Annotated in this window: 46 protein-coding genes, 1 tRNA gene, 2 other RNA genes and 1 other annotated feature (1 of these 50 running past the window's edge); of the genes, 5 read left to right on the plus strand and 44 right to left on the minus strand. The window is 49.4% G+C overall.

Annotated elements, in window-relative coordinates; all coding sequences use genetic code 11:
• Positions 1-239: 239 nt before the first annotated feature.
• The 5 genes from LK536_RS39990 to LK536_RS40010 form a co-directional block, all read right to left on the minus strand.
• Complete coding sequence (locus LK536_RS39990; protein ID WP_008716697.1) at positions 240-1,274, minus strand: sugar kinase; 1,035 nt, start codon at positions 1,272-1,274, stop codon at positions 240-242.
• A gap of 92 nt (positions 1,275-1,366) precedes the next feature.
• A complete protein-coding gene (locus LK536_RS39995) occupies positions 1,367-2,398 on the minus strand; it encodes a sugar kinase (protein WP_008716699.1) in 1,032 nt (343 codons plus the stop codon).
• Between the two features lie 52 nt (positions 2,399-2,450).
• Positions 2,451-3,104 carry a bifunctional 2-keto-4-hydroxyglutarate aldolase/2-keto-3-deoxy-6-phosphogluconate aldolase gene (locus LK536_RS40000; RefSeq protein ID WP_008716701.1) on the minus strand — a complete coding sequence of 218 codons (654 nt, stop codon included), beginning with the start codon at positions 3,102-3,104 and terminating at the stop codon, positions 2,451-2,453.
• A gap of 137 nt (positions 3,105-3,241) precedes the next feature.
• Complete coding sequence (locus LK536_RS40005) at positions 3,242-4,003, minus strand: IclR family transcriptional regulator (protein ID WP_025487031.1); 762 nt, start codon at positions 4,001-4,003, stop codon at positions 3,242-3,244.
• A gap of 353 nt (positions 4,004-4,356) precedes the next feature.
• Positions 4,357-5,838 carry a UxaA family hydrolase gene (locus tag LK536_RS40010; protein ID WP_227796029.1) on the minus strand — a complete coding sequence of 494 codons (1,482 nt, stop codon included), beginning with the start codon at positions 5,836-5,838 and terminating at the stop codon, positions 4,357-4,359.
• A 180-nt stretch (positions 5,839-6,018) separates the two neighbouring features.
• On the opposite strand from LK536_RS40010, the gene LK536_RS40015 reads away from it, so the two are divergent.
• Together LK536_RS40015 and uxaC are read left to right on the plus strand one after the other, a co-directional pair.
• The gene (locus LK536_RS40015; RefSeq protein WP_008716708.1) at positions 6,019-7,020 is read left to right on the plus strand and encodes a LacI family DNA-binding transcriptional regulator; all 1,002 of its coding nucleotides are present in this window, start codon (positions 6,019-6,021) and stop codon (positions 7,018-7,020) included.
• A gap of 21 nt (positions 7,021-7,041) precedes the next feature.
• Complete coding sequence (gene uxaC / locus LK536_RS40020) at positions 7,042-8,457, plus strand: glucuronate isomerase (RefSeq protein ID WP_008716709.1); 1,416 nt, start codon at positions 7,042-7,044, stop codon at positions 8,455-8,457.
• Between the two features lie 195 nt (positions 8,458-8,652).
• Here the strand turns inward: uxaC and LK536_RS40025 are convergent, their stop codons facing one another.
• The 31 genes from LK536_RS40025 to LK536_RS40175 all read right to left on the minus strand — a co-directional run bounded on the left by LK536_RS40025 (position 8,653) and on the right by LK536_RS40175 (position 45,355).
• Positions 8,653-9,027 carry a hypothetical protein gene (locus LK536_RS40025; protein ID WP_008716710.1) on the minus strand — a complete coding sequence of 125 codons (375 nt, stop codon included), beginning with the start codon at positions 9,025-9,027 and terminating at the stop codon, positions 8,653-8,655.
• A gap of 178 nt (positions 9,028-9,205) precedes the next feature.
• Entirely contained in the window at positions 9,206-10,603 is a 1,398-nt protein-coding gene (locus tag LK536_RS40030) for an FtsW/RodA/SpoVE family cell cycle protein (protein WP_227796028.1), read from the minus strand.
• Positions 10,590-10,931 carry a PadR family transcriptional regulator gene (locus LK536_RS40035; RefSeq protein ID WP_008716712.1) on the minus strand — a complete coding sequence of 114 codons (342 nt, stop codon included), beginning with the start codon at positions 10,929-10,931 and terminating at the stop codon, positions 10,590-10,592. The genes LK536_RS40030 and LK536_RS40035 overlap by 14 nt, the downstream gene beginning before the upstream one ends.
• A 231-nt stretch (positions 10,932-11,162) precedes the next feature.
• On the minus strand, positions 11,163-12,203 hold the full coding sequence (locus LK536_RS40040; protein WP_008716713.1) for a lysylphosphatidylglycerol synthase transmembrane domain-containing protein: 1,041 nt from the start codon (positions 12,201-12,203) through the stop codon (positions 11,163-11,165).
• A gap of 293 nt (positions 12,204-12,496) precedes the next feature.
• Positions 12,497-12,855, minus strand: an RNA gene (rnpB, locus tag LK536_RS40045) — RNase P RNA component class A.
• Between the two features lie 98 nt (positions 12,856-12,953).
• Complete coding sequence (locus tag LK536_RS40050; RefSeq protein ID WP_008716715.1) at positions 12,954-14,606, minus strand: nucleoside kinase; 1,653 nt, start codon at positions 14,604-14,606, stop codon at positions 12,954-12,956.
• Between the two features lie 53 nt (positions 14,607-14,659).
• A complete protein-coding gene (locus tag LK536_RS40055) occupies positions 14,660-15,469 on the minus strand; it encodes a Nif3-like dinuclear metal center hexameric protein (RefSeq protein WP_227796027.1) in 810 nt (269 codons plus the stop codon).
• Positions 15,456-16,310, minus strand: a complete 855-nt coding sequence (locus tag LK536_RS40060; protein ID WP_227796026.1) for a tRNA (adenine(22)-N(1))-methyltransferase — start codon at positions 16,308-16,310, stop codon at positions 15,456-15,458. The genes LK536_RS40055 and LK536_RS40060 overlap by 14 nt, the downstream gene beginning before the upstream one ends.
• Before the next feature lies 1 nt (position 16,311).
• Positions 16,312-17,436, minus strand: a complete 1,125-nt coding sequence (gene rpoD, locus LK536_RS40065) for an RNA polymerase sigma factor RpoD (protein ID WP_008716718.1) — start codon at positions 17,434-17,436, stop codon at positions 16,312-16,314.
• A 29-nt stretch (positions 17,437-17,465) separates the two neighbouring features.
• Positions 17,466-19,382 carry a DNA primase gene (gene dnaG / locus LK536_RS40070; RefSeq protein WP_227796025.1) on the minus strand — a complete coding sequence of 639 codons (1,917 nt, stop codon included), beginning with the start codon at positions 19,380-19,382 and terminating at the stop codon, positions 17,466-17,468.
• A gap of 33 nt (positions 19,383-19,415) precedes the next feature.
• On the minus strand, positions 19,416-20,426 hold the full coding sequence (locus LK536_RS40075; protein ID WP_227796024.1) for a deoxyguanosinetriphosphate triphosphohydrolase: 1,011 nt from the start codon (positions 20,424-20,426) through the stop codon (positions 19,416-19,418).
• 392 nt (positions 20,427-20,818) lie between these two features.
• Positions 20,819-21,007: a hypothetical protein gene (locus tag LK536_RS40080; RefSeq protein WP_227796023.1), complete on the minus strand. Its 189-nt coding sequence runs from the start codon at positions 21,005-21,007 to the stop codon at positions 20,819-20,821.
• A gap of 3 nt (positions 21,008-21,010) precedes the next feature.
• Positions 21,011-21,538: a hypothetical protein gene (locus LK536_RS40085; protein ID WP_008716725.1), complete on the minus strand. Its 528-nt coding sequence runs from the start codon at positions 21,536-21,538 to the stop codon at positions 21,011-21,013.
• A 14-nt stretch (positions 21,539-21,552) separates the two neighbouring features.
• On the minus strand, positions 21,553-22,707 hold the full coding sequence (locus LK536_RS40090; RefSeq protein ID WP_025487023.1) for an AAA family ATPase: 1,155 nt from the start codon (positions 22,705-22,707) through the stop codon (positions 21,553-21,555).
• 104 nt (positions 22,708-22,811) lie between these two features.
• The gene (locus LK536_RS40095) at positions 22,812-24,557 is read right to left on the minus strand and encodes a S8 family peptidase (RefSeq protein ID WP_227796022.1); all 1,746 of its coding nucleotides are present in this window, start codon (positions 24,555-24,557) and stop codon (positions 22,812-22,814) included.
• Between the two features lie 124 nt (positions 24,558-24,681).
• On the minus strand, positions 24,682-26,010 hold the full coding sequence (locus LK536_RS40100; protein WP_025487021.1) for a sodium-dependent transporter: 1,329 nt from the start codon (positions 26,008-26,010) through the stop codon (positions 24,682-24,684).
• Positions 26,011-26,022: 12 nt separating this feature from the next.
• Positions 26,023-27,312, minus strand: a complete 1,290-nt coding sequence (locus tag LK536_RS40105; RefSeq protein ID WP_331472176.1) for a Na+/H+ antiporter NhaC family protein — start codon at positions 27,310-27,312, stop codon at positions 26,023-26,025.
• Positions 27,313-27,343: 31 nt separating this feature from the next.
• Positions 27,344-28,267 (minus strand): SufB/SufD family protein, encoded by a 924-nt coding sequence (locus LK536_RS40110; RefSeq protein WP_008716735.1) that lies wholly within the window; start codon positions 28,265-28,267, stop codon positions 27,344-27,346.
• Positions 28,268-28,279: 12 nt separating this feature from the next.
• Positions 28,280-29,017, minus strand: coding sequence for an ABC transporter ATP-binding protein (locus LK536_RS40115; RefSeq protein WP_008716737.1), 738 nt, complete (start codon positions 29,015-29,017; stop codon positions 28,280-28,282).
• Positions 29,018-29,025: 8 nt separating this feature from the next.
• Complete coding sequence (locus tag LK536_RS40120; protein WP_025487018.1) at positions 29,026-29,244, minus strand: hypothetical protein; 219 nt, start codon at positions 29,242-29,244, stop codon at positions 29,026-29,028.
• A gap of 37 nt (positions 29,245-29,281) precedes the next feature.
• Positions 29,282-29,365 (minus strand) — tRNA-Leu (locus LK536_RS40125).
• Positions 29,366-29,420: 55 nt separating this feature from the next.
• Entirely contained in the window at positions 29,421-33,395 is a 3,975-nt protein-coding gene (locus LK536_RS40130; RefSeq protein WP_227796021.1) for a diguanylate cyclase domain-containing protein, read from the minus strand.
• Positions 33,396-34,253: 858 nt separating this feature from the next.
• Entirely contained in the window at positions 34,254-36,686 is a 2,433-nt protein-coding gene (pheT, locus tag LK536_RS40135) for a phenylalanine--tRNA ligase subunit beta (RefSeq protein ID WP_227796020.1), read from the minus strand.
• 41 nt (positions 36,687-36,727) lie between these two features.
• Positions 36,728-37,747 (minus strand): phenylalanine--tRNA ligase subunit alpha, encoded by a 1,020-nt coding sequence (pheS, locus tag LK536_RS40140; protein ID WP_040379483.1) that lies wholly within the window; start codon positions 37,745-37,747, stop codon positions 36,728-36,730.
• A gap of 136 nt (positions 37,748-37,883) precedes the next feature.
• Positions 37,884-38,135, minus strand: a binding site (T-box leader).
• 86 nt (positions 38,136-38,221) lie between these two features.
• Positions 38,222-39,742, minus strand: a complete 1,521-nt coding sequence (locus LK536_RS40145) for a xylulokinase (protein ID WP_227796019.1) — start codon at positions 39,740-39,742, stop codon at positions 38,222-38,224.
• The gene (locus tag LK536_RS40150) at positions 39,739-40,395 is read right to left on the minus strand and encodes a class II aldolase/adducin family protein (RefSeq protein ID WP_227796018.1); all 657 of its coding nucleotides are present in this window, start codon (positions 40,393-40,395) and stop codon (positions 39,739-39,741) included. Before LK536_RS40150 ends, LK536_RS40145 begins: the two co-directional genes overlap by 4 nt.
• Positions 40,396-40,477: 82 nt before the next feature.
• Positions 40,478-41,764 carry a TRAP transporter large permease gene (locus tag LK536_RS40155; RefSeq protein ID WP_227796017.1) on the minus strand — a complete coding sequence of 429 codons (1,287 nt, stop codon included), beginning with the start codon at positions 41,762-41,764 and terminating at the stop codon, positions 40,478-40,480.
• Positions 41,765-41,766: 2 nt separating this feature from the next.
• Positions 41,767-42,255 carry a TRAP transporter small permease gene (locus LK536_RS40160; protein ID WP_227796016.1) on the minus strand — a complete coding sequence of 163 codons (489 nt, stop codon included), beginning with the start codon at positions 42,253-42,255 and terminating at the stop codon, positions 41,767-41,769.
• 35 nt (positions 42,256-42,290) lie between these two features.
• A complete protein-coding gene (locus tag LK536_RS40165) occupies positions 42,291-43,376 on the minus strand; it encodes a TRAP transporter substrate-binding protein (protein WP_227796015.1) in 1,086 nt (361 codons plus the stop codon).
• Between the two features lie 80 nt (positions 43,377-43,456).
• Positions 43,457-44,458, minus strand: a complete 1,002-nt coding sequence (gene rpiB, locus LK536_RS40170; protein WP_227796014.1) for a ribose 5-phosphate isomerase B — start codon at positions 44,456-44,458, stop codon at positions 43,457-43,459.
• A 123-nt stretch (positions 44,459-44,581) separates the two neighbouring features.
• Positions 44,582-45,355 carry a GntR family transcriptional regulator gene (locus LK536_RS40175; RefSeq protein WP_227796013.1) on the minus strand — a complete coding sequence of 258 codons (774 nt, stop codon included), beginning with the start codon at positions 45,353-45,355 and terminating at the stop codon, positions 44,582-44,584.
• Between the two features lie 281 nt (positions 45,356-45,636).
• Here LK536_RS40175 and LK536_RS40180 point away from each other — a divergent pair, with 281 nt between their 5' ends.
• Complete coding sequence (locus LK536_RS40180; protein ID WP_506092135.1) at positions 45,637-46,458, plus strand: DNA glycosylase; 822 nt, start codon at positions 45,637-45,639, stop codon at positions 46,456-46,458.
• 27 nt (positions 46,459-46,485) lie between these two features.
• Here the strand turns inward: LK536_RS40180 and LK536_RS40185 are convergent, their stop codons facing one another.
• The 6 genes from LK536_RS40185 to hrcA form a co-directional block, all read right to left on the minus strand.
• The gene (locus LK536_RS40185; RefSeq protein WP_120058075.1) at positions 46,486-47,073 is read right to left on the minus strand and encodes a hypothetical protein; all 588 of its coding nucleotides are present in this window, start codon (positions 47,071-47,073) and stop codon (positions 46,486-46,488) included.
• A 25-nt stretch (positions 47,074-47,098) separates the two neighbouring features.
• Positions 47,099-47,986, minus strand: coding sequence for an SDR family oxidoreductase (locus LK536_RS40190; RefSeq protein WP_227796011.1), 888 nt, complete (start codon positions 47,984-47,986; stop codon positions 47,099-47,101).
• A 212-nt stretch (positions 47,987-48,198) separates the two neighbouring features.
• Positions 48,199-49,347 carry a molecular chaperone DnaJ gene (dnaJ, locus tag LK536_RS40195; RefSeq protein ID WP_025487012.1) on the minus strand — a complete coding sequence of 383 codons (1,149 nt, stop codon included), beginning with the start codon at positions 49,345-49,347 and terminating at the stop codon, positions 48,199-48,201.
• 88 nt (positions 49,348-49,435) lie between these two features.
• The gene (gene dnaK / locus LK536_RS40200; protein ID WP_008716757.1) at positions 49,436-51,301 is read right to left on the minus strand and encodes a molecular chaperone DnaK; all 1,866 of its coding nucleotides are present in this window, start codon (positions 51,299-51,301) and stop codon (positions 49,436-49,438) included.
• An 87-nt stretch (positions 51,302-51,388) separates the two neighbouring features.
• The gene (grpE, locus tag LK536_RS40205; RefSeq protein WP_474912779.1) at positions 51,389-51,970 is read right to left on the minus strand and encodes a nucleotide exchange factor GrpE; all 582 of its coding nucleotides are present in this window, start codon (positions 51,968-51,970) and stop codon (positions 51,389-51,391) included.
• A gap of 78 nt (positions 51,971-52,048) precedes the next feature.
• Positions 52,049-53,101, minus strand: coding sequence for a heat-inducible transcriptional repressor HrcA (gene hrcA, locus LK536_RS40210; protein WP_008716760.1), 1,053 nt, complete (start codon positions 53,099-53,101; stop codon positions 52,049-52,051).
• 375 nt (positions 53,102-53,476) lie between these two features.
• On the opposite strand from hrcA, the gene LK536_RS40215 reads away from it, so the two are divergent.
• Positions 53,477-54,106 carry a 3D domain-containing protein gene (locus LK536_RS40215; protein ID WP_025487009.1) on the plus strand — a complete coding sequence of 210 codons (630 nt, stop codon included), beginning with the start codon at positions 53,477-53,479 and terminating at the stop codon, positions 54,104-54,106.
• Positions 54,107-54,364: 258 nt separating this feature from the next.
• On the plus strand, positions 54,365-55,090 hold the full coding sequence (locus LK536_RS40220; protein WP_008716765.1) for a 3D domain-containing protein: 726 nt from the start codon (positions 54,365-54,367) through the stop codon (positions 55,088-55,090).
• 145 nt (positions 55,091-55,235) lie between these two features.
• Here the strand turns inward: LK536_RS40220 and LK536_RS40225 are convergent, their stop codons facing one another.
• The gene (locus tag LK536_RS40225; protein ID WP_331472174.1) at positions 55,236-57,515 is read right to left on the minus strand and encodes a SpoIID/LytB domain-containing protein; all 2,280 of its coding nucleotides are present in this window, start codon (positions 57,513-57,515) and stop codon (positions 55,236-55,238) included.
• A 68-nt stretch (positions 57,516-57,583) separates the two neighbouring features.
• A non-coding RNA gene (ssrS, locus tag LK536_RS40230) (6S RNA) lies at positions 57,584-57,671 on the minus strand; it runs 89 nt beyond the window's last position.

The following is a 57,671-nucleotide window of genomic DNA, read 5'->3' on the forward strand; positions in this document are numbered from 1 at the left end:
GGGTTCATATGCATTGCTTCAATCTTAATTTGGTTAAAATGACTAAGGATATATAATTTTCAAACACGCTCTAGGGCATTATTGATGTCTGTATGAGAAGTATATATCATTTCCTCCCTATATCCAATAAAGGATTTCTTAATAATTCTGAAATAAGGATTAACGTTATGACGATTGTTGCAAATTTTTTACAAAAGAGGGAACCCTATCTTAAGATATCACGGAAAGCCCCTTAATCCTTATCGCGCCATCTCCAGCTGCGGTCCCTTCTGGTTATGGGCTTTGATGATGGTTTCTATCTCGTCCAGGTTGGAGGAGGGAAGGTCGCCGGGGATGGTATTCTTAACTGCAGCGGTTGCATTGCCGTAGGCAATGGCCTTTTGGCAGTCGCCGCCGCTGCTGAGCAGTCCGTACAGGGCGCCGGAAATATAGGCGTCCCCGCTTCCGATGCGGTCAACCACCTCGATGTCGCGGTAAGGCTCCTCCTCGTAATATTCATTCCTGGCAGCATCGTAAATCACGGAACCGAATGTGTGGCGCTTGGGGCTGTGGACAATCCTCTGGGTGGAGGCCACGATGGAGATGGGGAACTCTTCCGTAAAGCTCTTCATCATTTCCCGGGCAGTGCCTGTTTTTAGGAATGTAAGCCGCGCCGTGTCCTCTGAACAGAAGAAGATGTCCACATAGGGCAGGATACGCAGGATACATTCCCTGGCCTCGTCCCCGGTCCACAGATTGCCGCGGAAGTTCACATCAAAGGACACCAGGGTTCCAGCTGCCTTGAAACGCTTAATCATCTCGATGGTAGTCTCACGTATATCCCCGTTCAGGGCCAGGGTAATTCCGGTTGTATGGAAGCACTTGGATGCCGTGTAAACTTCCTCCGGGATTTCATTAATGTCCAGGGAGAAAAAGGAACTGTTGTTGCGGTCATAAATCACCTTTGGTTTTCTGGGGTATGCGCCGTTCTCATAATAGTAAATTCCCACACGGGCAGATGAGGACTGGTCATACATGAAGAAATCATCACTGACCCCGAAGGAACGGATCTTACCTTTCATGAAGCTTCCTATATCATGGGCCGGAAGCTTGGAAATGACGCCTGTGTGGAGTCCTAACAGGGCCGCGCCCACGGCCACGTTCAGTTCTGCCCCGCCTACCTGCTTCACAAATGTATCCCCTCTGGACAGACGCTCATTATCAGGCGGTGAAAGCCTGAGCAATACCTGACCCAGGGTCAGAAGATCAAAATTCCTGCTGTTATTCATTCCCATCATAACTCTCCTTTTTCTTTATATAAGAAACGGCTAATTCCCATAGAGGATTAGCCGCTTCCAAATTGTCTGGTGATTACATATAAAAGTGATTATCTCTGAACACGTCCTGAACCGTCGCCGCCAGCCAGGTTATCTACGTCAGCGCGTGTAACCAGGTTGAAGTCGCCAGGGATGGTGTGCTTTAATGCAGATGCTGCTACTGCGAATTCCAGGGCAGCCTTCATGTCCTTGCCGTCTGCCAGACCGCAGATTAAGCCGCCTGCAAAGGAGTCGCCGCCGCCAACACGGTCAACGATTGGGGTAACACGGTACTTTTTGGAGTGATAGAACTCACGTGTCTTACCGTCCATGATGCATGCGGACCAGCCGTTGTCGGATGCGCTGAAGCTCTCACGCAGGGAGCTGATGATGTACTTAAATCCAAACTTATCAGCCATCTGGTTGAAGATGTCAACATATCCAGCCAGTTCCAGTTCCCCGGAGGTAACGTCCGTGTTGCCTGGCTTAAAGCCCAGGACCTTCTCAGCGTCCTCTTCGTTGCCGATGCACACGTCAACATACTGCATCAGGTTAGTCATGACCTTCTGTGCCTTCTCGGAAGACCACAGTTTCTTACGGAAGTTCAGGTCAACGGATACGGTTACGCCGTGAGCCTTGGCTGCCTTTAAGGCTGCCTCTGTCAGTTCGATTGCAGCATCGCTGACAGCTGGTGTGATACCGGTAAAGTGGAACCAGTCAGCATCAGCAAAAATCTCATCAAAGTTAAACTCGTCCGGGGTAGCTGTTGCAATGGCGCTGTTTGCACGGTCATAAACAACATTGGAAGCCCTCATGGCAGAGCCTGTCTCTAAGAAATAGATTCCCAGTCTCTCGCCGCTTCTTGCGATGTGCTTGGTTCCTACATTGTATTTCCTCAGGGCTGCTACTGCGCAGTCACCGATTGGGTTCTTCGGGATAGCTGTCACGAACTGAACGTCATGTCCGTAGTTTGCAAGGGATACTGCCACGTTGGCCTCTCCGCCGCCGTAATTGATATCGAACTCGTCTGCCTGGATGAATTTCTCATTGTTCGGGGTAGATAATCTTAACATGATTTCGCCCATGGTAACTATTTTTGCCATTGTATGATTCTCCTTTTATTTACCTGATTATGATTCAAATTGAATGGGTTGGTTATTTTGCCCTTGCTGCTGCCACGGCCTGTACGAATTCCTGGGCCTTAGCTGTAACTGCTGCGAAATCGCCGGTCTTAGCGCCCTTGGTCAGGCTGGAGCCGGTTCCAACTGCATATGCGCCTGCCTTGATCCACTTGTCCACATTGTCAACGTCAACGCCGCCGGATGGCATGAACTCGCCCTGTGGAAGAGGTCCTTTGAAGGAGCTGATGGCTGCCGGTCCCACAATATTGCCAGGGAATACCTTGATGATATCGCATCCGGCTTCCAGTGCGGTGATTGCCTCGGTTGGGGTCATGACGCCCGGGAGCATGGGAACCCTGTAGCGGTTGCACAGCTTGATGGTGTCCACATTCAGGCCAGGGCTTACGATATAGTTGGCGCCGGCCAGGATGCATGCCCTTGCTGTCTCAGGATCCAATACGGTACCTGCGCCGATTACAATCTTGTCGTTATCTTTATACTTATTAGCCATCATCTTGATGAACTCAACAGGGTCGCCTTCATCCATGGTCATGGTCAGCTCAATGAAGTTGATGCCGCCCTCGATGATGGCGTCAACTACCTTCTCACCCTGCTCGTAATTCTTTGCACGGACAACCGCAACCAGACAGTCCTCTTTCATTCTTGATAAAACTTGTTCTTTTTTCATTTCGCTTCTCCTTCTTTCCGCAAATTCGCATATACGAATCAATTTCATATTTGCGATTTTATACTTAAATTTTAATCGCTACCGCTTGATTTGTCAACAGCAAAAGATGTAAAAATATAAGTTTTTCTACTGCCTTTTCAGCATTTTCCCAAAAAGCCCAGCAGCCTTGATATCTCTGCCGCCTTGGTCCGCACCAGGCAGCCCAGCGCATCGTAATCTTCCGTGGGTTTGTAAAGGCTGGATACGCTGATGGCGCCCATGACATTGCCGTCCTGGCCAAATACCGGCGATCCCACACATTCCATGTGTTCCTCCAGCTCCCTTGCGTCAAAAGCATAGCCCTTGTCACGAACACGCTCCAGTTCCTTCTCCAGTTCCTCCCTGGTAACTATGGTCCGCTCCGTATGCTTCTTAAATGTAATGCGCTCCATCAGCTGCCCTGTCTCCTCCTCATCCGAGTAAGCCAGGATGGCCTTTCCCAGGGAAGTGCAGTAAATCGGATTCTTGGTGCCCACAGTGGCTGTGGTGATGATGGGGTTCTCCGGCTCAAATTTGCAGATGTAGACAATGGCATCGTCGGAGCGGATGCCAAAGAATACGGTCTTTCCCACCTCCCTTGAAAATGCCTTCAGCACCGGGTCAATGGTGCTGATGAAATCCAGGTTATTGGTATAGTTGATGCCGATCCTGTATGCCGTAAGCCCGATGGTATAACGCTGCTTCTGCCCTCTGGCCACATGAATCATCCCGGTCTGTACCAGTGTTGTCACGATGTCGTAGCCGCTTGTCTTGGGCAGGTCAAGCTTCTCGCATATCTCGTCCAGCGTAATCCCGTCCGGCTTCTTGGACACCAGTTTCAGTATGTCTATGGTCCGCAGTGTGGTTCTGTTTAATTTCATGGATACCTCCCACCTTCTGTCACATGTATGTCACCCGTATATGCAAATGGATTTGGATATGCAGACATTGTATTCGTATATGCATTCTCAATCCGTATATACGATATTATAGATTCAGTATACATCATCTGTCCCTGTGATGCAAGGGGTAATTCCTCCATAAACAACTGTTTTTCGCGCTATTTTATCCAACGGTCCGGCGGCTGTGCCTGTGATGACGGTATCCGGCTATCAGGTTAACTACTGCTACCGGACTTAATTCCTGCCGCCGGGCTTAATTGCTGCCGCCGGACTTAATTCCTGCCGCCGGGCTTAATTGCTGCCACCGGACTTACCTACTGCCGCCGGGTTTCCTACAGTGTAACTCCCTGCTTAAAGATTGCCATATCATGGAAGCCAGCCTCTTCTGACTTCACTTTCCTGCCGGAAGCAACTGCAAGCACATAATCCAACAGTTCTTCTGCCAGTTCTTCCTTGGTCATATCCTCCACCATGCGTCCCGCATTGAAATCAATCCAGTTATCCTTGTGTCCTGCCAGCTTTGAATTGCTGGAAATCTTCACTGTAGGCACAGGGGATGCAAAGGGCGTTCCCCTTCCTGTGGTGAACAGGACCATATGGGCGCCGGACAGGGCCAGGGCAGTGGATGCCACCAGGTCATTGCCCGGGGCGCTTAAAAGGTTCAGTCCCTTTACCTTGACCATCTCCGTGTATTCCAGGACGCCTCTTACCAGGGCGCTGCCTGACTTCTGGGTACAGCCCAGGGACTTGTCCTCCAGGGTGGAGATGCCGCCCTTCTTATTGCCTGGCGAGGGGTTCTCATAGATGGTCTGGTTGTGGCTGGTAAAATAATCCTTGAATCCGTTAATCAGGTTCACGGTCTTTTCAAACAGTTCAGGCGTGGCGCAGCGGTTCATGAGCAATGTCTCCGCCCCGAACATCTCCGGCACCTCTGTCAGGATGGTGGTTCCGCCCTTGCTTACCAGAAGGTCTGAGAATGCGCCTACCACCGGGTTGGCCGTTATGCCGGAAAGTCCGTCAGAGCCGCCGCACTTCATTCCAATCACAAGCTCGCTGGCATCAATCTTCTCCCTGGTAAATGCCCCTGCATACACTGCCAGTTCCTTTAACAGGTCCATGGCCGCCTCCATCTCATCCTCCACATCCTGGCACTGGAGGAATTTCACACGGTCCTTGTCATAATCCCCGATGTAATCCATCAGCACAGGAATATTGCTGTTCTCACAGCCCAGTCCAAGTACCAGCACGCCGCCTGCGTTGGGGTGATGGATCATGTCGGCCAGCACCTTCCTGGTGTTTTCCTGGTCATCCCCCATCTGGGAACATCCATATGGATGGGGAAATGCTATCACATCCTCCACACTGCCCTTTACCAGTTCCCTGGCCCGGGCCTCAAGCGCCTTGGCAATGGAATTCACACATCCTACCGTGGGAATAATCCAGATTTCATTGCGGATACCCGCCTTGCCGTCAGACCTGCGGTAACCGTCAAAGTAAACGTGCTCCGTTGGCTGGACATCCGTTCCGTCCGGCGTATAATCATAGGTAAGGACATCTCCCAGGGCTGTCCTCACATTATGGACATGGACCCATCCGCCTTCCTTAATATCTTCCTTTGCATATCCGATGCGGAAACCATACTTAATGACTTCTGCACCGTTTCCAATGTCCTTCAGGGCAAACTTATGTCCCTGTGGGATATCTTCCTGAATGGCTACCTTCCTGCCCTCCACGTCAAGTGTCTCGCCCTTTGAAACAGGCCGCAGCGCAACGGCGACATTATCGTTCCTGTTAATCTTAACAATATCCTGCATGGTCTTTACATTCTCCTATCATTGTTATTTGGTGTGCCCGCTTTATTGTAAGTACTTACAATTATTCTACTCATTTTCAAGGAATAAGTCAATAAAAAAATAGAAAAGTATTGCAATATTTACGCGGAATATGTATAATGAACTTAGCTTGTAAGCGCTTACAGAATGTGAGGTTATTTTATGAATATATACGATGTCTCTGAACATGCAGGGGTATCCATTGCAACTGTTTCCAGGGTACTGAACGGCAATCCCAACGTCAGTGAAAAGACCAGGGAAAAGGTCCTTAAGGTCATGGATGACCTGGGATATACCCCGAATGTATTTGCCAGGGGACTGGGGCTTAATACCATGCAGACCATCGGGATCATGTGTTCCGATTCCTCCGACCCCTATCTGGCGGGTGCCATCTACTATCTGGAACGCGGACTCAGGTCCCATAATTATGATGCAATCCTGTGCTGCACAGGATATGACCTGGATGCAAAGCAGAAGTATTTTGAGCTGCTGCGCTCCAAACGTGTGGATGCCATCATCCTGGCCGGCTCCAAGTTTGTGGAGATGCGGCCCAAGGATAATGCATATATTACGGAAGCTGCTTCAGAACTTCCCATCATGCTGGTTAACGGATACCTGGAAGGGGATAATATCTACAGTACGGTGTGCGATGACCATGCTGCCATGTACGGCGCCGCTTCCCAGCTCCTTAAGGCCGGCAGGAGGCGTATCCTGTATCTTTACACCAGCTATTCCTACAGCGGGGTCAACAAGCTGGAGGGCTACAAGGATGCCCTGAAAGCTTACGGCATGGCCCCCTGCGATGAACTGATCCGGCAGTGTCCCAAGGACATATCTGCTGCCAAGGAACTGCTTGTGTCCCTTCATGGACAGGGACTGGAATTTGACGCGGTCATGACAAGCGATGATTCCCTGGCCGTGGGTACTGTTAAGTATGCCCACGCATCCGGCATTTCCATACCCGATGAACTGAATATCATCGGATACAACAACTCCATCCTGTCCCAGTGCACGGATCCGGAGATAACATCCATTGACAGCAAGGTAGAAGCACTGTGCACCACCACCATCAACACACTTATGGGGGTTTTCAGCGGCGTGAATGTGCCCAGCCGGACCACGATCGCCTCTGATTTAATAAAAAGAAAAACCACTAATTTTTAATTCTTAAGGAGGATTAACAACATGAAAGCATTTATGGACAAGGACTTCTTATTATCCAGTGATATGGCAAAGGAGCTGTATCATGATTTCGCAGAGAACATGCCGATTCTTGACTATCACTGCCACATCAATCCGCAGGAGATTTACGAAGACCGCAAGTTTGATAATATCACCCAGGTATGGCTGGGCGGCGACCATTACAAGTGGCGCCAGATGCGCTCCAACGGCATAGACGAAACGTACGTGACCGGAGACAGCACGGACTGGGAGAAGTTCAAAGCATGGGCAGAAACCATGCCCAAGTTAATCGGCAACCCGCTGTACCACTGGAGCCATCTGGAACTGAGGAAGTATTTTGGTTACCAAGGCTTCTTAAACGGAGATACGGCTGAGGAAGTATGGAACCTCTGCAACGCAAAGCTGCAGGAGGATTCCATGACAGTCCGCAACCTGATTAAGCAGTCCAATGTCACCCTTATCTGCACCACCGATGACCCGGTTGACACACTGGAGTGGCACAAGAAGATTGCCGAGGATGACACATTTGACGTACAGGTCCTTCCTGCCTGGAGACCGGACAAGGCCATGAACGTCGAGAAGCCAACCTTTGCAGCTTACATGGCGCAGCTCTCCCAGGTCAGCGGTGTTAAGGTAACTGATTTTGCCTCCTTAAAGGAAGCCCTTAAGAACCGTATGGCATTCTTCACCTCCATGGGATGCTGTGTATCTGACCACGCACTTGAATATGTAATGTACGTTCCCGCGGATGAGGCTGAAATTGACGCCATCCTTGCCAAGGGGTTAAAGGGAGAGGCCATTACCAAGGAAGAAGAACTGAAGTTCAAGACCGCATTCATGCTCTTTGTTGCCCGTGAATACACCAGGATGGGCTGGATCATGCAGATCCATTACGGCTGCAAGCGCGACAACAACGCCTACATGTTTGAGCAGATTGGCGCTGATACCGGTTTTGACTGCATCAACAATTACGCCCCCAGCGCACAGATGGCTGACTTCTTAAATGCACTGAGCGCTTCCAATGAGATACCAAAGACCATCCTCTACTCACTGAACCCCAATGACAATGCCTCCATCGGCACCATCATCGGCTGCTTCCAGGACAAGTTCCCGGGCAAGATCCAGCAGGGTTCTGCATGGTGGTTCAATGACCACAAGGTGGGAATGACTGAGCAGATGACCAGCCTTGCAAACCTGGGCTGCCTGGGCAACTTCATCGGTATGCTCACAGACTCCAGAAGCTTCCTGTCCTACACCAGACACGAATACTTCCGCCGCATCCTGTGCGAACTCATCGGCGGCTGGGTAGAAAACGGGGAGTATCCCGCAGACATGAAAGCCTTAGAGGACATCATCAAAGGCATCTGCTATAACAATTCCGTAAAATACTTCGGTTTCAACCTGGATGTTGTAAAATAAAATCACTTATATGATAAACTTGGCCATATAGTAAAATCAGGCTGGCGTCCGCCGGGCGAATTCCCAGCAGATTGGATACACAGGTACGAAGGACGCAGAAAGCCCCCTCAAATCAACAGATGACTGAGGGGGCTATTCTTAATTCCAAATTCTACAAATAAATATCATACTTTCAATCCACAGAATAATCCAGCCTTATTTCAGCCGCACCACATGCTGGCAGTAAATATACAGATTCTTTATCTTCTTGGCCTGCTGCCCATCATCTCCCAACACAATAGGCTGTGTTCCTGAAGGTGTTATGTACAGTTTAAACGCAAGCGCATCCTGACCAACATGCATATCTTTTACCGGTGCGTATGCGAAATCCTGTCGTTCAATATCCAGATATTCAAACATGATATGTTCCAATTCAGGGTTTGAAAAGACGCGTACAATATCCGCCGCTCCCTTCATCTCCATGATGGCTTTTGCTTCTTCAAATGCAATATTAGTGAAACGGTAGTCGCCATTCCCCAAAATATAAGCCAGCATACTATTATCCAATAACAATAACGGATCTTTCGCCATAACAATACCTCCTTTTTATTAATACACTTCGTTTCACTATTATCATAAGCCATTATACAAATATTGTCAATATTGTTAGAAAACAATCAATATCGTTCGATATTTATCAAACAAATTCCACAAAGTGATTAAAATTACCTTGACATATCAAAAGAGTTTTTCAACAATTCACAATTTATCAGAGGTCCATTTTCTCTATGCGGATTCTATATCTTCCCAATTGAGCCAGTACATGATTGTCTTCCGCTTTCATTTTCGGACTCCTTTCCCATATCAGGTCCTGATAGCGGTATATGCTAAGCAGGATTCCGAGCAGTCCATAGACAGCAACCGTGTGATATCCCCCATATGTAAAAAAGGGAAGCCCGGCCGTGGACACAAAGACGAATCCAAGGTTCAGCATCAGGTTCCAGCCTGTTTCCAGGGCAAGGATCATGACACATCCATAACCAATCAGCTGCCCAAGCTGATTCTTCTGCTTTTTCACCATGTGGAACAGCAGGAACAAAAACAGGATTAACAATCCGGCCAGGATTCCTACTGCCAGGACTCCCCAGGTGGAGGCTGCCTGCAGCATCACATAATCATATTGTGCACCAGGAAGCAAATGGATTGGGGTTCCCTCCGGCGTACCGCCCTTTGTAAGCCCGCCCAGGAATTTAAGCTGCTTCATGATATCCCTTGTCACCACTACCTGGAATGCCTCTTCCCTGGCATAGGCCCATGGACTCAGGATTGCCCTTAACCTTGCCATCTGATATGGATGCATTCCAAGGTAGGAATAATATCCGCCCGCCAAGGCCAATGCCCCCAGCCCAAGAATCGGCCTGCTTTTCCGTTTCACCTGATACCAGTTCCTGAACAGGGAATACATCAGCATCATGAAGCACACAGACATCACATCCAGTGTAATGCCAATCCCGCCGCCAATCACTGCAAATGAAGTATAGGCAGCAGCCAGCAGCCATAAAAGGGAACGGATGATACCTGAATAACCGGTACCGCGATACCCGTAGAGAATCCCTCCATACATGGGAATGAACAGATACATGACCGTCTTCATATAGCTGTGTCCTCCATTGATGACCTGGACCATCCCCAGATTGCAGACGAGGATGATTGAAACCAGGAACAGCCCTCCAATCAGTTTCCCATATCTGCTAAACAGACTGTAATCACAAAAGTAAAGGATTGACATGAATCCCAATCCCAAGAAAGTGTAAAGGCATTGGCGGGCAAATGCATCCTGGTTTATCCGGTACAGGTTTTCTGTACCAAACCGGTAAATACAGAAATACTGTACCAACAGCCCGGCCAGACTTAAGAGCATTGCCATTCCCAAAACCATCCAGTTGTTTTTTGGCCTGTGGATACGGTCCATATCAATCCCTACTTCCACGGGGCTTCCCATCTGGCGGACCGCTTCTTCCAGCGCCTCATCCCTGGTCCGCCCCATCTGCTCATAAACCTGGGCCTGGTCTTCGATATGAGTCCGGATTTCCCTCTCAACCTCCTGCTTTGCCTTTTTATTACGGATCTGCCCGGTTAATTCAGACAAATATTCATGCATTTCCATATAAGGCACCTCCTATCACCTGTCCCACTGCCTTTGTATAGGTTTCCCATGCCTCCTTTTTCCTTATCAGTTCCGCCATGCCCTGCTTTGTGATGGAATAATATCTGCGCACCTTGCCCTGGGCTTCCTTTTCATAGGATATGAGCAGTTTCCTGGACTCCATGGTGTGGAGCAGCGGATACATGGTGCCCGCTTTCAGGCTGAATACATATTCGGAGCGTTTTTCCAGCTCTTCTATCATTTCATAGCCATACATGTCTTTTTCAGATAAAAGCTGTAAAAGGAGCATGGATGTATTGCCTGATGATACAATCTTCTCTTCTGCCATAATTGATTCCTCCTGTTGACGCGTGTATTGTTTTCATGGATAGTTTTGGATGGGTTTGGGTATCTTTATATGGATGATGGATATATAGATAATCTATATATCATGATATGATTTATCTATGGACATCCTTTATGCCACTACATGATTATCATATACCCTTCCATATACCATGGCTCGTTCATTATATAGCCGTTCTATATATCATAATTATATATAGATAATCTATATATGTCAAACACTGATTTTCCCTTTCTTCCTGTTCATCTGCAGCACGGCCGTCACCGCGCCGCTGACAGCAAGGAGCGCATAAAAGCTGATTCCGCGGCTCAGCATCATCACCGGGAAAACCTGTCCCCCGCCAAGTATGGGCCTGTATAGCGAGATAAAACTTCCCTCTGAGGCGCCAACCGACCCCGGAAGCGGAACCGCGGTCACAGCAAGGCTCAGGATAGCCTGCATGGCAAGGAACCGACCAGGTTCCGCCTCTATTCCAAGGGCCAGGCAGGCAAAGTAAGGTACCAGGAACAGGGCTGTCAGCTGAATCAGCGCGCGAAGGAACATCCTGACAACCACCAGCGGGTACTGTCTCAGATACGCCCCTCCCCTGCTGTATTCGTTAATCAGTCCCTCCATTTTGCGCTGGGCCTTTTTGCGGTTCCTTATGAGCTTTACCCTGGTTAATATACGGATGGCCCACAGTACCACCCGCTCTGCCAGAAGGCTGTTTAAAATAATCAGCAGGATCAGGCCGGAGCAGATTCCATTGACCAGGATACCGAATACCAGAAGCCACTGTATGAGTCTTCCCTGGGACATGACAAAGGACAGGTTAAGGAGTACCATGACGCTGCCATACACCAGCACCGTCATCTGATACACGGCCGCCACGGCCAAAAGTGTAAAGGAACTGTGGGCAAATCCAAACCCGTCCCTGGTCATGTAAAACAGCTGCATGGGCTGTCCGCCCGTGGCAGAAGGCGTGATGGCGCTGAAATAAAAGCCTGCAAAGGAATAGGACAGGGAGCGTCTGTAGGGAATCTTTTTATGGAAGGTCCTCATAAGCAGCCGTATATTGGCTGCTTCACAGTTGATGAACACGAACATGCAGAAAAATGCAGGCAGCACGAACCTAAGTTCCGCCCGCTGAAAGGTTTCCCCCATGGTTTCCATGGAATGGTTCTGAAAAAGCACGTGAAATGTCACCAGGGCCAGGACTGCAACCATACAAAGCCCTATGAGCATTTCCTTCATTTTCATTTTCTTCTGCTCCATCCTGCGCCACCTTCCTTCTTTTCCTCTGTAATTCCCAAATCCTGTCCAGACATCCATCCCCGCTATCTGCACGGGCGGCATCCTGTGTTAACGCGCCTATGTATGGAGCCTGGTGTTAATATGCCAGTGTATGGCCCACGCCATCCGGACCGGACAATACCATCCTGAATCTGCTGTGTATATTATACTGGCTATTTATTAAAACTTACGGTAATTTTCCTTAAGAAACACAGCCAAACCATATAAAAAAGCCTAAGACTCATTATCTTAGACTTTTTTCATGGATGCTGTTGTATGTGAGCAGGACGGTAAGCCGGGTTATGTCGTTGGATGGCCATCTATCTAGGACTGCCGTCGCCAGCAGCCTCAAGCAACCTACCCGGAAGCTGACGGGCCGCCATATGCTTCCTGTTCGGTCTTGCTTCGGATGGGGTTTACATGTGCCCCGCCTGTTACCAGGCGGGCGGTAGTCTCTTACACTGCCCTTCCACCCTTACCTTTCCCGGTCAGGCCGGGAAAGGCGGTACATTTCTGTTGCACTGTCCCTGGAGTCGCCTCCGCCAGACGTTATCTGGCACCCTGCCCTGTGAAGCCCGGACTTTCCTCTCCTGCGGCCTTGCGGTATCGCAGCAGCGGCCATCTGTCCTACTCACAACTTACACAGTTTATCATAGAAACCCTGGTTTGTCCAGTCATTTTCCAAGCCGCTGCCCACAATGCCTCAGCCTGGAAGCCGCTGCCCGGCCCCGGTTAAACGTTGAGGCAGCTTCCGCCGATGAACTCCCGCAGGATTGAGTTCTTCGGTATGTCCTCGCTGCTGACACCGATGAAATAATCCAGGAACTTGAGAAGCCGTTTTGCTTCCAGATATTCCTCCGAATCCTTGGGAATGCCGAACAGCAGGGGCTCCGCATATTGCTTCAGCACGGCGAACTCGTAGACCAGGGCCGAGTTGAACATGGCGTCCGCCTCCTCCTGGAACGGGAAGATGTTCTCCTCCTCGCCCTTGCGCACGGACGGCCACATACGGATGGTGTCCTGGGCCGATGACCCCCTGGTCCTGGCATCCCGTATCATCCTTCGGATAAGACGTCCGTCTGTTGTGGGAATCCGGTTGTGCTCATCTACGTTCAGCTGGGTTAAGGCGCTGATGTATATCTTGAACTTACTCTCCTTTGGCAGGGAATGGGACAGCCTGTCATTCAGGCAGTGGATGCCTTCAATCACCAGGATGTCCTCCTGCCCCAGCTGCAGGAAACTGCCCTTATACTCCCTGACGCCTTTCTTGAAATTATAGTAGGGCATTTCCACCCGTTTCCCATCCAGAAGGTCCATCATGTTCTGGTTAAACAGGTCGATGTCCAGGCATTCCAGAACCTCATAATTATAATTGCCATGTTCATCCCTTGGGCTGTTCACCCGGTCCACAAAGTAATTGTCCACCGCAATCGGATGGGGCTTAAGCCCGATTGCCTCCAGCTGCACGGAAAGCCTGTGGGAAAATGTGGTCTTGCCCGAGGAGGACGGCCCTGCAATCATGACGAACTTAGCGTTCCGCCTGGATGCAATCTGCGCCGCTATCTCTGCAATCTTCTTTTCCTGCAGCGCTTCCTGAACCAGTATCAGATGGGACATCTCCCCCTTTGAAATCTTATCATTCAGGGCGCCCACTGTTTCCAGGTCCAGCCTCCTCCCCCATTGGGTGGACTCTGTCAGTGTTGCAAACAGCTTGTCCATGGGTTCAAACCTGGGCACCACTTTCGGCTCTGACTTGGAGGGCAGAAGCAGCACGAATCCATAGTGGTAAGGAACCAGGTCAAAGTACCGGATATATCCCGTATTCTGGACCATATATCCGTAATAGTAGTCCTCGAAGCCGTCAATGCTGTAGATATTGACCCTGGATACCCTGCGGTACCGGAACAGCCGCTCCTTATCATACATCCTGTGGCGGTGGAACAGCTCAACCGCATCATCCGTTGATACACTGCGTTTCATGATGGGGATCTGCTGCGCCACATACTCCGCCATCTTGTTCTTCACCCGGATGAGAAGGTCATTGTCCAGCACAAAGTTACCCCTGGCCTCCACAAAGAATCCCCTTCCAAGTGAAAAATCAATGACTATCTTCTCTATATTCTCCGCGCCTGCAACCGCATAAAATGCCTTCAGCATGATCAGGCAGGCGCTTCTCTGATACGTGGCCAAACCAGGCTTGTCCCTGGCAGTGATGAAGGTAAGCTCACAGTCTTTAACATGCTTGTGAAGCTCCTGGAGCTTTCCGTTCACACGGACCAGAAGGATGTCATCCTCATACTGGTACTGATATTCCTCAGCCACTTCCAGCCAGGTTGTCCCCTCCGGATATTCCCGGACAAAACCGTTTACATTAACTTGAACCAAAGGCTTTTACCTCCTCTTTCTTATTCAGGCAGTCCCATTCCTTTTTTATTGTCCTATAGGATGACCGTGGGCCATGATGGCGGCGCCTGGATTACTTTTATGCCCTCCCCCAGCCTGGCGGCCAGATAGTCAGCCATGTAGGGAATGAAGATATGTTCCAGTCCGTAATGTCCTGCATCGATTACCGCCATATTCCTTGCAGCAGCATCAATGCCCTGGTGATGGCTGATATCGCCTGTGACCAGCACCTGGGAACCGGAGGCAATTGCCCCTTCAATCTCGCTGCCCCCGGCACCCGGACACACGGAAACCTTATTTATCTCCGTATCCAGTAGTTCCTGTCCATAGACCACTGCAAAGGGAAGGCCAAAGGACTCCTTGACCTGCCGTGCCAGACTGCGCACCGTCACTGGTTCCCTGAGATACCCGGTCTTGCCGATTCCGTAAGGCACCAGGCCCTGGCTCCCTTCCATCTCGCCCATTGCTTCCAGGGGCACGCATTCCGTAAGGCCCAGGCGTCCTGCGGCCAGGTCGGCCATACAGCCGGGGGCCGCATCAAAATTGGTATGCATGGCATAGTAGGAAATATCAGCCTGAATCAGCTTTACCAGCCTTCTGGTAATGAAATTCTGGTCATTTACCTTCTTGATTGCCTTAAAAATCAGGGGATGATGGGTCAGCAGCATATCCGCGCCCGACTCTATGGCTGATTCCACCACCTGGTCCGTGGCATCCAGGGCAATATAGATTTTCCTGACCTCTTTATCGCTCCTTCCGGCCAGAAGCCCGGGATTGTCCCATTCACACGCACATCCCTCTGGCGCCAGACTGCTTAACATCTCAATGATCTCACTGCATTTCATCCTGTGCCTCCTTTATCCATCCCAATTCTTCCATAAGGGCATTCCTGGCCCTTAACTGTGCCTCTGTCATGGGGATTGCTGTCCGTGCCGGGGCCATTTCCTGAACCTGGTCCATCCCTTCATCCCCCTGCGCCTTAAAATGATCCAGGATTCCCTGGACCCTGGCCCGTTCCTTCTCCAGATATTCCTTCAGTACGCCGTCCTTCCTATCCAGAAGGATTTTCCCATACCGATACCATATGGGACGCGAGTAGGTCATGGAGCCGCGGCCCACATCCATGATGGTATAATATTTCCCCTCATCTTTTACCATGGCTTCCTCTTCAATGACAAAGCCATTCTCTTCCAGGAACAGCCTGACCTTGTGTATATCAGACTGTGGGGAAAGGATCCAGTGGCTGACGCTGTCCCACATGTGGCGTCCTTCCTCCAGGATGCGGATTTCCAGTTCCCCTCCCATTCCGGCGATGATGACCGTGTCCGCTTCGCCTGGTTTTAATTCCTTAAGACCATCGCTCAGACGGGCTTCGATGGTGCAGAAGGACGGCTGCCCGCCGGCTGCTGCATTTTTAGCGGCCCACCCTTCATATTCCTTTATGTGTTCCCTGGCCCGCTCAAGAGGCCCCGGCCTCACATCCATTGCAATGGCCCTGGCTGCCCGGCCTGTCTGGGCCAGATGGATGGGCACATATCCATGATCCGTACCGATATCCGCAATGCGGCTGCCCGGCCTTACAAAGTCAGCCACTGCCTTTAAACGCAGGGACAGACGCACCACGCCTTTTAAGCCGTTGCCGCCCATCCCTGTCATATCCATCTTATCATTTGTTTCCTGTTTCATATTATTCATCCAGATAATCCTTTAGTTTTTTACTTCTGCTGGGATGGCGCAGCTTGCGCAGGGCTTTTGCCTCAATCTGGCGTATGCGTTCCCTGGTCACATTAAATTGCCTTCCCACTTCCTCCAGCGTCCTTGGACGGCCGTCATCCAGGCCGAACCTGAGTTTTAACACCTTCTGCTCCCGTTCCGTCAGGGTCAGCAGCACTTCCATCAGCTGTTCATGGAGAAGGGTAAATGCCGCGGCGTCCTGGGGTACCATCACATTATCATCCTGGATGAAATCCCCCAGATGGCTGTCCTCCTCCTCGCCGATGGGTGTCTCCAGGGATACCGGCTCCTGGGCCATTTTCATGATTTCTGACACCCGCTCCACGGGAAGGTCCGCCCTGGCAGCAATCTCCTCCGTGGTAGGCTCCCGCCCCAGTTCCTGGAGAAGCTGGCGGGAGGTGCGCACCAGACGGTTGATGGTTTCCACCATGTGGACGGGAATGCGGATGGTCCTTGCCTGGTCTGCAATTGCCCTTGTGATGGCCTGGCGTATCCACCAGGTGGCATAGGTGCTGAACTTATAGCCCTTGGTGTAGTCAAACTTTTCAACGGCCTTAATCAATCCCAGGTTCCCCTCCTGTATCAGGTCTAAGAACTGCATGCCCCGCCCCACATATCGCTTGGCAATGCTGACCACCAGGCGCAGGTTGGATTCTGCCAGACGTTTTCTTGCATCCTCGCTGCCCAGCTCCATGCTCTTGGCCAGTTCAATCTCCTCCTCCATGGACAGCAGGGGAATCTTGCCGATTTCCTTCAGGTACATGCGCACCGGGTCTTCCAGGCTGACGCCCTCAGGGACAGAAAGGTCCAGATGCTCCACATCTATCTCTTCCTCTTCTTCCAGGCTGATTTCCTCTTCAATGAACAGGTCCGGATCCAGCTCCTGGGCTGAATCCATCCGGATGATATCCACCTTGCTCTGTTCCAGGAAATCAAAAAGCTGGTCCATCTGGTCACTGGTGGGCTGCTCCGAACCAAAGTAGCTTATAATCTCCTGATATTCCAGGACATTTTTCTTCTTCTTTGCCTCCTCAAGCAGTCCTGCCAGTTTTTCCTCAAACACATTCGTCCCTTCCATAACCGGTCCATCCTTCCTATGAAATGCTGTTAATCCAGTGAGATCCGCAGCTTCTTAAGCGCAGCCTGCTGCTTTATGATTTCCTGTAACTGGGTTATATCTTTTGCATTGCGGCTGGCCGCATCCAGGCTGTTCTTCCTGACCTTCATGACGGTTTCGGAGAATGCCTTCTTCTGTTCTTCATTGTTTAAGGACTCTTTGAGGCTTGCGTTGAATAGTGCCGCCACTTCCTTGTACTGGTCTTCATCATTGATGAAGTGGCTGAGTATGGCTGCCGGATTTAAGTTACCCGATGCCTGGCCCTCAAATACCATCTGTGCCACCTGGTGATACAGATCCTCCACAAAATCATCTGCTGTAATGATACCCTTAATCTTGTCAAATAACTCAGGATTTTCTATCAGCCATGTGAGAAGAAGCCGCTGGGAACGGCGGATGCCATCCTCCTTGTCCGGCTTTTTGGGGCGTTTGGGACGCGCCTCCCCTCCATCCTGATACCCGCTTCTGCCTTCCGGCCCTGCTTCCCCGTAATCGTAATATCCTTCCTGAGGGCCGTCATAGCCTTCATAGTACCCGTAATCAGGATACATGTCCTCTTCCACGGCCCTGTGCTGTACCTTGCCCCCATGGTCCAGGCTGTCACCGGACTTCATCCCAAAGCTCATACCCATACGGTTCACCAGCCCCCGCAGCTCATCCGCAGGAATCATCTGCTCCCTGGCAACCGCCTGGAGGTAATTCTCCCGCTCCAGGGCCTCCCCGAACTGAAGGAGCTTTTTGGCTGTTTCCTGGTAGAACCTGGTCTTCTGCTCCGGGTCATCCATCTGGTAGCCCTGTCTCAGCACGTCCACCTCGAACAGGAAGCTGTTCTTGGCCTCCTTTATCCTCTGGCGGAAGGCATCAGCCCCCATGTTCTTGATGAACTCATCCGGATCTTTGTGGGGCTTCATGTTCAGCACCTTGATGGACATGCCCACCTCCTTAAGGATGGGGATGGCCCTGAGGGCTGCCTTGATACCGGCCCCATCGCTGTCATAGGTCAGGATGACCTGGTCCGTGTAGCGTTTCAGCACATTGGCGTGCTGACTGGTAAATGCCGTGCCCAGGGACGCCACCGCATTGGTGAATCCCGCCTGGTGCAGGGAAATCACATCCAGGTACCCCTCGCAGATAAGCAGATATCCTTCCCTGGAAGTCCTGGCATAATTAAGGCCGTACAGGTTGCGGCTCTTATCAAACAGCTTTGTCTCGGGGGAATTTAAGTATTTGGGTTCCCCGTCCCCCATGACACGGCCGCCGAATCCGATTACGCGGTTATTCACATCCATGATTGGGAACATGACGCGGTTCCAGAACTTGTCCCGTCCCCCGCGCTCTTCCAGTGTCACCAGCCCGGTATCCTTCAGGAAACTGTCCTCATACCCCTTCCCCTTCAGGAAACGGTACAGGTCGTCGCTGGTCTTATTGGAATATCCAAGGCCGAAATGCACAATCGTATCATCCAGAAGTCCCCTTCTGTCATGGAGATACTCATATCCAAGCTTACCCTGGGGCTGTTTTAACTGGTAATAGAAATAATTGGCCGCCAGTTTATTCACTTCCAGCAGCCTGGCCCTGTGTTCCGCCTGCTCCCTGGCCTCCTTGCTGTACTCCATCTTAGGCAGGCTGACCCCAGCCCGGTCAGCCAGATGGGCCAGCGCTTCCTGGAACGTGTAGTTTTCATATTCCATCACGAAAGTAAGTACATTCCCACCTGCGCCGCACCCAAAACAATAGTACATCTGCTTGCCCGGAGATACGGAAAAAGATGGGGACTTCTCATTATGGAAGGGACAGAGTCCAAAATAATTGGCTCCCTTTTTCTGAAGCTTTACATATCCTGAAATCACATCTACGATGTCGTTCTTCATTCTCACTTCTTCTATGACTTCATCTGGATAGTACATGTATGAATCTCCCTTCTGTATCTTAATGCTGCCTTAATATACGTTCCACCGCTTGGGGACGAACAGCTCCTCAAACTGGTCAATGGCATAAATATCGCTCATGCCCGCAATATAATCGCAGACCACCCGCGACTTCTTCTCCCCTGTGTTTACAATGAGCAGGACATATTCCATGGGCAGCTTATCCACATGCTTCATGTAATAATCATAAAGCTGCGTGATCATCTGTTGGGCCTTGCCCTCCTCTGCCTTGGGGATGTCGTTCTTATAAACATTGTCAAACATCCACTTGCGAAGCCCCTGCATGGCATCCTCCATGCCCTCGGACATGCGTATCTCCGGTTTATCCATGCTGTTGAGGATAATGTCGTGAATCATGGTATTAAGGCGCTCACGCACGCTGCGTCCAAGGACCTCCGTATACTCACAGGGCAGATCCTCCTCCTTGAACATCCTGGCCCGGATGGCATCGTCAATATCATGGTTGATATAGGCAATCTTATCCGACAGCCGGACAATGGCGCCCTCCAGGGTGGAGGGGTGCCCCGATGTCCTGTGGTTTAAGATCCCGTCCCTCACTTCCCACGTCAGGTTCAGTCCCTTCCCATCCTTTTCCAGCACCTCCACGATGCGCACGCTCTGTTTATAATGTGCAAACCCATCCTCACAGATCTTATTCAGTATGTATTCCCCGGAATGGCCAAAGGGGGTGTGGCCCAGGTCATGGCCCAGGGCAATGGCCTCTGTCAGGCTTTCGTTCAGCCGCAGGGTCTTGGCAATGGTCCTGGCAATCTGGGATACCTCAAGGGTATGGGTCAGCCTGGTCCGGTAATGGTCGCCCTCAGGCGCAAGGAACACCTGGGTCTTATGCTTTAAGCGCCTGAATGCCTTGGAGTGCAGTATACGGTCCCTGTCACGCTGGTATTCAGGCCTCATGTCACATAAAGGCTCCGGCTTGTCCCTCCCCCTTGTCCTGCTGCTCAGGGACGCATAGGGACTCATATACTGCTCTTCCAATTCTTCCAGTGACTCCCTGATATTCATCCTCCCACTCCCTATCTCTATTATTATATTGTTAAGTCTCCCATTTTACTACAAAAATTTCATTTTTCGTGTCACAATCCCATATCTTGTCTGTAAACATGTACCTAATGTCCATATTATATCACAATATATGAATATTTCATATGGGCAGACTCCCTGATATCAAGTTAATGTCACAAAGTTTTGGAGCCTTTTTCAAGGCTCCAAGTCTGCAAACCAGCATAACTTCGTAGGGAGTATGGTAAATTAGTGCTAAGTTAGTATTTAGAAAATATATATATGTTCATTTATAGCAATAAAAACAAATTAACACCGAAATCATTTATAGATTTTAACTTTTTAGACAAATATTCCTATTATACACAATAGTGATTATGCAACACACCTGCTAATTATGCGAAGTCTCTTTCTCTTAACTCATAAAAATCTATGCCGCAACCATTTAATTTATAATGAAGTAATTTACAAATACGTTCATCGCAGGAAGCAAAAAACATTTGATCTCTATTTTTATCTCCCAAATACATGTTTTCTAATTTCTGTTTCTCTTTTAAATTAAGTTTCTCCTCTAAAATACTCATGTACTACTTACCCTCTTCTCTATTAAGCAAATCAGAAATTGTCCACTCCCCGTTTCGCACATTTGATACTCTCCGATATTCATAAATTGCGTGAATCAGTATATCTACGTTAGAGAAGTATGCTTTAACAAAATCATATGATTTAATCTCCTTGCCCTTCATCTTAGCTTTGCAAAATTCACTTGGCTTTATTCCCGATTTTTTAAATTCGGAATACAACCCTTCATTCAAAATGATTAACATTTCAATCTCAGGTGCCGTTATAACGTTAATAACATCAACTTTTTTTGCATAAGCTGGACTGAGCTTAAAATTTTCTCTTCTGGAATCTAAAACTCTATAAACTGTGATTTTTTCTGAAAATCCCTTTTTCAAATATCGTTCTTCAAAATCCTTACCTTTTCTACACCGAAGGATTTCTTCTTCAATCAGGTTTTCTTTTTCAAAAATCAATTTATTGTTCTCTAAAAGCAAATCAAGTATTGCACGTTCTGCCCCACCTTCACAAATACAAGCTATATATTTCCCCAATATGTATTCCTCCTCTAGTTACGATTTATGAGGACTTTTTTCAAGGCAATATAAGCTTCATAGGTTGGAACGGTTCCTTCTAAAAAGTCACTTTGATATGCTTCACTTTTTTTAATATCATTCCTTTTTAATATATTCGATAAGTTCTCTGCCGAAATACCGTTCCGGTTCCTAACAATAAAAATATTATCATTTCGTTCAAATTCATCTAATAGTTCGGAATAATGTGTTGAGAAAATAATGACTGCACCATTTTTATTGACCTTAGAATCCCGGAAAAATCGAATCAATGTGGAAACAATCTCCCTGTTAAAGTGATTTTCCACCTCGTCTACAATAAGATATCCTCCATCTTCAAATGCAAAAAAAGCATTCATAAACACACTGATTCCTTTTATAGTGCCGGAAGAAAGATATTTGTCCAATACCATTGGATTGTTCATTAAGATTTCTTCTTTTCCTTTAAATTTCAACCGAATATCAACATCTTTCTCATCTACAGCACATTTTAAATATTCAATACTAGGGTCGAGGAATAGTAAAAGCTCTTTCGGAAATTTCCCCAGCAAATTCAGCATATTAAAATTTGTCCATTTCGACATGTCACACAGGAACACTTTCGATTTATGCTTTTTATTAAAAGCAATAATTATACTGACATCATCCATCAGATATTCTTCGTCCTGATTTCGTTTCACAGCAGGAATGCCTTGAAAATCAAACATCCCCTTCTTCGTTTTTATTTTTGTCGATTTCTGTGACCACAGGTTTTCACTTTCAATCATATATCTGGTATTCTCATCGATTGGATTTATTGTCTTTTTTATAACAGTTTCCAATTTGTTAAGCAATCCTGAATGATAAAAAAACGTAGTAAAAGTTACAGTTTGCTCGTCATTAATATCCTCTAAAATTTCCTTTGTTTCAATCGTATTGATTGGCTTATTGTTCAATAAATTTATCACAAAAGCTATCACTCTTAAAATTGTAGTTTTTCCCGATGCATTAATGCCAATAAATGATATTGAATTATTAACATAAATATTTGAGAATATCTGATACAATCCATCGTTATTCTCTGACTGCACTCTCTGCTGTGCAAAAAAATCAATTTCTAAATTTTCTTTAAAGTGAGGTAAGCCACCTACTTGTATTTTAATCAGTTTCATAATCCCTCCTAGAATTTATCTACAAGATTTTCGTTTTTATATTGTTATTATATCCTATTTTTTTACTTTTATCAATATTTATTTTTAGATTTTACGTTATTATATTAAATCGGCAGGCTGTCCCGCACACACAGCGCCCCATACCCCAGCTGCGGATTGGGCCAGGTCCCGTATCCCGGCAGGTGCCTGGCTCCCCGGGCCAGATATGCCTTTACCTTCTCCCCGTAAAGGAAAGGGTCGTTTCCATCCACGATGCCCCACTGCATGAGGAGGGCCGCGCTGCCGGACACAAAGGGCGCCGCAAAGGAAGTGCCAGTCACCGCCTCATAACCACCGCCGCTTCTGGCCGTCACGATGTCCACCCCAGGAGCCGCAATGTCCGGCTTCACCTGACGTGTCTGCCGCGTAAAACCGCGCCCTGAAAAATCCGCGTATGATTGGTAGGAATCATCATAGGCGCCCACGGATATCACATTGGCTGCCGTGGAAGGGATGGTAAGGGTGGTCTCCGGCACAGGCATAAGGAACCGGGTGGAGGGATTCAGGATTCCCCTGGAGGGCAGCCACATGTCGTATTGTCCCGTCACGATCCGCTCCGGCGTAAGGCGGAAGGTCCAAATCCCGCTGTCCAGATAGTCCCTTATGGGGATGAAATCAAAATAAACTTCCTGCGCCTTGCTGTAAGGGCTGGGCTTGCCATAATAGATTAGGATCCTGGTCCCGCCGTAATTCAGGGTCTGAGGCCCCAGACGGCTGTCTATGGGACCTATGGTGCCGCCTGAGGGCGTAATCAGACGGATGGCAAACCCGTCCACATAGGATTTCCAAAGCTGGACACCCATGCCGGTCTCAAAAGGAGCAATGGATAACTCCACATCCACATCACTGCCCATCTCCAGCCTGCCGGCCGTATGTCCATTGCCCACGCCTTCATTTCCAGTCCCTGCAACCAGTACGCTCCTTCCATAATTCGATATATCGTTCATGAAGGTCTCCAGAAGGCTGGTGCCGTCATGGGAACCATAGGTGTTGCCAAAACTCAGGTTGACTGCAACAGGACGCCCCAGCTCCTGGGCCTGGCGGATTACAAAGTCCAGTCCCTTCATCAGCTGTGTGGTCCTTGGGAAATTATCAGCCACAGGGGCGCCCAGTTTTACCACCAATAAGTCACTTTCATACGCCACCCCGCGGTAGACACCCTGGCTTCCCCTTCCATTCCCGGCCGCAATGGCTGCCACGGCTGTCCCATGGCCGCTTAAATCCACGGAAGGCACAAGGTCAAGGGCGCCTGCCCGGTCAGATGCGTTCAGCGCCTCATTGATTTCTTCCCGTGTATAAATCCTGTCCCTGTCCTGGTCCATGAGCATGAGGATCCTGGTGGTCCCGTCCTCATTCCTGAAGTCCTGGTTCAGATAGTCGATGCCAGAATCAATGACCGCCACCAGTACACCGCGTCCGGTCAGTCCGCCCGGCAGTCCGCTTATGACCCCGCCCGTCACATTGCCCGCGCCTGAGGGGGATTGGACCACGGAAAGACAGGAGGCCGCCCTTGCCATGTTGCTGGCAAAGAACAGCCTCTTTGGTTTCTCAATATATTCAATCTGGTTCAGCTCACTGACCTGGTCCACAAGATGTTCCGGCACCACAAGGACAGCGTACCCGTTAAGAAGTTCATCCACCTGGATTCCTGACCCTGCAAGGCCCGCAAGGCTGCCTGAATGCCGGACAATCAGTTCCCATGTCCGTTCTTCAGGGTCATAACCCACGTCCAGGTTTTCGGAGCGCTCCCGCTCCTCGTCCGTGGCGCTAAGGGCCAGATTCAGTAGATTTTCCCGTTTTTGGTTCTGCATGGTTGTTCTCCGGCATTCCTTATCATTAGATACTATTGATCAATGCTCTAAATTATTCCAATTATATGGGGATGCCTGGAATGGATTTACAAGCACGCCTAAATGCATTTCCCCATTCCCATGCTTATCCGCGGACCGTCATGTAGATGTTATAGAACCCTGTCAGGGTCACCACCAGGACCATGATCGGTGTCAGGAAACGGATGCAGAGTATCCACAGTTTTTTAAGTTTAAAAGGTATCCCGTCTTTTTCGATTTCATCCACCAAGTTGTTGGGGTCCCATTTCCATCCGATGTAATAACACATGGTCACGCCTCCCATGGGAAGCAGGATATTGTCTGTTATCATTCCCACAAAATCAAATACGCTGTAGTTTAAGATGGTCACATTGCCCAGTGTCCCAAAGGAAAGGGCGCTGGGAATTCCCACAAGGAAACATGCCGTCCCAAGAAGGATGGTCCCGGTCCGCCGGCTCAGACGCATGGTGTCCAGGGCAAAGGAAACCGTTACTTCCAGCAGGGCAATGGCGCTTGTGACTGCCGCAAAGAATACAAGGGTAAAGAACACAAGGGCGAAAACGGGACCGAACCGTATGGCTGAGAACACCTTGGGAAGGGTTCCGAAGATTAACCCTGGTCCCTGTCCCGGTTCCAGGCCAAAGGAGAACACCGCCGGGAAAATAGCGGTTCCCGCCATCAGCGCAATGATGGTGTCAAGTCCGGCCACGCTGAGACAGCTCCTTGGGATATTCTCCTTATCGCTGAGGTAGCTTCCATATGTGATCGTGATGCCCATGCAGAGGCTGAGGGAATAGAACACCTGGCCCAGGGCAGCGCTGACCGCCGTCATGTTAAAGGCTGAACGGTTCGGTATGAATATGAACCTAAGCCCCTCCGCCGCATTGGGAAGGGTCACGCCCCTTACGATGATCACGATCAGCAGCAGGAACAGTAAGGGCATCATGACCTTACTTACCCTCTCAATACCGTTGATTCCGAAACAGCAGATGACCGTGGTCACAAACAGGAACAGGAAATGCCAGAATACCGGTTCCACCGGGGAACTGATAAAGGCGGTAAAGTCCTCAGGCGCCTGATAGGTGGACGCATAGCTGACAATGTATTTTAAGATCCATCCGCCAATGACACTGTAATAGGACAGGATAAGAAATGCTGCCGCCACGCCGAACACACCCACAATACGCGCATTGGAATTGATGTCGCCATAGGCCTGTACCGGGTCATGGCGCGTACGTCTTCCAAGGGACATTTCAATCATCATGACCGGTATGCCCAGTATACAGATAAAAAACAGGTAAACAGCCAGAAAGGAGGCTCCTCCGTTGCGTCCCATCAGATAGGGGAATTTCCACAGATTGCCCAGTCCGATGGCAGCGCCTGCCGTAGCCATGATAAAGCCCAGTTTACTGGCCCACTGATTCTTTGTCTTCATATTTTAGTCTTCCTACTCTCTTGTGCGTTTTTTTATAAATATAAATACCAGACCGCTGACCCCCATCAAAATGGGGTAAAAGCAATATGGGATAATCTCAAAAGGCGTTAGGCCCGTCAGGGTCGCCGCCGCAAGGAGCTGTGCCCCATAGGGAATCAGCCCCTGTCCCATGGAGCTGAACATGTCCAGCAGGGAAGCGCTGCGCCTGGGAGTCACGCCAAAGTCATCGCTGATTTCCTTTGCAATAGGCCCGGACATGACAATGGCCACCGTGTTGTTGGCCGTGCACATATCCACCAAAAGGGCCAGGGCGGCAATTCCCAGCTCCCCTCCCCGTTCCCCGTTAATCCTTTTCCTGATAAAGGACAGGATGAAATCAATGCCCCCGTACTCCTTTACCAGGGCCACAATACAGGCCACGATGATGGAAATCACAGTAATATCATACATCCCCATGATTCCCTCCCCCACATGGGTGAACATGTGCCCCAGGCCGAAGGCTCCCGTGCCCACGCCTGCAATCAGGGACAGCACCGTGCCTGCAATCAGGACGATGAATACATTCACGCCTGCCAGGGCGCCCACCAGTACCACCAGATAGGGAAGGACGCGGAATATGTTGTAGGTCAGTTCATCCTTTAGCTGGAAAGCAGCGTCCCTGCCCAGAACCAGGAACAGCAGGATGGTCATGATGGCTGCCGGAAGCACTATCAGGAAATTCTCCCTGAATTTATCCTTCATCTCACAGCCCTGGGTCTTTACCGCGGCAATGGTCGTGTCGCTTATCATGGACAGGTTATCCCCGAACATGGCGCCGCCCACAACGGCGCCGGCGCATACGGCCATGGAAAACCCGGTCTTCTGGCTGATTCCCACTGCAATGGGCGCCAGCGCCGTAATGGTCCCCACGGAGGTCCCCATGGATATGGATATGAAGCAGCCGATAAGGAACAGTCCCGCCACCGCCACATTGGACGGCAGGATGGACAGGCCCAGGTTCACCGTGCTGTCCACGCCCCCTGCTGCCTTTACAGCCCCTGTAAAAGCGCCTGCGGCCAGAAATATAAGGCACATGGTTATGATGTTCTCATCCCCCACGCCTTCTGCAGCCAGCCTGATCTTATCTGCGAATCCCAGCTGCCGGTTCTGTACAAAGGCAACCAGAAGCGCAATTAAGAAAGCAGCAATCGCCGGCATGCTGTAAAAATCCCCGGTAATGAATCCAGAACCTAAGAATATTAACAGAAACACCAGAATAGGGAGAAGGGCAGACGCCCTTCCCTCTTTTGTATTCCCCATCATATAATCCCCCTGTACATCGTGTCCGCCCCTGTTACTTCAGGAAGCCATTGACAATCTGGGCCTCTGCCTCTTCCTCTGTCAGCCCCAGCGTCATCAGCTTCACGATCTGCTCCCCTGCAATCTTACCGATTGCAGCCTCATGGATCAGGGCGGCATCGATATCATTGGCAATCAGGCCCGGAATGGCGAATATCTTGGCATCGTCCATGATGATGGCATCGCACTCCGTGTGTCCGCTGCACTTTGCATTGCCTACGATTTTAGAATTGAAAGTCTGCTTTGACCGGTCCTTTGCAACGGAACGCGATACCACGTCCGCGCTGGAGTCATCCCCGTTCAGGTTCACGATATAGGTGCTCTCCGCATCCTGGGTCCCATGGGTCAGAAGGCGCTCCCTGACAATCAGCTTGGCGCCTGCGGCCAGCTCCGCCGTGTTGGTCCTGTTGGTGGAATCCACGCCTTTAATCTGGACCATTTCCATCTCCATGTAGCTGTTTTCTTCCATATATACCTCGGTTCCGGGATTCAGGATACGCTTACCCTCCCCATCGCCTTCGCCGTAATGCTTTTCCACGTATTTAACCCTGGCATTCCTGCCCACGAAGAAACGGTGGATGCCGTCGTGTTCAGAATCCTGGTCCCCGCAGTTATGGATGCCGCAGCCAGCCACGATGACCACATCCGCGTCATCCCCGATGAAAAAGTCATTGTATACCATTTCCTTTAAGCCGCTGGCGCTGACCACCACCGGGATATGGACGCTTTCATGTTTTGTCCCCGGTTTGATGCGTATGTCGATTCCTGCCTTGTCCGTCTTGGTGGTTATATCTATGTTGGCCGTTGTGGCACGAGCTGATGTCTTTCCATTGGAACGGATATTATAAGCTCCTTCCGGCACGCCGTGCAGGTCAGCCACTTCTTCTAACATTCTCTCCTGTATTGCGTCTCCCATCATTGGTTCCTCCCCTTACTGTGCTGTCTCGTAAAACTTACTGCATGCATCCACCGCGGAAGCAGTACCCATGATCTGAGGAAGCACCTCATCCTTGGGGCCCTGGTTCACAACGCGGCCGTCTGCAATTACCACGATTTCATCTGCAATATTAAGAATCCTCTCCTGATGTGAAATAATCAGGATGGAGCCGTTGGTGTTCTGGCGCATACGCTCAAATACCTGGATCAGGTTCTGGAAGCTCCACAAATCGATTCCGGCCTCAGGTTCATCGAACACGGAAAGCTTGGATGCCCTGGCAATGACAGACGCAATCTCAATCCTCTTAAGCTCGCCGCCTGAAAGGCTGGCATTGACTTCACGGTTAATATAATCCTTGGCGCAGAGGCCTACCTCGGCCAGATACTGACAGGCTTCCGCCACACTCAGCTTCTTCTTGGCCGCCAGGCGCAAAAGGTCCAGCACCTGCACGCCCTTAAAGCGCACCGGCTGCTGGAATGCAAAACTGATTCCCAGGTTCGCCCTGTCCGTAATGCCCATATCCGTGATATCCTGTCCGTCAAACAGGATACGGCCCCCAGTGGGCCTCTCTATTCCCATAATCAGCTTGGCTGTGGTGGACTTGCCCCCGCCGTTCGGTCCGGTGATGACAACGAACTTCCCATCATCCACTGTAAGGCTGATATCCTTGATGATCCCCTTTTCTCCTTTTTCGTCATTCACATCAAAGGAGAGATTCTCTAATGTAAGCATTCTGTTTCCTACCTCTCTTTATCTCTTCTTTTTATTTCCGGGTACGGCAAAAAGCCTGTCCCCCCTACGGTTTTTAGGCCACAAATTACAGTATAAACTATTTCCCACCAAATTACTATCAAAACTTTACCTCTTATGGCAGAAAATGTCTGTTGCAAATGCAACATTGCTAGTTTTCCCTTAAAACCATATTTATATTTATGTTTCAAGGGAATATTCCCCTGCATGCAAAAAAACAGGAAGCCATCAGCTTCCTGTCCGTACTGCAGAAGAAGGGAGTCGAACCCTCAAGGTATTACTACCACACGGACCTGAACCGTGCGCGTCTGCCAATTCCGCCACTTCTGCGTTACGCTGCTCTCGCAAGCAACGTAGGTAATTATAATAGATGAATCGAAATTTGTCAATGGCTTTTTAATAAAAACTTTTCAAAGAACTCATCCATGGGAATGGGCTTTGAAAAATAGTAGCCCTGCCCGATGGAACAACCCATCTCCGTCACCATGTCCAGCTGTTCCTTTGTCTCAATTCCCTCACACAGGGAAACAAAACCCATTTTGTTGGTCATCTGAATCAGCTGCCTTAAGAATTCCCTTCCCCTTTCCGTATTCCGGCAGGACTGCACAAAACCGCAGTCCAGTTTAATCACATCGCTGGGAATATCCGCCATCATGTTCATGATGGAATACCCTGAACCGAAATCATCAATGGATGTGGTAAACCCGCTGTCCCGCAGTTCCTTCATCACGTGGAAGGTCCGGTCCGTGTCTTTCAGGAATGCGGTTTCTGTCAGCTCAAACTCCAGGAGCCCGTGGTCGATTCTGTACTCCTGCGTCCCCTCCATGATATCGGACAGGATACTGTCCATCCGGATATCCACACTGGAAAGGTTAAGGGAGATACAGACAGGTCGTACGCCTTTGTCCAGCCATTCCCGAAGTTTCCTGCATACCTGCCTGAAAATACTTAAATCCATCTGTGAAATAAAACCGTTCTTCTCAAACAGAGGCAGGAACTCTCCCGGCGCAATGATGGTGCCGTCCTCCCTCTGCCATCTGACCAGGGCCTCGGCTCCGGTCAGACTGTGGTCCTTCAGTGAAAGCTTGGGCTGCAGGTACACCTTAAACTCATGGTGTTTCAGTGCGTATTCCATCCGGTTGATGATTTCATTTTCCCGGAAACTGCTGTCAAATGGACCATCATTAAACACCACCACGGCGGACTGTATGATATAATCCACTGACCGTCTGGCAATATTGGCCCTGTCAATGGCCGCGTCAATCTCCCTGCATTCCCTCTCAATGAAATAAATCCCGGAACGCACCATGAGATTGACATTCGTGAACATCTGGTTCTGTATCCTGCAGAAATCCCCATTCAGGCGCTGGACCATCTCCACGAATTGATTACGGTCCATCCTGCATATGCCAAAGCACAGGAACTGGTCCGCGCTTACCCTTGTGTAACGGTTTTCCTCCCGCCCATTCTGTGTCAGCATGTCTGCAAACATGCGCAGGATATTGTCCCCCTGGGTGTACCCCACTGCCTCGTTAATGAATTTGAATCCCTTGATATCACTGGCAATGATGACATATCCACCTGCCCCGGCGTCCATTATCTTCTGGCACTCATCCTTAAAACAGGCATAACTCATCAGTCCGGTAAGGATATCCCGGTTTTTATAATATTCGGCCTTCTGCCTGGCCTCCATCAGGCGCAGGGATGTCCTGGCATTGGTCCCCACCACCTTGGCCAGCTCAGATATGGCGCTACGCTCTGACTGTGCCCACTCCCTTTCCTCCTCCGTATTCACAAGCACCATCATCCCAACGTACCTTCCATCGATGAAAATGCCCGCAAACAGCATGGTCTTTGCCCTGGCCCGGTCCATGATCCTTCTCATGCCTGTATTGTAGACTTCCAGCTTGTCCCGGTTCAGCACGGCAATCCCATCGCTGTCATACAGATTGTAACTGAGATAAAATTCCTCCTGCCGGAATGAATCCGAAGGGTCAAACAGCATGGCCGTCCTGTCATCCACCCACTGGTAAGCGCTGTGTCCCTCCCCTTCCCTTTCCCCGTTCATGTAAATGGCAATGCGGTTAAGGCGGAACCGGCTGCCGATAAAGCCCATGAGGATATGCAGCGCCTCCTCAAAGGAGGAGGTCTTCTCAAACACCTCCAGGGCAACCGCTGTGCTGGTCTTTCCCTGCAGGCTGCTCTGCTCCTTCAGCTTTTTATCATTCAGTTCCTTCAGCCGTTCATAGGTAAATATATCATCCTCTTTATCAGTGACAGACTCATAGAAGCGGACCCCGCCCTTGCCATCCCTCTTAACCTGGTGCATGGCCTGGTCCGCCTTTACCATGATATCGTAAAAGCCCTTTTCATCCTCCGCAATCATCCGGCCGCCGATGCTGCAGCACACCGTCATTCCTCCGTACTCGCTGCTGTCCAGTATACCGCTTATCTCCCGGACAATGAGCGCCGCTGTCCTTGATGCTTCCTCCATGTCCGTGTCCTTTAACAGCACAAGGAATTCATCCCCGCCGAACCGTCCAATCAGGTCTCCCTCCCTGCAGGTGCGCTTCAGGCAGCTGGCAACATTCATCAGCACAACATTGCCGAACAGTTTACCGCGGGCCTCATTAATCTTATGGAAATCATCCATATCCAGCAACAGTGCCGCTGTCCGCTCCGGCTTTGGCACTGTTTTCAGGTATTCTTCCATCTGCCGCTCAAATGCCCCTACCGTAAGCAGGTTGGTAAGCGCATCATGGTCCTCCGAAGCCTCTTCCTTGCTGCTTCTTAGTTCCGTCACATCATTGAGCACGCTCTGAAGGTGGTCCAGTTTCTGCATCAGTATGTTCTGTACCCTGTCCTTTAACAGGAAGGTCCCCACTATCTGTGCCACATAGGTGAGGACTGATATCTGTTCCCTGGTCCAGCGCCGGTTCTCCCTGCACTCGTCAAAGCCGATAAATCCCACCAGGCGTCCATTATCATAAATCCCGCACTGAAGGATGGCCTTAATGCCCTGGGAGGTCAGCACCTCTTTCTGTACCGGATGGAGTTCCTCCACATCCATGCACAGGAAAATCCCGTTCTTATCAAAATTATCCCTGTATCCCGGCGCATCCTCTTCATAAGACATATCCTGCAGATTGTCAATCTGCGGACTGATTCCCTGGTTGCACCACTCAAAGGTATTACTCATGAACAGCCCGTCCGGGCTGTCCTCAAATATATAGGCACGGCTTACATTAAACTGAAGCCCCACTATCTTAAGGATGGTATTGATGGCCTGCCTCGTATCCTCCGATTCATACAGCACCTTGAAAACATAGTGGATTACCTTATCACCGCCATATACCGGGCCATTATCAGAATCTATGTCAGGCACGCGCCCTGAAAATGCCTCCCACTTCTTAGCGTCCACCGAAGGCAGGGAAGGTTCATAAAACACGCATTTGCCTTTTCCTGTCTGCTTACCGGAATAAAGGGCAATGTCCGCCTTGGTAAAGAGCTGGTCAAACTCCCTTCCATTCTCCGGATACATGGACACGCCGATACAGCATCTCAGTTCAATGGGATTATCACCGGCAGCGGAGATTCCTGACATTCCCTCCATGATGCGGTCTGCATAAGCCATGACCGCTTCACGGCTTCCCATGCCTGCGAGAAATACAAGGAACTCATCCCCGCCGATCCTGGCCACCACATCGCTTTTCCTGGACACGCTGTTTATACATCCGGCGGCCTCGGTCAGCACACTGTCCCCAAAAAGATGACCCTTTGTATCATTCACTTCCTTAAAATTATCCAGATCCACAATCATAAGGGCGGCCGTCATCCTGCTCTTGCCTGCCTCTTCCAGGAATTCCGATATCCGTTCCCTGGAAGCTTCCCGGTTCAGGAGCCCGGTAAGGGAATCCCTTCTGGACTTCTCCCTGTAGGTACGGATCCGGTTCTTATCGTCCGTGTCATCCAGCATCATGGCATAGAACCAGATCTGCCCTTCATCCCCCTTAATGATACGCCCACGGCAATCCACCCAGCAGGTGCTTTTATCCTTCCTGACAATACGGAATTCCGTCTTAAGGACCTCCCTGTGCTCCCTCAGCTGCTGTCTGCACTCTGAAAGCGCATGATGGTAGTCCTTCTCCAGGATCATCCCCTTAAGCGTACCTCCGGTCAGCACATTAAACTCATCCTCATCCCCGCATCTGAAAAGTTCCAGGATACCCTGGTTCACAAGGTCCACCCGTCTTTCCTTATCCGCTGTACAGCGGAAGAAACCGGCCGGCATGGAATCCATCAGAAAATGAGTCCCCCATTCAGCCCGTACCCCTTTTATCATTTGCCCATAATCACCCATATCAAGTGTGCCTCCGCATACGCCGACCTTGTGTCATGATTTGATTATACTGGAGATTCCAAACATTTACAAGTGTTAGAATTTAGGTTTTGGGAGGGCGGTAGGGGGAGGTGCATCCGTCCGTGAGGGGAATGGCAGCGGGGGAGATGGACGCGGCTTTGGGGCTAGTGCTTCTAATGCTCCGGGATCCGGCGCTGGACAAGAGGCTGGCTGCCAAACTCGCGCTTTGTCTTCTCCAACCATGACGATATCGGGCTCAGACAAAAGGCGCCAGCCTCTTAGCACCGGTTCCCGCAGCATAAGAATCACACGCCCCTGCAGAAGCATCCATCTCCCCCGCCGCCATTCCCCTCACCCACTACGTACCTCCTCTTACACATGACAAAATCTAAGTTCGGGAGGAAGATAAGCTTTCCGCTCCCTTTTCTGGCTATTCTTCCTCACCGCTTTTTCCCTTATTTCACATCTTTACCTCTTACTCCCCCGTTGTTTGATTGTTTGGACGCAGTAGCCGGATGGCACAGCAGCCTCTTCATAAACTTAGCTGGAGGCAGGGGCGGGAGGCGGGCGGGGGTGCGGGGCCTTGTGGAGGGGGTATGGTCTGCTTGCTCAAAAAGGCGGTAAAAACAGGGCCGAGTGAGGGCATCAAAGCCCGAACGCAGAGCGCCTACGGAAGAAAAATCATCAAGATTTCTTCTGTAGTTGGCGCGGTGCCCTGTTTTTACCGTCTTTTTGAGTTAGCAGACCATGCGCCCGGAACCAGGCCCCGCAGCCCCGCCCGCCTCCCGCCCCTGGCTCTGGAAACACCAAAAAGCAGAGGCTGCGTACCCCCGCAAACCTCTGCCTCCAAACCTCAAATCAACCTCTAAGTTCAATCCCAAGGCCACTGAGTCCATTCAATATCTTATTCATTACCGCACTGACTTCCTTGTCTTCCAGTGTATGGTCCTTTGCCCGGAAGGTGATGGAGTATGCCACGGATTTATGTCCTGCCAGGACCTGGGCTCCCTCGTAGATGTCGAAGAGCTTATAGCTTTCTAAGAACCTGCCGCCGCGCTGTTCGATGATGTCTTCAATCTGTCCCACCAGGATGTCCTTGGGCACAACCATGCTGATGTCACGGGTTACAGCAGGGAACTTGGCAATTCCGGTGTATTTCCTGTCAAATGTAGTGAAGTCCATGATGGAGGGCATGTCAATAACGGCAACATAAGCCCTGTCGCCAATTTTATAATTGTCTGCCACATCCGGGTGAACTTCGCCGAGGAAGCCTACAACAGTCCCGTCATAGACAATGTCTGCCTTTCTTCCGGGATGAAGATATGGATGCTCCCCATTGGGATTGTAGTGGGGCTTCTTGTGCATGCCGGCTTTATCAAAGAATTCCTCCACAACGCCCTTCATGGTGAAGAAATCCCCATCGCCGTACATACCCAGTGTGAACTGCATGCGCTCATCCGGAAGCTCTGTCAGCGGAAGGGCTATGGGACGGTATACGTTGGCCAGTTCATACAGGCGCACATCCTTGTTGCGTCGGTTGTAGTTGGTTGCAAGGGATGTGAGCATCCCGTTCAGGGAGGTGGTCCGCATCACGCTGAAGTCCTCGCCCAGGGGATTGGAAATGTTCACGGTCGCACGCAGGGGACTGTCTGCCGGAATCAGCATCTTATCAAATACCTTGGGGCTTTCAAAGGAATAGGTCATGCCCTGTGAGAAACCGCAGAATTCAGCAATCTCCCTTGCCAGTTCCTCAATGCGCAGCTTGTAAGACAGCTTTCCGGTGGTTGCCTCGCCGGATGGAAGGGTGGTTGGGATCTTGTCATATCCATAGAACCTTGCAACCTCCTCTGCCACGTCGGCCATTCGTTCCAGGTCCTGCCGCCAGGTAGGTGCAATAACCTCTTTTGTATCAGCGTCATAGCCCAGTTCTATCATCTTGAAGTATTCCAGCATGTCTGCTTCCGGGATATCCGTGCCAAGAAGCCTGTTAATCCTGGCTGAATCAAATGGTATCCTCTTCTCTTCCTTTTTCACGGGATAGATATCGATGATGCCTCCGATTACCTCGCCCGCCCCCAGTTCTTCAATCAGCTGGCATGCGCGGTTTACTGCTTCCTCTGCCGTGTTGGGGTCCAGGCCTTTTTCATACTTGCCTGAGGCATCAGTGCGCAGTCCCACCTTTTTGGCGGATAAACGGATGTTGGTTCCGTTGAAACATGCGGATTCGAATACCATGGTCGTTACGTCGTCTGTAATCTTGGAGTTCTCACCGCCCATGATTCCCGCGATGCCCACTTCCTTTTCCCCGTCATTAATCATGAGGATGGTGGAGTCCAGCTTCCGCTCCTGGCCGTCCAGGGTCTGGAACACATCCCCGTCCTTTGCACATTTTACAATGATTTCATGGCCGGCCAGCTGGTCATAGTTAAATGCATGCATGGGCTGTCCGTACTCTTCCATCACGTAGTTGGTTATGTCCACGATATTGTTGATGGGACGGATTCCGCTGGCAGCCAGACGGCGCTGCATCCACTGGGGGGATGGGGCAAGCTTGATGTTCTTGACCATCCTTGCGCAGTAACGGGGGCACAGCTGGCTGTTTTCAACGCGTACCTTCAGGTAATCATTAATATCCTCATCATTGCCGGTCTTTGCGACGGACGGCGCCGTGAAGGATTTTTTAAAGGTGGCTGCCGCTTCCCTGGCAATGCCGATTACACTGTAGCAGTCCACGCGGTTGGATGTGATTTCATATTCAAATACCACATCCCGCAGTCCCATGACAGCCACCGCGTCTTCTCCCGGTACACTGTCCTTTGGAAGGATGTAGATGCCGCTCTCCGGCGCGTCCGGATACATATCCCGGTCAGCTCCCAGTTCCTCGATGGAACACATCATGCCGCAGGACTCCACGCCCCTTAATTTGCCTTTCTTAATCTTAATGCCGTCCTCAGGAAGGGCGCCGCCGTCATGGCCTCCTGCCACGCGTCCGCCGTCCAGGACCACGGGAACCTTTTCGCCCACCGAAGCTTCCGTTATATTGGGCGCTCCTGTCACAATCTGGACAGGCGCGTCAGCCCCCACATTGACCTGGCACACCACCAGTTTGTCCGCATCCGGGTGGCGCTCAACAGAGAGCACCTCGCCCACTACGATATTTTCCAGGTTCTTATCCAGACAGGAATAGCCTTCCACCTTTGTACCTGTGAGTGTCATGGCATCCGTGTATTCCTGGGCAGTGACATCAAGGTCCGGCACATATGCTTTAATCCATGATAATGCTGTATTCATATTGGTTCTCCTTCTATATTCACTAATCAATCATGTATGCATCAGAACTGTTTCAGGAAACGGATATCGTTCTCATACAACAGGCGCATGTCATCAATCTCATACTTAAGCAGTGCAATACGCTCAAGGCCAACGCCAAACGCAAATCCGGAGTACTCATCCGGGTCAATGTTGCACATCTCCAGCACATGAGGATGGACCATGCCGCAGCCCAGGATTTCAATCCAGCCGGAGCCTTTGCAGAACCGGCAGCCCTTGCCGCCGCATTTGAAGCAGGTCACGTCCACCTCTGCGCTGGGTTCTGTGAATGGGAAATGATGGGGACGGAACTTAACCTTTGTCTCTGGTCCGAACAGTTCTTTTGCAAATTCTGCCAGTGTGCCCTTTAAGTCGGCAAATGTAATGTTCTTGTCAATTACAAGCCCCTCAATCTGATGGAAGGAAGGTGAATGGGTGGCATCTACCTCATCGGAACGGAATACACGTCCCGGTGCAATCATACGGATGGGAAGCTTTCCCTTTTCCATGGTACGCACCTGCACGGGGGATGTCTGGCTTCTTAAAAGGATGGTGTCGTTGATGTAGAAGGTATCCTGCTCATCCCTGGCCGGATGGCCCTTCGGGATATTCAGCTTCTCGAAGTTATAGCGGTCGTATTCCACCTCGGGTCCTTCCACCACCTCATAGCCCATGCCCACGAAGATGCGCTCCACCTCTTCCAGGGCGATTGTATTAGGGTGGCTGTGGCCCACATTATTCTTCCTGGCCGGAAGGGTGACATCAATCACTTCCTTCTTAAGCTGCTCTTCCCTGGCCTTTCTTGCCAGTACATTCTTTGTCTCCTCCAGCCTGGCTTCGATAATGGCCCTGGCGTCATTGACCATCTGCCCCACCTTGGGGCGCTCCTCAGGGGAAACATCCTTCATGCTCTTTAAAAGGCTTGTGAGTTCTCCTTTTTTGCCCAGATAGGACACACGGATATCATTCAGCTTTTCCAGCGCATCGGAAGCTTCGATTTTCTTTAAGGCTTCTTCTTTGATTTTCTCTAACTGCTCTTTCATGGCTTCTCCTTTTCTGATTCTTTGTCGGGCGGAACATGCCGGCTTTTTGCCGGTACATTATAAAAGTGTATACAATCGCCCGCATGCTGTACCGCATCTTATTGCAAACATCAAAAAAAGCCCCGCCCCTTCCATACGAAGGGACGAGACTCTAAAGCTCGCGGTACCACCCTGATTCCTGCAAAGGCCATAAGACCTGTCAATGCAGACACTCAATGCACGTAACGTGTGCTTAACGTCATGGACTACAGGAATTGTTACATCCTTTCATTCATGCAGCTCCGGTGGGAATTTCAACATGCCATCTGAACCTGGGCAGACTTTCAGCCGGTGGCCTCCCCTCTCTGATGGAAAATGACTGTCTACTGTACACTTTCAATGCTTTTAGCAGATTTTAATCTTAAGGTACATTCTAGCTGGATAATTTGAAAATGTCAAGAGGGATTCAAATTATTTGTGGAGTTCTCCCACGTTCTAATTCCAATATAACCTTTTTGTATTTTCATAAATATCTTTATATTTTTTAAACTGCTCTTCATAGACCCGGCGGTTTGAACTGTCAGGCCATATGATATTTCCCTGTCCTGATAAGACTCTTCCAAACTCTCTTGTGATTCCGTTTTCATGTATGCTCAGTCCGGCTATAATCATATCCCCCAATGTCTCCGTCTCATTATTCTTAAGCTGTATGATGGGATGTTGTAATACATCCGCTATTATCCGGCACCAGACTACACTGTTGGCAATTCCGCCACCCAGAGGAATAGGATTTTTAATACGTGAATCCACCCCCAAGGTTTCCATGCAGTCTTTTAGTGAAAATGCAACCCCCTCCATAACTGCCCGGACAAAACATCCGTAATCACTCTCAAGCCCAATGCCGAAAAACAGGCCGCGGGTCCGGGAATCCCATATGGGAGCCTTCTCTCCTGATAGATAGGGAAGATATATGATTCCTCCTGCTCCCGGCTTGGTATCCTCTGCCAGTTCATTGAAATAATCATAGATATTCTTTCCCTGTAACTTCGCCTTTTCCTCCACAACCCCGCCAAATACATCCCTGAACCATCTCAGAGAAATACCAGCATTATCCGTTGACAGAATAACCGTATATAGTCCATCAAACGGACTGGCACAGTTCAGCGCGCGTTTATCACGGATAGGCTTGTCGCTGATATAGCACAGTCTCCCGCAGCTCCCCAAAGTAATAGCCACATCCCCGGCGGTTATTGCTCCTGAACCAGTTGTGGCTACCACCGTATCAAGGCACCCCGCAGTTACAGGCGTCCCTTCCTTAAGCCCGGTAATGACCGCTGCTCCTTTTGTAATACACCCCACAATGTCTGTTGATGCGTAAATGTCAGGGAGAAGCCTTTCGGGTATCTGGGATTTTTTAACAATTACATCTGACCATTGTCCGGTATTTATGTCCGCAAGCAGAGTAAGGCTTGCTCTGGGACGGTTGATGGAAAATACACCCGTAAGTTTATGTATTATGTATCCACTGGGTACCAGGAACTTATGCGCTTTATGCATCAGTTCTGGATGATTGTCTATCATCCATCTGAGATTCGAAAGTGCAAATGTGCCCCCGGCAAGACGGTTGGCTGTTATGGAAAAAATCAATTCCTCCCCTACATTTTCTTTCAGCCACCCTACCTGTCTTTCAGCGCGTAAATCGTGATGTCCGATTGCATTATAAAGCGGTTCCCCTTCTTCATCCACTATCGTCACTGCGTTGGTACAGCTTACACTCACTGCTACAATCCGTCCTGCATCTATCTTCTGTTCATCGAAGCATTGCCTGAGATTTTTGATAACGGCATTCCACCAACACATGGGGTCCTGCTCTGTCCATCCTTCATGCGGATGTATCATGGGGTATTCCTGGTATGCATGTCCCACCATACATCCTCCTGTATCATATACAGTACATTTAGCCCCCGTAGTCCCTATGTCTATCCCCAATAAATATCTGTCATGATCTTCGTTCATTGGAAATCCATCCCCTTTATTTCTCTTCTTTGTCCCCTGCCATATCGGGATATCTGTTCATTAGTAAGAGCCTTGCCTCGATTTCCTAAAATAAAATTTATCTCAGCATTTTCTTCTATCTCCTCAACAATATTAAGGGCCTCTTCTAAGTCATTGCCCACACAGAGAACACCATGATTTTCCAGCAGAACAGAATTGCGCCAGGAGATAATCCTACTTACTGCCTCTGCCAATTCCGGCGTTCCTGACGGAATATAAGGGACAACAGGCAATTCTCCCACACGCGTGGCATAACCCGCCGTATAAACAGGCATCGCACACAGGAAATTCAATTCTTTAAGGCAGGAAAGAGCAACCGCATGGGGACTATGTACGTGAATCACAGCCCCCACTCCCTGATAGCGGTAGCATGCAAGATGCATCTGCCACTCTTTTGACGGCTTGGCATCAACACACGCCCGGTAACTCCCATCTTCCCTCATCCTCACAACATCTTTCGTAGCGACCATCTGAAGGCTCTTTCCTGAGGGCGTTATAAACACCTCATCCCCAATACGGATACTTACATTCCCTCCCGAACTACTGACCAGCCCCCTTTTATGGATTAAATGACAATATTCCACCATTTCAAAAACACATTTTTCCACATCCATTTATTTCCACCCTCCATAGCACAACAGACAGGGGAATACCTTGAATCTATTTCCCTGTCTGAAAGCTGTAACATACTTTTTCTCACAAAACCAATCGCGGAAGAAACAATACAAGGTCAGGTATGTAGGTTACCATTAACAGTACAATCACTAATGGTATATAAAACGGCATGACCTCTTTAATCATCTTGTCCAGCGTGATATTGGCAACTCTCGCCGTTGTGAATAAGCACATGCCAATTGGCGGAGTAAGGAGTCCAATCATGAGATTGAGTACCATTATTACCCCCAAGTGAACGGAATCGATACCCACAGCCTGACACATAGGGACCAAAATCGGTGTTAATATCATAATTGCAGCATTACATTCCATAAAGCAGCCTATAATCAACAAAAAGAGGTTAATCAGGAATAATATCACCACCGGATTTTGACTAAAAGTAAATACTTTATTCATAAGATAAGTGGGTATCTGACTCTTAATCAGCAAGTAACCATAGAGCGAGGATGCCCCAACAATCACTAAAATCATGGAACTCTCTTTCACTGTGTCCGCACATATCTTCATAAATCCGCGTAAGTCGAGGCTTCTATAGAAAATCGATGTCAGCACAAGGGCGTAGATAGCAGCCACCACAGCGGCTTCCGTCGGAGTGAAAATCCCAGATAGCATACCTCCAATCAGTATGACCGGCGTTAGAAGCGGCCAGAATGCTTCTTTAAAAGAAGCCCAGGTGCGTCCTATATCCACCTTATTATTTCTTGGATAATTTCTCCTGTGTGCAATAAACATAACCAGGATTGTCATTGATATCCCCATCAATATGCCCGGTATGATTCCTGCAACCAACAACGACGCGATTGACGTGCCTCCCATAACGCCAAACATAATCAGAGGAACGCTGGGTGGTATCACAGGACCCACCGTGGATGACGCCGCTGTAACAGCTGCTGAAAATGGTGTGTCAAATCCAGCATCCTCCATAGCTTTGATTTCTATGGTTCCAAGCCCTGCCGCATCAGCAACTGCCGAACCGCTCATCCCTGCAAAGATAATACTGGCAAATATGTTCGCTATTCCCAATCCGCCCGGAATCCAGCCCACCAGTTCATTCGCAAACTTGAAAATCTTCGTGGTAATCCCACCCGTATTCATAAGTTTTCCGGCCAGCAGGAAAAATGGAATTGCCAACAATGTGAAATTATTGGTTCCCTGTACAAACCGCTGGGTAATTATCTCATAAGGAATGGAGGATAGCCCTTTATCCATAATAATGATTATGACCGATGTGATTCCAATTGCATAAGGTACGGAAAATCCTAAAATGAACAGCAGGATTAACACCCCCAGAAATACCATAACCTCCATTATCAGTCGCCTAATCCTTTCTCTGGTTTGTAATGAACAAAATCCTTAATCTGTTTTATCAGTATGAACATAACCATGGGTGCCGCCAGAACGACCGGTACATAAAAAACCGAACTGCTGATGAAGGGAACTGATGCCAGCGTATACAAAGACATTTTTTTAATTAATATGATACCGCCGATGAAAAGCATCCCAAATAAAGCAATAGCAAGCATATTGGATAGTATCAAAATCCCCCGGCATATTTTTATAGGTAGTTTATCAATAAAATACGTTGTCCTGATATTGATATTATCCCTTTCAACCATAACAATCCCAAGGAATATGACTCCCATGTACAGCAACCTGGCGATTTCCTCCGTCCACGGCACCGATATCTTCAAAACATATCTGAAAATAACCTGTAAAAACACAATAACAACCATTATAAAAAAGCAGGCCAACGAGACTAATTCGTATAGTTTTACGATGATGCTTTCTATTTTTTTCATCCCATTTCTCCTATCAATGCCAGAATATCCAGTCACTATTCCATATATTTCTGTACTTCCTCCCATACTTCCGGCTGCCAGGTCTGAGCAACTTTTTCAATAGCAGGCATAACTGCATCTATGTACGCCTGTTTATCCACATCAATAATTGTCATACCATTCTCCTGTAGTTTTTCCGCCATCTCTGACTCATAGTTAGCCGCTTTCTCATCACCCCACTTGCACGCCGCATCCCCTTCTTCAATAATGATATTTCTCATATCCTCTGGTAATTCCAAAAGCCAACTCTCAGCGATTCCAAAATGGAACAGCCCATACAGATGCTCTGTTTTCATGGCATATTTCTGCACTTCATAATATTTTCCTGTATATACAAGTTCCAATGTACTTTCAAAGCTGTCACAAACACCAGTTTGAAGCGCACTGTACACCTCGCTAAAGGCAATCGGAGTAGGTAGTGCCCCCACAGTGCTCCAGATTGATACCCATGAATCAATCTCTGGCAAACGAAGCTTTACTCCTTTTACATCAGCGGGCGTAGGCATCTCTTTATTCCCCAGCAGGTAACGCGCGCCGCGCCTTCCGATTCCTACCACCCGGATGTTCCCTTTATCAATACATGCCTGCTTGATTTTATCGCCAATCGGACCATTCCAGGTCGAAAATACATCGTCCACATTTTTATAGATAAACGGAATTACCGTTGGATCCAAATCAGGAGCAAGCTGAGAAGTCATCACGTCACCAAAAATACTGCCCTGGATTTCTCCTACCATCATCTGTTCCAAATTCTCTTTTTCAGCCCCCAACTGAGCTCCAGGGAAAATATTGACTACTACTTTTCCGTTTGTCCTCTCCTCTACCTTTTCTTTAAAACGCTCAATCGCCTGGTCCTCTATCGTCCCTGGTGCCGTATGCAGGGCAATTATCATCTCATATTCCGGTTTACTTTCTTCTGCTTTTGCAGGTGCCTGGGCTGCTGTTTCCAGCGGTGCCTGGGCCGCGGTCCCGGTCTCTGCTTTAACCTCCGGCGAGTTCGTTGTCTCTACTGTTTTCTGTCCACATGCTGATAATGACAGTGACATTAATCCCATAAGTATTACCCATTTAATCTGTTTCATGTTACCCTCCTCAATATTTGTTTGTTGTCAGCCACCTTTTCCCCAAATTAACTTGTCCAGCGCACCTCCCTCTTGCAGGTTTATACATTACTTACAGGTTTCCAATCAGATTCTGCCAGATTTCTATCCTCAATCTCCTTAAGGTATGAAAGATTTCCCTCCAGTTCCTCCATAAATCCGGTATCTAACCATGTGTTAACGATATCTTCTATTTCAAACTGGCCTACAATTTTACCGCCAATACAAAGTACATTCGCATCTAAATGCTCTCTGGCATATCGGGCGCTGGATTTATCCGTACAGAGTGCTGCCCTGATACCTTTAAATTTATTCACGGCAATGGACATACCAATCCCTGTCCCACAAATCAGGATTCCTCCTGTGTGGGAGGACTGCTTTACTTTACCCGCAATGCGGGCTGCATAATACGGATACCGCACTATCTCCGTGGAACCGGTACCCATATCAACCACCGGTATATGCCTCTCAGCCAACAGACGGCTTATGAATTCCTTTGTCCCAAACCCTGCATGGTCATTGGCTATATATACTTTCTCCAAAGGCCATCTGCCGCTTAGCCGGAACCAGTCTTCTGTTTCCTTATGTACATCCTTTTCCTGATTAAACTGCATCTCCTCCCCTGCCCGTATCAGATTCACTGATATGGCATGGCGCCCGCCTTCAAACTCATTTGTTATCCAGGTTTTAACTATCTCCAAGCTGTTCTTCAGTCCTATCGAACCATATCCGATACATAAAACATTGGAAGCATTATGGCACCTGGTATATCTGGCTGTCGTCACACTGGTACATCTGGATGCACGTACCCCTTTAAACTTATTGGCAGTGATTGATGCGTCAAGTCCGCAGTCATCTATGATGATTCCCCCGTCCGCCTTATCTTCAGCAATCATACCAGCAACTGCCGCTGCAACCGCAATTCCACTATCCCTCCCAATATCGGGATATGCGTTATAATCCAGCGTAATACAGCTTATATTCTGCTGCTGCAACTGGCGTATGACTAATGCCTCATATTCCCTACCTGCATCCACTGCCCCAACTACAATTCTGTGAAACATGCAGATTCCCCCTCTCTGCAGTAAAATCCTGCTTTTTTCTTCTATCCTCATATTACCATCATTCATTTTGTAAGTCAATATTTTTACTTTAAGATTTTTAGGTAAATTTTTTTGCAAAAAAAATTAGGTTAGGTTTTTTAAAAACCTTTCCGCATTTTCTATCATTTGCTGAAACCTTTTTTTCGATGGCTCATCCACTGTATAATCACCGCAGGCACGGATAAGGTGATTCGATACAACCTGACAAAATGTCTTTGCCTCCCCACTCCGTATAGCTTCCACGATAGCGGAATGTTCCTGGCAGTTCGTATGTATGATATCCAGGCTTAACGGAAGACGGTTGTTATTCATGTAAGTAAAATAACTTTGACGGTTTGTATCCAGCTGGCAGTACAGCTCATATACCTTCTGGTTACTGCACTCCTTCATATAACGCTGATGAAAGCCAGTCTCACAGTTTACCCATGTTTCATAGGATATATCTTCATTATTCTTCACAAGATCTTCCATGGTGTTTTTGTACTCTTCCAAATCAGCTAAAAGCCTGCCGTCCTTTTTGGCATGTTCCAATATCTCGGCTGAATGATATAACTCAAACATTAAACGGGTCTCGAAGTTGTCAATAAACTCAATGGTAGAGTATTCCCGTACTACCATGCTTCTTCTTGGAAGAGCTACCACATATCCTTCAGAAACCAGCCTATTCAGCGCATCCTTTATAGGGGTATGGCTCACACCCAATTCTTCAGACAGTTCTCTTACCACAAGGCGTTTCCCCGGTAGATATTTGCCATTATAAATATTAGAACGTATCTTGTCTGCTACCATATCTACTAAAGATATGTTCACAAATTCCTCAAGATTCACCTTTTTATCACGCTCTGATATTCTTTCCATTCTTATGTACCTCTGCCTTTCACATTCTCACTTACTTTGTAATTTATCTTATCATATTACTTCCTATCTTGCAAGAATTCGAGTTAAACTCCCCCCATAGAACAAAAACACAGATTTCTTCCCATTTATTTTTATTTGACAAAAAGGTGCATACGGTATAAATTATCCTTGAAACCTTATCCATGATTCATTTCTACAGAAAGGTACAATAAATGACAGTATCCCACACAATACCCTGTTTTAACCTAAAACAGATAGCGGAGTCCGGCCAATGCTTCCGCATGAATCCCCTTCCTCCAGAAATCCTCCCCAAAGGAGCGGACTACGGTTACCGCATTATCAGCCATGGACGTATCCTGTATGTCTGGCAGAAAAAAATGGAGGTTTTCTTTGACTGTGACGAAATGGATACTGCATTCTGGCTCCACTATTTTGACATTGATACGGATTATCAGGCTATAATCAATTCCATTTCCCCAAAAGATTCCTACCTTACGGCAGCCTCACAGGCAGGCAGTGGAATACGTATACTGTGCCAGGATCCCTGGGAAATGATCATAACCTTTGTCATATCCCAACAAAAGACCATCCCAAAAATCAAAGAACTGGTAGAGGCCCTCTGCTCTGCATATGGACAGCCTCTTCCCCACGACGGGGCACTTTCGGCATTTCCTTCCCCTCAGGAACTCTCCAGAGCTTCTTTAGAAGATCTGCAGTCCCTTAAATTGGGATACCGCGCCAAATACATACATAAACTATGCCAGGATGCCGTGTCAGGAACACTCGACTTAGACAAACTCTCCAACATGAATTACGAAGAATCAATGGAGTATCTGACAGGCTTCTACGGAATCGGCAAAAAGGTCGCCAACTGTGTCTGTCTGTTTGGACTACACCACATCAGTGCATTCCCCGTAGACACCTGGATTGAGAAAATACTCATAGCCCAATACTATGATAAACAAAAATACCGCCACATCCCCAAAGCCTCCCTATATGACAAAATCATAAAGGACTCATTTGGTCAGTACGGCGGATGTGCCGGTATCATGCAACAATATATTTTCTACTATGAACGCCTTCAAAACAGCAAGGTTTCATAAAGAAAACCAGTCCGTGGGATTGTAAATTCACATCATCCCCAGCTCAAATATCTTCCACTTCCCTCTAAAGCCCGATTCTTTTCCCACCGCAAAGTCCCTGGTATACGTACCGTCCCCCCACTGGGGCGCCTGTTCCAGGGCTTTGTCGGACCAGCGCTGGGAGAAGTCCACCCGCACCACCTTATATTCCTTAAAGCCATACCGGCTGGCCTGTTCATCGTAATATGGCTTTTGGTCCGCATACTCCACGGTTGCAAGGGTCTGAAAGCCATGGATGATATATTCTTTTATATAACGGCCTTCCCTGAAGTTTAAGTCATCCTGCCCAAAGTTAAGGCTCTCAAGCTGGTCCTGGGGAAACAGCCTGACGCACCTGTCAAACTGGGCAAGGCCCATGTATTTGAAGTACCATGCAGCCGCCAGCTGCGCATCGTCCGACGGCATTTTTTCAAACTTGACGTGTCTTGGAAGGGAGTCCTCAACCGTGTATTCCTTCACCAGATGCTCCCCGCCTCTTGACCGGTTGACAGCAGCCACCATGAACATGATGGCCAGGCATGCCAGGGTGATGCCGCATATCTTTAATGCCTGGGGTGAGAATTTCTCTTTGCTCATTGATTTTATCCTTTCACTTGCCTTTTTATCCGGTCTGTCTTGGTATCACCTGATAATCGGCCAGACAGGTACGGATACCCTCCTGGGTGTCCCCGATGCAGATTCCCTGCCTGCGGATCCGCTCCGTATCAATCATAAGGTTTCTTGGGCAGGAGGCAAACCGCTCCGTATCCCGCTCTATCAGGCCGGACACATCGCTGCTTCCCGTCACCGCCTTAAGGAACAGGGCCGCCGTGTCAAATGTGCTGCGGCTGTTCTGGCTGCCAAAATTATAGACCCCGCCAGGGAGTCTCATGGCTGCTTCCATATTCCTTATCACTTCCCACACATATGTGATGCCCCTGTAATCGTGTACAGGCAGCTTCAGGATCCGGTCCTCCCTCCTGGCATCCAGGAGATTGCCAAGCAGGCCGCAGCCGCCCGGACGGTCACTGGACGGATAGTCATACATCCAGGTCAGGCGCAGCGCCACCGCGTCGTGGAGACAGGTCAACATGGCCTCCTCCGCACGCTTTTTATCCCTTCCGTAGACAGAGCAGGGACGGTGAGGCCCCTCCTCCCGGTTTGGTTCCATGGAATCAGACGCATTGTAAATCTGGTCCGAACTCATGAATACCATCCTGCTTCCGGACTGCCTGCACGCTTTGGCCATATTGGAGGTTCCCCGCACATTAATCTGTTCGGAACGCTCAGGCTCCTTCTCACATGCGGCTGTGTTGGACACGCCCGCACAGTGCAGCACGTAATCCGGCCGGATTGCCTTTATGAATGCCGACACCGCCAGGGAATCGCTTACTTCCAGTTCCCTGTGGCTCACGCCAAGGGTTTCATATCCATCTATCTTCCTGAAATATTCTGAAAGCCGGGAACCTAAGAATCCATTGGCCCCGGTTATTAAAATACGCTTTTTCATTGTACTGCTCATACCTTTCTTCAGATATGATAACATTATAGCCCAGGTAATGTCTATATTCTTTGCGATTTTCTTAATATTTACCCAGACACTTCTTTAAAACAGGCAGTCAGTCCTGTCTTTTTCCAGGGTGCCTCTGCCTGCATGAACACAGGCCCGGTTCAACTGGCCGGGCCTGACTGATATTCCAATGTTCTTTTGGTTCCTGTGCCTTACTTGAATATCCCCTTTTTCTTGGGCTTTTCCTCTTCCGGCGGGGTAATGCCGTTCATGGCGTCATCAAAACGCCTTAATGCTTCCTTCTGCGCCTGGTTCATGCGCTCCGGAACCTGGACAACCAGGGTCACATAGTGGTCGCCGCGCACATTACGGCTGCGCAGGGAAGGAACACCCTTGCCCTTTAAGCGGACCTTGGTGTCTGTCTGGGTGCCTGGCTTCACTTCGTACTCCACCTCGCCGTCCACGGTCTTGATGCGGATTGGACCGCCAAGGGCTGCCCGGGCAAAGGAAATGGGCACCGTGGAATAGATGCTGGTATCCTGGCGCTTAAAAATCGGGTGCTGTGACACCACTGCCTCCACCAGAAGGTCGCCGCGCTCGCCGCCGCCGGTCCCAGGCTCGCCGCCGCCTGCAAGACGCACGCACTGGCCGTTATCAATGCCGCCCGGTATGGATACCTTGAATTTCTTGCGCACGGTCTTATAGCCTGTGCCATAACAGTCCGGACACTTCTCCTTGATGATCTGGCCCGTGCCGTTACAGTCAGGACATGTCTGCACATTCTGGACCTGGCCAAAGAAGGACTGCTGGGTGTACATGATCTTACCTTTGCCGTTACACTTGCCGCAGGTCTGGGGTGAAGTGCCTGCCTTGGCTCCTGTACCGTGGCAGCTTGCACATGTCTCTTTAAAATTAATCTCAATCTCTTTTTCACATCCAAAAACAGCTTCCTCAAATGTTATCCTGATGGAAGTCTTTATATTGGCGCCGCGCATGGGACCGCTCCTCGCCCTGGAAGACCGGCCGCCGCCAAAGATATCGCCAAAAATATCACCGAAGATATCACCCATATCCCCGCCAAAATCGAAACCGCCAAAGCCGCCGAAGCCACCGGCCCCGCCGCCGCCCTGGTCAAATGCAGCATGGCCGAACTGGTCGTACTGCTGACGTTTCTGAGGGTCGCTTAACACACTGTACGCCTCTGAAGCTTCTTTGAACCTGGCCTCTGCCTCCTTATCGCCTGGATTGGCATCCGGATGGTATTTCTTGGCAAGTTTCCTGTATGCTTTTTTCAATGCATCATCGTCTGCATCCTTGGGAACGCCCAGAACTTCATAGTAATCTCTCTTACTCTCTGCCATGTTGTTTACCTCTTAACACTCTTTATCTGCATAAAGGGGTTAGAAGCCGGAATACCGGCCCCTAATCCCCATTTTCGTTCATCTTGCATTATACTTCCTTGAAATCAGCGTCTACCACATCATCGTTCGGTGCGGAGGAAGCGCCTGCTGCGCCGCCCATGTCAGGACCTGCGCCAGCTGCGCCGGCTGCCTGTGCCTGCTCATATACCTTTGCAAACAGCTTCTGTGCGCTGTTCATCAGTTTCTCCTTGCCTGACTTGATGTCCTCAACCTGGGCGTCAGTCATCTCTTCAACAGGAGCGCGGTTGATTGCTTCCTTCAGGGAGTTAAGGTCTGCCTCAACCTCGGCCTTATCGTTAGGTGAAATCTTATCGCCCACTTCTTCCAAAGCCTTCTCGGTCTGGAATACCATGGAATCAGCGTCATTTCTTGCATCAATGGCATCCTTGCGCTTCTTATCCTGCGCCTCGTACTCAGCTGCTTCCTTTACTGCCTTATCGATATCATCGTCAGACATGTTGGAACCGGAAGTGATGGTGATGTGCTGTTCTTTTCCTGTTCCAAGATCCTTTGCGGATACATTTACAATACCATTGGCATCAATGTCAAAGGTAACCTCAATCTGGGGAACACCTCTTCTTGCTGGCGGAATCCCATCCAGACGGAACTGTCCAAGGGTCTTGTTATCCCTTGCGAACTGACGCTCGCCCTGTACCACATGGATATCCACTGCGGTCTGGTTGTCAGCGGCAGTTGAGAAAATCTGGCTCTTCTTAGTCGGGATTGTGGTGTTGCGCTCAATCAGCCTGGTTGCCACGCCGCCCATGGTCTCGATGGACAGGGAAAGCGGGGTTACGTCCAGAAGAAGGATATCCCCTGCGCCAGCGTCTCCTGCCAGCTTGCCGCCCTGGATGGCTGCGCCGATAGCCACACATTCATCCGGGTTAAGGGATTTGCTTGGCTCCTTGCCGGTGAGCTGTTTCACCTTTTCCTGTGCCGCAATCATACGTGTGGAACCGCCCACCAGAAGTACCTTGCCCAGTTCGGAAGCAGTGATGCCTGCATCCTTCAGCGCGTTCTGTACCGGGATTGCGGTGCGCTCAATGAGGTCATGTGTCAGTTCATCGAATTTAGCCCTGGTCAGGTTCATATCCAGATGCTTCGGTCCTTCTGAGGTTGCTGTGATGAATGGCAGGTTGATGTTGGTGGTGGTAGCTGTGGACAGCTCCTTCTTTGCCTTCTCAGCCGCTTCTTTTAATCTCTGGAGGGCCATCTTGTCGTTAGAAAGGTCCACGCCCTCTGCTTTCTTGAACTCAGCAATCATCCAGTTGGTAATTGCATTATCAAAATCATCGCCGCCCAGACGTGTATCGCCGTTGGTGGACAGAACTTCAATTACACCGTCGCCGATTTCAATGATGGAAACATCAAATGTACCGCCGCCCAGGTCGTATACCATGATTTTCTGCTCTTTTTCATTGTCCAGTCCATAAGCCAGTGCAGCGGCTGTCGGCTCGTTGATGATACGCTTTACATCCAGGCCCGCAATCTTACCTGCGTCCTTGGTTGCCTGACGCTGTGCATCATTGAAATATGCAGGAACCGTGATGACAGCCTCGGTTACGGACTCGCCCAGGTAGCTCTCAGCATCGGCTTTCAGCTTCTGGAGGATCATGGCGGAGATTTCCTGCGGGGTGTACTTCTTGCTGTCAATATCTACCCTGTAGTCTGTTCCCATGTGACGCTTGATGGATGAGATGGTCTTGTCAGCATTGGTAACTGCCTGACGCTTTGCCGGCTCACCGATCAGCCTCTCTCCTGTCTTTGTAAAAGCCACAACAGATGGTGTGGTCCTTACGCCTTCTGCATTGGCGATAACGGTTGGCTTTCCGCCTTCCATAACAGCAACACAGCTATTTGTCGTACCTAAATCAATACCGATAATCTTGCTCATAGTTTTTTCCTCCTGATTATTTGGTTTATTCATGTATTATATGTTCCACCCAACAAAGTCCGTAAACCCGGTCAGGTGCCTAATGCCTTAGTTAGCAACTTTTACCATGCTGTGCCTTACAACGCTTTCCCTGTACATGTAGCCCTTCTGTAATTCCTCTGCCACAATGTTCTCGCCCAGGCTGTCATCATCCACATGCATCACCGCATTGTGGAAGTTGGGGTCAAACTCCTGGCCCACGGCTTCAATCGCCTTCACGCCTGCTTCCTCCAGCGTCTTCTGGAACTGCTTATATATCTTCTCCATACCCTCGGCAATGGGGCTGCCCTTTTCATCCTCGGGTACGGTAGCTAAACCTCTCTCAAAATTGTCAATCACGGGAAGCATACGTTCAATGATATCCCTGGCCCCCATCTCGTACATGGTGGACTTTTCCTTTTCGCTTCTCTTGCGGAAATTCTCAAATTCCGCCATCTGGCGTTTTACCCGGTCCGTAAGCTCCTCTATTTTCTCATCCCTTGGGTCCTTCTTCTTTTTGAAAAAGCTCTTTTTTTCTTCCTTGGCAGAAGCAGCCTCTTCAGTATCCTCTGAAGCCTCCTCCAAAGTTCCTTCTTCCTGCCGGACCGCATCCTCTGCGTCCTCAGGGGCCGCCTGCCCGTTCCCAGCCATCACTTCTTCCTGCCCTGCTTCTTTGGCTCCTGCTTCTTTTTTTAACTCTTCGTCCTTCATATCTTCACTCACAGCTTATCACCTTTCATCTTTTTTAAATGCCGTATCCAGCTGATTCATAAGGGTACGCAGGGTGCCTAACACCTTCTCGTAATCCATGCGCTTGGGGCCGATGATTCCGATGGTTCCCCTAAGGCCTCCGCCCAGGTCATAATTGGCAGTCACCACGCTGCAGTCCTTCATGGACTGTACCGGGCTTTCATCGCCAATGTAAACCTGTATGCCCGCATCGCCTTCCACGCCTGCATTGACTTCAGACACAAACTCCTGCAGCACTTCCTGATGTTCCAATGTACCGATTAGCTGGCTGGCCCTCTCACCTTCCGTCAGTTCGGGATACTTGAAAATGTTGGTTGCTCCGCTGGTATATATCTGCAGGTCTTCCCCGCCTGCCCGGATGGCTTCCGCCACCTCATTAAGCACCAGGTCCACTACCTGGCTGTGGATGCCCGCGTCAACCTTCAGCTTACTGATGATATCCAGATTAATCTCTTCAATGGTCAGTCCGTTCAGACTGCTGTTCAACAGGATGTTCAGGTTCAGCAGCTCATCATCGGTCAGCTCATCGGACACATCCACCATGGTATTCTTGATGATGTTTCCTTCCACCACCACTACCACCAGCATTTTATTCTTCTCCACCTTGGATAGCTGGATGAACTTAAGCTTGGTCTTGTGGTAACTTGGGCCGCTTATCATGGCTGCGTAGTTGGTGTTGGAGGCAAGTACCTGGGCCATCTTCTTGAGGACCAGTTCCAGTTTATCAACCTTCTGGACCATCATCTCCTTAAGCTCCGTTACCTCGCTGTCCTTCTCCAACATGATCTGGTCCACGTAAAACCGGTATCCCTTATCAGAAGGAATACGGCCCGCAGATGTATGGGGCTGTATGATATAACCCATCTCTTCCAGATCCGACATCTCGTTGCGGATGGTGGCAGAACTGAGTTTTAAATCCGAATACTTGGAAATGGTCCTGGAACCCACGGGTTCCCCTGTTTCCAGATACGTTTTGATAATCGCCTTTAATATGGTCATCTTCCTGTCATCCAGGAACGTATCCACCGGCATCTGTCCACCTTCCTTTCCGAATTATTAGCACTCGGTTTCGAGGAGTGCTAACATCTACATTCCATAATATATTCCTTCTGAGTGAATTTGTCAAGAGATAAATCCAAATTCTTTTATTATAATTTATTTTTCCAGTTTCACAGGACATAGATGATGTAGTCCCCCTCCTGAAAAATACCTATATATTTGATTTTATCTCCCACTTTTAACAATTTTCTTGCAAAAATATGTAAAATATTCCCCACTTTTTATGAATATGTAACACTTGTTTAATGATTTCAGCTTGACAATTAATAGTTTTGTAATATAATGAAATATACATATAATATAGTCATATGGAACCAGAACAATCTGTTAATATTGCGAGGTAAATATATGCACAATACCATAAGAAAAACCGTCCTGGCCGCGGCTGCTGCCGTCTTATGCCTGGCAGCTTCCTTGCCAGCTTATGCAGAAGAAACATCCCATACGGATGTGGCGGTAATGAAGGATGAGGCTGCCGGCAAAGATGGGACCACGTCTGCGTCAGTGGGCAAGGACGTGACAGTTGTTGAGAACGGATTCCCGGACAGGGACACGGAACATGGTTCTGCGCAGGATACCGCAGGGACCAGGACCTCCCATAAGGACAGGACCAGCCGCGGTTCAGAAGAAGAATACGTGGACGCGGGTCCCGGTGCCAGGAAGAAGGAAGAACCGCCTGTTTCCACGGAAACCTCCCTTGGCAGGTTCACCATCACCGGTTACTGCGGATGCGATAAGTGTTCGGGCGGACACGGGCTTACCTATTCCGGCACGGTTCCCACGCCTAACCACACCATTTCCGCGGATTTGGACCAATTTCCGCTCGGCACCAGGCTGAAGATTGACGGAACCGTCTATACGGTTGAGGATAAGGGTTCTTCTGTCAAGGGTAACATTCTTGATATTTTTTACGGCAGCCACGAGGAAGCGCTTGCCAAAGGTACCTATACCGCAGAAGTATTTTTAATGGAAGACTGATTTTCCCGCTACATACGGACATTTTGAAAGCCACCAGCATCAAAGGCTGGCGGCTTTTCTTTTTTGCCCTGGGCACAGGATTTTCCGGTTACATATCCATGAAATTTCCTTTATTTCCATATATTTCCTTGACAATACAGGAAAATTATGATAAAACCTTGTTTATTGCTCATATATTACAAAAGTATTACATATAATTTATTAATATGTTAAGAAACTATTTTGAATATTAAATGAGCAATAGGAGGTAACAAATAAATGAAATTCAGACACTTATTAACCGGAACCATTCTTACCATCAGCTTACTTGCAGCTTCTGCCGTCACGGCATTTGCAGCTGTATCCAAAGGACGTTTTGAGACAGTTGACAGCACCACCATCAGCGGCTGGGCATACGACAGCGATTCCCCTGATGACGCGTTAAACGTAATGATAACCATCAAGAATAAAAATACAGGTGAGGAAGTATTTTCCCAGCGCATATCCGCCGGGGAATACAGGGAAGCGCTTTATAAGGAAAACCGGGGCAATGGATGCCACGGCTTCACCATCAATGTGGACTGGAGCGCTTATCCGGACGGCATATACCTGGTAGAGGGAACCGTGGGGGGCCGAAGCTTCCCCAATCCCAGGACATACACCAACGGCAGCGGGGATGCCCAGACAGGAAGCGCTGCTGACGGACAGGGGCTGATACCCCTTGGGGTCTTTAAAACCACCGGCTACTGTCCCTGCCGCGCCTGTTCCGAGGGCTGGGGACGCCATACATGTACCGGCGCCGTTGCCACTGCCGGACACACCATCGCAGTAGACCCAAGGGTCATCCCTTACGGCTCAAAGGTCATGATTAACGGTGTTGTCTATACGGCTGAGGACCGCGGGGGCGCTGTGAAAGGCAACCACATCGATATTTTCTTCAATACACACGCTGAGACAAGACAGCATGGAATGCAGAACGCCGAGGTATTCCTGGTCCAGGGATAGACAATAAGATATAACGTGATGATTGAATTCTAAGTGCTGCGTCCTTTAAAAAACGGGGCGGATGGCAGCGGACAGGGCCATATGGAATAGCCCATCCGCTGTCATCCGCCCCGTTTCATATCAGGACTGCATTCCTATCCAGGTCCTATCCGCCAATTTCCCGGAGTTCCGTCCCACTGTAAAAGAACTTCAGGATGGATTCATAGTCCTTTCCTTCCTTGGCCATTCCCTGGGCGCCGTTCTGGCTCATGCCCACGCCGTGGCCGAATCCGCCTCCATAGATGTGGAAGGATGGCTTTCCATCCTCTCCTGTCCTTTTTTCTATGGAAATGAAGGCGCTGGGAAGGGTCGCGCTTCCTTCCATTGTCTTGCCGTCCTGTTTGGTAATGACAATGCCCGGATTCCCCAGGGCGGAACGGATGGCGCCCTGTCCCTTGACAGTCACTGTCCCGCCGCTTCCCGACACGCTCAGTTCGCTGGCAATACCGCCTGCCCCCCGCCCCGTGATGGTCATGTCCGTGACTGCTCCGGCCCCATTTATCTGGGCCGATACCATATCGCTGCTTATATCTGTCTCCCAGCGGAACATGGCGTAGGAGGAGTCATAGGCTGTCACGTCCCTGCTTCTTATAAAGGAATCAAAATTGTCATTATCCCCTACGTCCAGGGGCTGTCTTCCCGACTTCACCTCCACTGCCTGGAGATACGGGTATTTCTGCGGGTCCGTGCCCCATACGCCTGCGTCTGCGGTACGGCCGCAGGAGGTGGAGAAATAAAAGGCGTCGATTGGCTTATCCTCGTAGAAAAGCATCCTGCCGTATGTCTCCTTGACGGCCTGTGTGGTCTTCTCATCCGCCTGGGTGTTGTTATATACCTGGAAATTCGTACTGTCATCCACATGGGCGCCGTACTGGCTGTAGGAATTGCCCTGGATCTGCCTGTATGCATAGGTCCTGGCGCATACGGCCTGGGCCTTTAAGGCCTCCTTTTCATAGGAGGGCGGCATTTCGCTGGGCACTACCCTGGTCAGGTAATCTTCCAGATACAGGTCATTGACCAGCACCAGTCCCTCATCGCATTCCTTGATTTCCATTTTCCCGGTGTAGACCGGCGTACCCTGGCTGCGCTCAATGGAAGTGACCGTGACCCCGTCCGGGTTATCCGGGTTTATGATGATACGGCCGTATTTAAGCCTGTCATCCCCTGGCTGGATGGTTAACCCGGTTCCCGCTTCCAGGCGCTCCTTCTCCGTCTTGCCTTTGGAGTTCTCATATTCCATCTGCGCCGGACTATTCAGTACAAGGCTGACCGATGGATGGTACAGGTTTTTAAATCCGGTGTCCATGATCAGGACACGGATGGTCTTGGCGTCAAATTCCCGTTCCAGCAGCGCTGCACACAGTTTTCCGTCCGCCGCCACAAATTCCTGCAGGTCATAACCCACCAGGATATCATTTATACCTAATATCTTAAAATCCCCGTAAACCTTATATACATGGAAATTCTCAGACACAGGTATCTCGCCATATCCCTCAATCTCAATGGCATTCTCTGTAACAGAAAGTACCTTGCCGCTGATGCGTTCCTTTTTCATGGTAATCTTCCTGAGTCTGCCGCCCTCCATGTGAAGGTCCGCCAGGTTGCCTGCCATGTCTGATACATCGCCCAGCTTTTCGCTGACAGGGAATTCGCGGTAGGCTGTTCCCAAATACGCCTTGAAGCTCCTGCCGTCTGTCTCAGACAGCCATATGTTCTCGTAAACAACATCCTCCGACACCAGTTCCCTCATGGCAATCATCTCGCCGTCCCTGGCAAGGAACCGTATCTCACAGTCCAGGTACGCGTCCAGGGCAAGTCCCTGGAACCCGAAATTGCCTTCTGTCGTGTATGCGGTCCAGCTCTCGGCCTGCGGAAGGTTGGAAGGCGTGCCGTAAAGCACCGCGTCCACCATCTTCACGGCCCCGTCCGGGTCTGTCTGGGACCTGATACCCTCATAGAGCCTCCACCACTCCTCCTCCGGAAATGCCCTGTCCTTATTATGTTTGGTGGCCCTGGCCTCCAGCTTAAGCCTGCCGGAAACCTGTCCGGCCATAAATGCCGCCTCCTGATATGTAAGGTATCCCTGGGCCGCAGAAAGGGTGGGCGGCGTCAGCTCCTCATCCAGATATCCCTCGTCATAGAGGTAATCCATGTATTTGACAAACCAGTTGTCCTTTTCCTTGGCAGAAAAATAAGAGCTTCCCCGCTCCTTTTCCCGGCTTGCGCATTCTTCCTTGGTGGCAACCGCCAATGCCATGGCCTTAAACGCCTGGGCCCTGGTGATTCCGTCCTTTGGCGGCTCCATGGTCACTATGATTACCATCAGTATGATGACAATGGAAACAACACCGGCCACCCATGCAATCATCTTATTCTTCATATTCATATATCCGCTCCTGTATCATGGGGAGTAAAACGAATGAAAGCAGCGGGTGCACCGCTGCTTTTATCATCTGTAACCCCAAAATGCCGTCTCTTACTTATTGACGCCTAGCAATGCTAGGTGGGCAACCTCACTTAAACTTCTGCCTTCCACTCAAAG

The sequence above is a fragment of the Clostridium pacaense genome, from assembly GCF_020709765.2.
GTDB lineage: Bacteria > Bacillota > Clostridia > Lachnospirales > Lachnospiraceae > Enterocloster > Enterocloster hominis.

Excerpts from the sequence above, each read along its gene's own strand:
- LK536_RS39990 (WP_008716697.1), bottom strand. The coding sequence starts at position 1,274 with ATGGGAATGAATAACAGCAGGAATTTTGATCTTCTGACCCTGGGTCAG.
- LK536_RS39995 (WP_008716699.1), bottom strand. The coding sequence starts at position 2,398 with ATGGCAAAAATAGTTACCATGGGCGAAATCATGTTAAGATTATCTACC.
- LK536_RS40000 (WP_008716701.1), bottom strand. The coding sequence starts at position 3,104 with ATGAAAAAAGAACAAGTTTTATCAAGAATGAAAGAGGACTGTCTGGTT.
- LK536_RS40005 (WP_025487031.1), bottom strand. The coding sequence starts at position 4,003 with ATGAAATTAAACAGAACCACACTGCGGACCATAGACATACTGAAACTG.
- LK536_RS40010 (WP_227796029.1), bottom strand. The coding sequence starts at position 5,838 with ATGCAGGATATTGTTAAGATTAACAGGAACGATAATGTCGCCGTTGCG.
- LK536_RS40015 (WP_008716708.1), top strand. The coding sequence starts at position 6,019 with ATGAATATATACGATGTCTCTGAACATGCAGGGGTATCCATTGCAACT.
- uxaC (WP_008716709.1), top strand. The coding sequence starts at position 7,042 with ATGAAAGCATTTATGGACAAGGACTTCTTATTATCCAGTGATATGGCA.
- LK536_RS40025 (WP_008716710.1), bottom strand. The coding sequence starts at position 9,027 with ATGGCGAAAGATCCGTTATTGTTATTGGATAATAGTATGCTGGCTTAT.
- LK536_RS40030 (WP_227796028.1), bottom strand. The coding sequence starts at position 10,603 with ATGGAAATGCATGAATATTTGTCTGAATTAACCGGGCAGATCCGTAAT.
- LK536_RS40035 (WP_008716712.1), bottom strand. The coding sequence starts at position 10,931 with ATGGCAGAAGAGAAGATTGTATCATCAGGCAATACATCCATGCTCCTT.
- LK536_RS40040 (WP_008716713.1), bottom strand. The coding sequence starts at position 12,203 with ATGGAGCAGAAGAAAATGAAAATGAAGGAAATGCTCATAGGGCTTTGT.
- LK536_RS40055 (WP_227796027.1), bottom strand. The coding sequence starts at position 15,469 with ATGAAATGCAGTGAGATCATTGAGATGTTAAGCAGTCTGGCGCCAGAG.
- LK536_RS40060 (WP_227796026.1), bottom strand. The coding sequence starts at position 16,310 with ATGAAACAGGAAACAAATGATAAGATGGATATGACAGGGATGGGCGGC.
- rpoD (WP_008716718.1), bottom strand. The coding sequence starts at position 17,436 with ATGGAAGGGACGAATGTGTTTGAGGAAAAACTGGCAGGACTGCTTGAG.
- dnaG (WP_227796025.1), bottom strand. The coding sequence starts at position 19,382 with ATGTACTATCCAGATGAAGTCATAGAAGAAGTGAGAATGAAGAACGAC.
- LK536_RS40075 (WP_227796024.1), bottom strand. The coding sequence starts at position 20,426 with ATGAATATCAGGGAGTCACTGGAAGAATTGGAAGAGCAGTATATGAGT.
- LK536_RS40080 (WP_227796023.1), bottom strand. The coding sequence starts at position 21,007 with ATGAGTATTTTAGAGGAGAAACTTAATTTAAAAGAGAAACAGAAATTA.
- LK536_RS40090 (WP_025487023.1), bottom strand. The coding sequence starts at position 22,707 with ATGAAACTGATTAAAATACAAGTAGGTGGCTTACCTCACTTTAAAGAA.
- LK536_RS40095 (WP_227796022.1), bottom strand. The coding sequence starts at position 24,557 with ATGCAGAACCAAAAACGGGAAAATCTACTGAATCTGGCCCTTAGCGCC.
- LK536_RS40100 (WP_025487021.1), bottom strand. The coding sequence starts at position 26,010 with ATGAAGACAAAGAATCAGTGGGCCAGTAAACTGGGCTTTATCATGGCT.
- LK536_RS40105 (WP_331472176.1), bottom strand. The coding sequence starts at position 27,312 with ATGATGGGGAATACAAAAGAGGGAAGGGCGTCTGCCCTTCTCCCTATT.
- LK536_RS40110 (WP_008716735.1), bottom strand. The coding sequence starts at position 28,267 with ATGATGGGAGACGCAATACAGGAGAGAATGTTAGAAGAAGTGGCTGAC.
- LK536_RS40115 (WP_008716737.1), bottom strand. The coding sequence starts at position 29,017 with ATGCTTACATTAGAGAATCTCTCCTTTGATGTGAATGACGAAAAAGGA.
- LK536_RS40120 (WP_025487018.1), bottom strand. The coding sequence starts at position 29,244 with ATGCAGGGGAATATTCCCTTGAAACATAAATATAAATATGGTTTTAAG.
- LK536_RS40130 (WP_227796021.1), bottom strand. The coding sequence starts at position 33,395 with ATGGGTGATTATGGGCAAATGATAAAAGGGGTACGGGCTGAATGGGGG.
- pheT (WP_227796020.1), bottom strand. The coding sequence starts at position 36,686 with ATGAATACAGCATTATCATGGATTAAAGCATATGTGCCGGACCTTGAT.
- pheS (WP_040379483.1), bottom strand. The coding sequence starts at position 37,747 with ATGAAAGAGCAGTTAGAGAAAATCAAAGAAGAAGCCTTAAAGAAAATC.
- LK536_RS40145 (WP_227796019.1), bottom strand. The coding sequence starts at position 39,742 with ATGAACGAAGATCATGACAGATATTTATTGGGGATAGACATAGGGACT.
- LK536_RS40150 (WP_227796018.1), bottom strand. The coding sequence starts at position 40,395 with ATGGATGTGGAAAAATGTGTTTTTGAAATGGTGGAATATTGTCATTTA.
- LK536_RS40155 (WP_227796017.1), bottom strand. The coding sequence starts at position 41,764 with ATGGAGGTTATGGTATTTCTGGGGGTGTTAATCCTGCTGTTCATTTTA.
- LK536_RS40160 (WP_227796016.1), bottom strand. The coding sequence starts at position 42,255 with ATGAAAAAAATAGAAAGCATCATCGTAAAACTATACGAATTAGTCTCG.
- LK536_RS40165 (WP_227796015.1), bottom strand. The coding sequence starts at position 43,376 with ATGAAACAGATTAAATGGGTAATACTTATGGGATTAATGTCACTGTCA.
- rpiB (WP_227796014.1), bottom strand. The coding sequence starts at position 44,458 with ATGTTTCACAGAATTGTAGTTGGGGCAGTGGATGCAGGTAGGGAATAT.
- LK536_RS40175 (WP_227796013.1), bottom strand. The coding sequence starts at position 45,355 with ATGGAAAGAATATCAGAGCGTGATAAAAAGGTGAATCTTGAGGAATTT.
- LK536_RS40180 (WP_506092135.1), top strand. The coding sequence starts at position 45,637 with ATGAATCCCCTTCCTCCAGAAATCCTCCCCAAAGGAGCGGACTACGGT.
- LK536_RS40185 (WP_120058075.1), bottom strand. The coding sequence starts at position 47,073 with ATGAGCAAAGAGAAATTCTCACCCCAGGCATTAAAGATATGCGGCATC.
- LK536_RS40190 (WP_227796011.1), bottom strand. The coding sequence starts at position 47,986 with ATGAAAAAGCGTATTTTAATAACCGGGGCCAATGGATTCTTAGGTTCC.
- dnaJ (WP_025487012.1), bottom strand. The coding sequence starts at position 49,347 with ATGGCAGAGAGTAAGAGAGATTACTATGAAGTTCTGGGCGTTCCCAAG.
- dnaK (WP_008716757.1), bottom strand. The coding sequence starts at position 51,301 with ATGAGCAAGATTATCGGTATTGATTTAGGTACGACAAATAGCTGTGTT.
- grpE (WP_474912779.1), bottom strand. The coding sequence starts at position 51,970 with ATGGCTGGGAACGGGCAGGCGGCCCCTGAGGACGCAGAGGATGCGGTC.
- hrcA (WP_008716760.1), bottom strand. The coding sequence starts at position 53,101 with ATGCCGGTGGATACGTTCCTGGATGACAGGAAGATGACCATATTAAAG.
- LK536_RS40215 (WP_025487009.1), top strand. The coding sequence starts at position 53,477 with ATGCACAATACCATAAGAAAAACCGTCCTGGCCGCGGCTGCTGCCGTC.
- LK536_RS40220 (WP_008716765.1), top strand. The coding sequence starts at position 54,365 with ATGAAATTCAGACACTTATTAACCGGAACCATTCTTACCATCAGCTTA.
- LK536_RS40225 (WP_331472174.1), bottom strand. The coding sequence starts at position 57,515 with ATGAATATGAAGAATAAGATGATTGCATGGGTGGCCGGTGTTGTTTCC.